The sequence below is a fragment of the Geobacillus sp. FSL K6-3411 genome (genome assembly GCF_037965715.1).
GTDB lineage: Bacteria > Bacillota > Bacilli > Bacillales > Anoxybacillaceae > Geobacillus > Geobacillus thermodenitrificans.
The window spans coordinates 782,231-839,901 of record NZ_CP150187.1; the positions used below are offsets into that span (position 1 = coordinate 782,231).

Genomic DNA, 57,671 nt, shown 5'->3' on the forward strand with positions numbered 1-57,671 from the left:
GTATTGGATGTTTTTCGTCGCCACCCCACGCTTAATGAGCTTGCCAATCAGAACGTCCTTCAACTGTTCAAGCTTAAACTCGTCGTCGGAGATGAGAACGAGCTCATCTTTCTCTAGGGAAATGTCGCTTTTGCTTCCTTTGAAATCATAGCGCGTTTTAATTTCTTTCATGGCGATGTTGATGGCGTTGGTCACCTCGGCCAAATCAACTTTCGAGACGATATCAAATGAGCTTTCTTTCGCCATAATAAACCTCCCGGGCGTGTGATGTACTTTCATTATAGAAAAAGGTGGGAGGAAAGACAACCATAATCAAAGGAGGGAGAAGATAGGTTGCATCTTTTAGCCGGAAGAGGTCAGCATGTAGTTTCATGCGGAAAGTGGGGGAGGGGAGAAATATGAAAAAAGGCGGTGTTTCGGCCGCCTTTTATCATTTTGCTTATAAATGATCCGTCTTCTTCGAATACGCGAATTTCCCGGCTTCGCGATTTTTTTCGCGCATCATGTTTTTCTCATGGCGCTTCGCTTGGTTGTCGCGTGCTTTTTTGTCGTTGTCGCTTGTGTTTGGCATGGACAGCCCTCCTTAAATTCCGATCATGTGCCATTAGTATGCAGCAAGTCAACATGAAATATCACGGAAAGGGGGAAGGGAGTTTATGGAAGAGCACCTTGAGAATTTCCATGAGGGGATAGGGATTTGAATAGTCACACCTTCTTGAACCGGGGGCGATAAACGCCAGTAAGGTGCTTGCCCATAAAGGCTTAGGAGATCCAAGTCGGCATCCGCGCGAAGGAATAGGAAAAGCTCGTGCACAAGAGCGTCTTGGATGTCATTTAGACGGCGGAAAGCTTAGAAGGTTCTCGAGATTAACTGCGGTGAAAAGAACAGGCGCCCATGTTGTGCAGGCGCCTGTGTGTTGTTCGACGGGAACGTCGTCAGATTTCAATGGATTTATTCAGAAAAAACAAAGCGATCGTCCCCGGTCCGGCGTGGGCGCCGATGGCGCTGCCGATGTCGGAGAGGAAAAAGCGTGTACAGCCGTACGTTTCTTCGATCATTCGCTTCAGCTCAAGCGCCGTTTCTTCGTCATCGGCATGGCTGATGCCGATCATTTGTTTTTGCAAATCATCGCCGCGTTCGCCCATTAGTTCGACCATTCGTTTCAACACTTTTTTTCGCCCACGCAGCTTTTCGAGCGGGATGAGGGCTCCGTCTTCAACATGGAGGAGCGGTTTAATATTGAGTAAACCTCCAAAGGCGGCGGCGGTTTTGCTGATGCGGCCGCCGCGCGCCAAGTATTCGAGATTGTCGACGGTGAAAATGTGTTCCATATGGCGGCAGTACGCCTCAATTGTTTCGCAAAGCAAGTTGTATGGGGTGTTTTTTTCAGCCAGCTCGACCGCTTTTATGACGGCGAGCCCTTGGCCAAGCGAAGCGCATTTTGAGTCGATGACCGTCAGGCGAAACTCAGGATATTCCTCAAGGAGTTCGCTGCGGACGGCCATGGCAGTCTGGTATGTACCGGATAATCTCGATGAAAAGGCGATGTACAGGCATGGCCGGTTTTCTTTGGCGTATGGCAAAAACAGCTCCTTCATTGCCAGTGGACTCGGCTGTGACGTTTTCATTGCATGGCCTTGGCGCATGGCGTCGTACACTTGTTTCGGTTCGATCGTCACACCGTCTTCGTAGTCTTGGCCGTCCCAATGGACGACAAGCGGCAAAAAGGCGATTTGATGCTCGTGAAGATAAGATTGCGGCAAATCTGCACCGCTGTCGGTAATGATTTGAATGGACATTGTTTGTCCTCCTCTTTTCTCCTTCCGTGTTCCGTGCGTCCGCATCGGATGAACGAGCGGTTTTCGCAGGGGAACAACGATTGATGTCTCTATGTTCAGTGTAGCGGTTTTGAGCCCGGAATACAATGGAAAATCGGCCACGAACAAAAAAGAGCTGCGGGAATCCCGCAGCCGTTATTGAGTGAGCTCGTCAAGCTCAGCTTGAAATTGACGCAACTGCGCTTTTTCGGCCGTATTGGAATGCGCGTAAGCTGAAGACAAGGCGTTTTTGGCGATGGCGATGGCGCGGTCGACGCTCATATCGATCTCGCCGTTGGCTGCTTGTTTCGCTTGCGCAACGGCTTTACGCGCCTCTTGAAATAAACGGTTACCCATCGCTATGCGCCCCCAAGCGACGTTTCTACCGCTTGTTCCGCTTTCCGCGCTTCCGCTTCGGCGTACGTCAAATGGTAAGGGATTCGTTTGTCATGTCGTTCGACTGCGTCGACACTTTGCTGGATAAAACGCTTTGATTTGTTCCGTTTGCCCATGACGGATTCCCCCTTTAAAAAATGAAGACGCACGTTGCGTCACGTATAGTGTAACCGCGGACAGGGAACAGTAGTAAGGAAATTCATTACAAACAGCCGTTGGTCACTGTCAAACGGCTTTGTGCGTCAGGAAGGTCCACAGTCGGTGAGAAGCAGAAAGAAAGCAGTAGGGAGGCTTGTGAAACCTCCCGTGGTGAGATGGATGGAATAGCTATAGGCCTAGAACGTCTTGCAAATATACACCGATGCCATCTTCTTCATTCGTTGTTGTCACATCGTCAGCCACTGTTTTCAATGGTTCGATGGCGTTGCCCATGGCGACGCCAAGCCCAGCCCAATCAATCATTTCTAAATCATTGTCTTCATCACCAAAAGCAATGACGCGTTCCCTCGGGATGCCGAAGTAATCGGCGACTTGTTTTAAGCCGGCGGCTTTATGGACGCCGTGGCGGATGATTTCAATGACGTGCCAAGGTTCATTCCAACGCCGATGGTGCAACACATTGGCATATACATTGGATAAATGGGATCGGATTTGTTCGATATGCTCACGGTCTGTATAAACGAGCACGCTCGTCGGGTCTTTGCCGAGCGAGCGGCGCAAATCGCCGATTTCCACGGTTGGGTTACCGAGACGGATGATGTCGAGCAAGACGTCGTCATGTTCGTGAGAATAGACGTCGTCCATCACTTCTGCCAAAATGTTTTTGATTCGATACGTTTCCCCGAGTTCGACAATGTCTTTAACGACAGGCAATGGCAACGGAAAATGGCGCATTCCCCATGACGGTTGGCGCGGGTGGTGAACAAACGCACCGTTGAAATTGACAATCGGTGTGGTGAGGTTCAGTTCCTCGTAATACATGCGGCTCGCCCGATACGGCCGGCCGGTGGCGATAACGACCAAATGGCCAGCGTCGATCGCGCGGCGAATCACATCCTTTGTAAATGGGGAAATCGTCTTATCTTCTTTCAACAACGTCCCATCAAGATCTAAGGCGATTAAATATTGTTTCATTACGCTCTCCTTTGCTTTTGGCCATTTTTTTCCTAGTACATAGTGTAACTCTTTTTCGAAATAATTGTCTACATGGTACAATATACCATGATGAAAAGGAAAAGGGGTTTGTATAACAATGGTCATGATCGAAAATGAACAGTTGGCCGAGGTGCCGGTTCTTCATGTCGTTAAGCCGGAAAAGAAGCTGGAACAGCTGCCTCTTATTTTCTTTATTCATGGTTTTACGAGCGCCAAGGAACATAATTTGCATTTCGGCTACTTGCTCGCGGAGGCGGGCTATCGTGTCGTGCTGCCGGACGCGTTATTCCATGGCGAGCGGGACGAAGGGTTAAGCGAACGGAGGTTGCAGCTGTCGTTTTGGGACATTGTCGTACGGACGATCACGGAAATAAATGAGATTAAGAATGATCTTGTCCAGCGCGGCCTTGCTGATCCGGAACGGATCGGAGTCGCCGGAACATCGATGGGTGGGATCGTCACGTTTGGAGCGCTCGCTGTGTATCCATGGGTGAAGGCGGCAGTGGCGTTGATGGGTTGTCCGAACTATAGCGCCTTTTTTGATGCGATGATTGAAGAAGGGAAACGGCGCCAAATTGACATTCCGATGCCGCCGGCGTTGCTTGCGCTCGAAAAAGAAAAGCTTGCCCGCTATGATTTATCGAAACAACCGGAAAAACTCGCCGGACGGCCACTGTTCATTTGGCACGGGAAATGTGATGGAGTTGTCCCGTATGCTTATACATATGAGTTTTACGAACAAATTAAACCACTTTATGAAGGAAACGAAGATCGGCTGAAATTTATTACCGATCCGCACGCGGGTCATAAAGTGACACGAGAAGCGTTTTTAGAGACGGTGCGTTGGTTTTGCGAGTATGTGTAAGCAAAGTCGGCAGTGAGCCCGTCGCCGTGGAAAATGAAGAAGGATTTTATGAACGAAATCCGCCTTTCAATGCAAAGAAAGGCGGATTTTTTCGTTTAGGCACCTTTTTTCATTCAAATGAATATTTGAATATAAAAAAGAGATATGATACGCTATATTCAAATGGATGTTTGAATATTGGCGGGAGGAGAAAAGACATGCATCGCCCGGATGTGTGCGACGTCTACTGTTATGATGAAGAAAAGGTCGACCGTGTTCAGCGCCGGCTGCATGATGAAAACATTGCCGCCATTGTGCCGTTTTTCAAGGCGCTGGCTGATGAAAACCGAGCGAAAATTGTATATGCGCTTTGCGGAGAGGAAGAACTGTGCGTCTGTGATTTAGCGAATGTGATCGGGGCGACGGTGGCGACGACATCGCATCATTTGCGCATTTTGTACAAACAAGGAATCGTGAAGTATCGAAAAGAGGGAAAACTCGCCTTTTACTCGCTTGATGACGAACATATTCGCGAGTTGTTACTTGTGGCGCTTGCTCATCGGAAAGAGGGGGATGGCCGTGGCGAATGAACAGGCGTTGGAGCAACTCGAAACAAAAACGTATCGAGTGCAAGGGTTAACGTGTACAAACTGTGCCGCCAAGTTTGAGCAAAATGTCAAAGCTTTGCCCGGCGTCAAAGAAGCGAAAGTGAATTTCGGCGCCGCCAAGCTGACCGTATGGGGGGAGGCGACCATCGAGGAGCTCGAGCAAGCGGGGGCGTTTGAGCGGTTGAAAATTCGTGAAGAACGCGAGCGCATAACCCGCCGGGAGCCGTTTTGGAAGAAGAAAGAAAACTGGAACATCCTTGCCTCCGCCGTATTGCTTCTGATTGGGATTGCGGCCGATGCGGCGGACGGTGGTATTTTGGCGGTCGCTATGTATTTGGCGGTGATTGTGATCGGCGGTTATTCCCTGTTTTCGACGGGGCTGCGGAATTTAGCCCGCTTGCAGTTTGACATGAACACGTTAATGACGATCGCCATTCTCGGCGCAGCGGCGATCGGCGAATGGCAGGAGGGAGCGGTTGTCGTCATTTTGTTCGCCATTAGTGAAGCGCTCGAGCGCTACTCGATGGATCAAGCGCGGCGGTCGATCGCGTCGTTGATGGAAATGGCGCCCGCTGAAGCGATAATCCGGCGCGGTGCAGAGGAAATGACGGTTCCGGTCGAGGACGTTCGCGTCGGGGATGTGATGATCGTTAGACCGGGAGGGAAAATCGCCTTGGACGGCGTTGTCGTCAACGGGGCATCCACAGTTAATGAGGCGGCGATTACCGGTGAAAGCATGCCGTCGGAAAAAACAGTGGGTGATTCGGTGTTCGCCGGGACGTTGAACGGAGAAGGGTTTCTCGAAGTGAAAGTGACGAAGCGGACGGATGAAACGACGTTGGCGAAAATGATCGATCTCATCGAAGAAGCGCAAGCAGAACGAGCTCCGTCACAAGCGTTCATCGATCGGTTTGCCCGTTACTATACCCCGTTTATTATTATCTTTGCGCTATTTATTGCCATCGTGTCCCCGCTTTGGATGGGGGGCGCTTGGCTTGATTGGGTGTACCGCGGTCTTGCTGTTCTAGTCATCGGCTGCCCGTGCGCGCTCGTCATCTCGACACCGGTGGCGATTGTCACCGCTATCGGAAATGCAGCCCGGCGCGGCGTGCTCATCAAAGGAGGCGTGTATCTTGAACAAATCGGCCGGCTGCGAGCGGTTGCCTTTGATAAAACCGGGACGTTAACGAAAGGGAAACCGGCCGTAACCGATATCATCGTGTATGAAGGGAAGCGTGAACGACTGCTGGCAGTGGCTGCTGCCATCGAAAAACGGTCACAGCACCCGCTTGCTTCCGCTGTCGTTCGTCAGGCGAAAGAGGAGGGTGTTTCGTTTCTTGACGTGCCGGTTGATGAATTTCAGTCGTTAACAGGTCAAGGGGTGAAGGCTGTCGTTGGAAACGAAACGTACTACATTGGCAGTCCGTCCTTGTTTGTCGACATGCTCGGCCGTTTGCCGGATGAAGTGGAACAACGAATCGCCGCCTTCCGTCAAGAAGGAAAAACCGTGATGGCAATAGGCACTGCCAGTCGGCTTTTGGGGCTGATCGCTGCGGCTGATCAACTGCGGTCATCTGCGCCAGATACGATCAAAGCGATGCGGCGCCTCGGGGTTAAGGAAGTGGCTATGGTCACAGGCGACCACGAGCAAACCGCTCAAGCCATCGGCCGTCAAGCGGGCGTATCGGACATTCGTGCTGGACTGCTTCCTGAACAGAAGTTAGCAGCGATCCGTGAGCTGAAACAACGTTATGGCATGACGGCCATGGTCGGCGACGGGGTGAATGATGCCCCTGCCTTGGCCGCAGCCGATGTCGGTGTGGCGATGGGCGGAGCGGGAACGGACACCGCTTTGGAAACGGCTGATGTTGTGCTGATGGCTGACGATTTGCGTCAGCTTCCATACACCATCCGTCTCGGCAGCCGGACGCTTGCGATCATCAAGCAAAACATTGCCTTTGCATTAGGGTTAAAAGTGTTGGCGCTCATTGCTGCTGTGCCGGGCTGGCTCACCCTTTGGCTTGCGGTGTTCGCAGATATGGGGGCAACGCTGTTGGTGACATTAAACAGCATGCGCCTGCTGCGGGTGAAGGAGTAAGAAGGGGGCTGTCAGCACACAGTTTCAGGTTACATGTTTTGCTTGAGTAGCAGAAGCGGTCGACTTGATGGAGTGAAGCAAGAAAAAGACACGGGGTGAAATTGCATCCCGTGTCTTTTTGTCTGTCGTTAGTTAGGGTTTTACGCCTAACACCATGGTGGAAGCTCTCTTCGACATTCGGCTGATCAATCGAAAGAAAAGGGGAGATGGCTCCTATGCAAGATTCATTTTGACAAGGGGGAGCGGGTAGCTGTGGCTGCATCAAACTGAAGTTCATCATCAGGCGAGCGGTCCGTCCGTTTCCATTGGCATCGATGAGGATGAGTATATACGAACTAAAAATAGAAACGAGCGTCCAGTTGAATCGGATGAAGAGAAATGTCTGGAAAGCGGTGAGTGACCAAAGGAGAGATGAAAAAGGCTGCCCACCTAATATGGAGGGACAGCCAAAGAACGGTGAGGTCGTTTAGGCAAAGTAGCCAAGCTGCCGCAACGCTTCTTCGCTCATTCGATCCGGCGTCCACGGCGGGTTCCACGTCACTTGGACGCGCACGTCGCGGATGCCGTCGATTTGTTCAAGCGCCCGTTTGACGCCGCCGGCAATCGAATCATGAAGCGGGCAGCCGGGGGTCGTGAGCGTCATGAGCACATCGATATGGCCATCTTGAATTTGCAAATCGTAAATCAACCCTAAGTCGACTACGTTAATGCCAAGCTCCGGATCAATGACGGTTTTCAGCTGTTGAACGGCAAGTTCACGAACATCCATCGTTCATTTCCTCCTTGATCGTGATTCCCGAAAGGCCAAGAAGGCCAGGGGGGGTTCATCTCTTATGCTTGATGAAAAAGAAATGCTATCGTATGGTTTCTCAAATGGAAAAATGGCATGGCCGAGCGTCACCATCCTCGACGTCGCCAACGAGCCACCAACGGATTTCGTTATTTCCGGAAGACGGCTAAAATTGTTCCGGCAAACAAGACGCTTAATCCGGCGAATAGCGCCTGGGCAACGGCAAATAGCGGAACGTTGGCGAACAAAAGCGCCACCGCAGCCAACACCAAAGCGACAGTGAATAGAAGACACTGGATGGTAATCGACCGTTCATTCATCATTTGTTTTAACGTCGGCACGTTTTCTTGGCCGACTTTTTCACTGTAGCGGTGCGTCCACCATAAAAACGGCACGATTTTGAACAAATAGCCGACAATGCTAAAGATGATCCAGCCAAAAATGAATAGATAGACGATGATGCCAAGCAGCCGTCCACTGCCGACAACGACGGCGACCAAGGCCGCAACGTGCAATCCAAGGCCGATGGCGATGGCGAATAACGAAAACTGAAATGGACGGTCGAGCACTTTTTTCATCCGCTTTTGCAAAATGGTGTACACATGCCAAGCGAAAAGAGCGAATCCGGCTGTTAGCAAAGCGGCACCGATGGTCAACAATGCTCGGCCCGGCAAGAAGAGCCCTATTAGCGCCACTGCGATTCCGCTCGTGTATAACGCGTACACATAGCGTGCCGGCTGCATCGAAAAACCGTGAGCGAGCGAAAACATCGGCGCCATTTTATACGAAAAGCCCATAATGAGCAGCGTAAACCAGCCGCACAGCCCGAACAGCACGTGCAGGCCGAACACCATTTCATGGCTGTTGGCGCCAGTGGCGGCGAAAAAGTGAAACGTAAGCAATGCTCCGGCGGCGGCCGTCAGCAACAAAAACAGCAAGGAAGTCGCGACAAACAGCGTCATGACGGTTTTGTTTCCTTGTTGTTTCAATGTCATTGCCATTTGCCAAACAAACAGCACAATGCCAAAAAATAGAAGTAACCCAGGGAAAAACGCTTGGTTTGGCATAAACGCTAAGTTAGCGGTAAGCGTGACGATGCCGACAGCGGTGACGGCAAACTGCCAGAAACCGAGCCGCTCGCTCCAAATCGGTGTCAAAAAGGCAACCGGAACGAGCTGGTACATCGCCCCCATCGCCGCCATTAGGGCGAAGCCGAGCAAGGCCAAATGGGCCGCCGACCATACGAGCGGCAGCCGAAACGTACCGCCGCTCAGTGCAGGAACAGCCGCTAGCAGCACAAGCTGCGATACGGCAAGCGCCAACACGGCAAAAATGATAAAGGAAAACGGAAGGCGAATGTCCGTTTCCGTTCCGGTGCGGGTCGGAAACATAGTGCTCATCCTTTCGTAATCCGAATTTCAAAGCTGCCGTCTTCACGTGCAATTGTCTCGTGCCGGTAGCCGAGCTCATCAAGCTGCTCGTACAAAAACATCGGTCGGCGGTCGTTAATGATCGTCAATGTCTCACCAGGATTCATCTTAGCAAGGGCAGCGAGCGTCCGCATCATCGGCTGCGGCGGCTCGAGCCCGCGGTTATCGAGGATCATTGGTCTCCCCCCTGCTTGATGAACGTCACTTTCCAATGCTTTTTTTCGATTTGTTCCGCTTCGTACGTAAATCCTTTCGCTTTCATAATTGGAAACAACGGCAGTGGCTTGAACGGAGCATGCAAAATGAACGTATCGCCCGGCTGCAGCGGTTTAATGGCGTTCATAATTTTTTCAAACGGTTCTCGTTTTTGCCGCAAATCTTCGCGTACATCGAGTTCAATCGTTACACCCATGCATATTCTCCCCTTTTTGCTATTATGATAATCATTTTCATTGCTGGATGTTGTGATATAGCTCACAACCATGCGGTCAGAAAACGTTGTTTTTGCCGCTAGTTTGAAAAAGAGTGATGTTTTCCTCTGAATGAGTGATGTTTCTAAACGAACAATCATTTTCTCTCTCGATGGCTCTCAAGTGAAAGGAAAAGCCACATTTATCCAAGTTTCCTGCTGAGCCGCATTTGTTGTGAAATCCAAAGTCTCTCAGAAGATCAGTGCTTGACATCAATGGTTTTGGAGAGCGCTAAACATCAAGGTGTATCTATTAGAGAAGCGCCTTTTTGTGCAGCGGTTTTGATGAAATCGCCACTCTTTTAGACATACGGGGAATTAGAAAAAGATTTCTTTTTCAAGCGCTTCCTGGTCGATCAAATAAAAGCCGTGTTCATCGACATTGATCAACCCTTTCCGCTTCAGTTGGCTCAACGTTCGGCTGACTGTTTCGCGGGCGGTACCGATCATGTTGGCCAGTTCACGGTTCGTCACATGGGTAGTGAGGCGATACCATTTCCCTTGTTTGACAGCATTTGTCCGCGTCAATCGCAACAAAAGCAGCACGATTTGTTCGTACGTATTATGAAGCACTTGTGCTTCGAGCCGGTTTTGCAAGTCAACGATTTTCTCGCCCATAACGCGAAACAGTTTCATGCATAACTCAGGACTGGCCATCAGCACTTGTTCAAAATCATGGATCGGAATGGCGATCAATGTCGCTTCTTCCACCACTTCAGCATGGGCTGGGTACGTGCCTTTTAAGAAGAAGCCGGCGTGCGGAAACATTTCCCCTGTCTGCAAAATCGAGACGATTTGTTCTTTTCCGCTTAAATCAGTTTTGTAAATTTTTACAGTTCCAGAATGAATGAAATAGACACGTTCTAACGGATCGCCCTGCATAAAGACAAATGTCCGCGGCTTGTAGACGCGCACATGGGAAATGGAGACAAGCGATTCGAGTTCGTAATCGGACAGTTCGCGAAACAACGGAACCGTTTTTAAACGATCTTTCATCCAATGGTTCGCCATGGCGTTCTCTCCTTTAAAAATATGAAAAAAATGTGACAGCTGTTAGTTGGAACAGGTGGCAGCGGCTTTTGGAAATCCGCGCCGTTTCACCTTTTCTGTCTTCATTGTATAAACTCTCACACTTTAACGATGTGATATAAATCATAGTTGACATTTGTCTCGGCTCACAAACCGCTGAGCTCTAGAACGCTACAATGAGGGCGAAGTCAAGAGAAGGAGGTTGCTTCATATGGAAGTGAATCGAACGGTCCGCCCCAATATCCAAACGGGGCGGAAAACGACTAACAGTTTTCTTAAATCCATTCTCATTTTTACCATTTTAATTAGTTTTACTGTCCTGCTTGTCGGCGGGTATTGGATTTTTAAAGAAATGGCGCCAAGGCCGAAGGAGGTGCGCAGTGAAAGCGGCGAAGTGTTGATGACAAAAGAAACGATCATCGGTGGGCAAGCCGTCTTCCAAAAATACGGATTGATGGATTATGGCACAGTGCTTGGCCATGGGTCGTATATGGGGCCGGACTATACAGCGGAAGCGCTAAAAGTGTATACGGAAGGCATGCAAGATTACAAAGCGAAAGAACGGTATAACAAACCGTTTGCTGATTTAACGGATGATGAGAAGTCGATCATCCGTGAACAAGTCATTAAAGAAATGCGGAAAAACCGCTACAATCCGGTTACTGATGTTCTCGTCTTGACAGATGCGCAAGTATACGGGTTGGAAAAAGTGCGGGATTATTACCGCGATGTCTTCACCAATGGCGACGGCTGGGGATTGAAAAAAGGATTGATTAAAGAAAGCGACATGCCAAAAGCGAATCGTGCTTGGGTTGCCGATAGCGATCAAATCCAACAAATTGCCGACTTTTTCTTCTGGACGGCTTGGCTGTCGAGCACGCTAAGAATTGGCGACGAGATTACGTATACAAACAACTGGCCGTACTATGAGGATGCTGGCAATACGATGTCGTTTTCCGCGGTATGGTGGAGCGGTGCTAGTGTTACGATTTTGATTTTGTTTATCGGGATTATTTTGTACGTGTTCTATCGCTACCAATTAAGCATGCAAGAGGCGTATGCGGAAGGGAAGTTTCCGGTCATCGATTTACGGCGGCAGCCGCTGACTCCGTCACAAGTGAAAGCGGGCAAATACTTCGTCGTCGTATCGGCGCTCTTTTTCGTCCAAACAATGTTCGGGGCATTGCTTGCTCACTACTATACGGAACCGGACAGTTTCTTTGGCATCAAATGGATCTACGACATATTGCCGTTTAACATTGCCAAAGGGTATCACTTGCAGCTGGCGATTTTCTGGATTGCGACCGCATGGCTTGGCATGGGGATTTTCATTGCCCCGCTTGTCGGCGGACAAGAACCGAAAAAGCAAGGATTGCTTGTCGATCTGCTCTTCTGGGCGCTTGTTGTCCTTGTCGGCGGCAGCATGATCGGTCAATGGCTTGGCGTCAACGGCTATTTAGGAAACGAATGGTTCCTCTTGGGCCATCAAGGTTGGGAATACATTGAGTTGGGCCGCATTTGGCAAATTATTTTAGTCGTCGGCATGCTCCTTTGGCTGTTCATCGTCTTCCGTGGCGTCAAACGCGGGCTGAAGCGGGAAAGCGACAAAGGCGGGCTCATTCACTTGCTGTTTTATTCAGCCATTGCCGTTCCGTTCTTTTATATCTTTGCGTTCTTTATTCAGCCGGATACGAACTTTACGATGGCTGACTTTTGGCGCTGGTGGATCATCCACTTATGGGTGGAAGGGATTTTCGAAGTGTTCGCCGTTGTTGTCATCGGGTTCTTGCTCGTTCAATTGCGACTCGTAACGAAAAAATCGACGGTTCGGGCGCTTTACTTCCAATTTACGATTTTATTAGGCAGCGGGGTCATCGGCATCGGTCACCACTATTATTACAACGGGTCGCCGGAAGTATGGATCGCCCTTGGCGCGGTGTTCTCGGCGCTCGAAGTTATTCCGCTCACGCTCCTTATTTTAGAAGCGTATGAGCAGTACAAAATGATGCGCGACGGTGGAGCCAACTTCCCGTATAAAGCGACATTCTGGTTCTTGATTTCCACAGCGATCTGGAACCTAGTCGGCGCGGGTGTGTTTGGTTTCTTGATCAACTTGCCGGCGGTCAGCTACTTTGAGCACGGTCAATTCTTAACACCGGCTCACGGTCATGCGGCGATGATGGGCGTATACGGCATGTTTGCGATCGCCGTGCTTCTTTACTCGCTGCGCAACATCGTCAAACCAGAAGCGTGGAACGACAAATGGCTGAAATTCTCTTGCTGGATGTTAAACATCGGCCTCGCCGGCATGGTTGTCATCACACTCCTTCCGGTTGGGATTTTGCAAATGAAAGAGGCGTTCATCCACGGTTACTGGGCGTCGCGTTCGCCTTCGTTCCTGCAACAAGACGTCGTACAAAACTTACTCCTTGTTCGCGCCGTTCCGGATACGATCTTTTTGATCGGTGTCGTCGCTTTGCTTGTCTTTGCCATCAAAGCGTTGTTCCATTTGCGCAAGCCGACGCACGGTGAAGGGGAAGAGTTGCCGGTGGCGAACTTGGCAGAGGAAGAATAACAAAAGGGAGGATGTCCCAAAAGTGTTCGCATAGCGTTCGCTTTTGGGACACTTTTTTGGATAAAAAAGAAGAAAACCGTTCCTCTTTTGGTATAATAGAGTCACCACAACCCTACCAAAGAAAGGACGGTTTTCTTATGTACATTTATTATAACCGAGATCAACTCATTTTGCCAATGGATCTTGAAATTTTCATTCCCAAACATCATCTTTGCCGGATTGTGGATCTGGCAGTGGAAAAAATGGATCCGGCTCTGTTCGTTTCCCTCTATCTTGGCGGAGGGCGTCCAGCCTATCATCCGAAAATGATGTTGAAAGTCATCCTGTATGCCTACGCCAATCGGATCTACTCCTCTCGCCAAATCGCCAAGCAGTTGAAAGAAAACATTTACTTTATGTGGCTATCCGGCCATCAAACACCGGATTTTCGCACGATCAACCGATTTCGGTCGGAACGGATGAAGGACATCATTTACGAAACGTTTTTCTCCATTGTCGATCTTCTGCGTCAAGAAGGGCTGGTCAAGTTAGAGGATTATTTTCTGGATGGAACGAAAATCGAAGCCAATGCCAACCGATATACATTCGTTTGGCGCAAATCAACGGAAAAGTACGATCAGAAACTGGAGGAGAAATTCCGGAAAATCGTTGCCTCGATCGAACAGGTGACGAAAGAAGATGAAGAGGCGGAACAAGAGGGGGATTTTCAAGAAAAGCTGGAAGCTTCACCGATCACGTCCGAAAGGATCGAAGCCGTCATCGAACAAGTGGAAGAGCGCCTAAAGAAAGAGCCGAAGAATCGTACGTTAAAGAAAGCCAAACGGCAATTGGAACAAGATCTTCTCCCCCGTAAGAAAAAATATGAAGAATACAAAGAAAGATTAGGCGAACGGAACAGTTTTTCGAAAACGGATCCGGATGCCACGTTTATGCGGATGAAGGACGACCATATGAAAAACGGCCAGCTCAAACCGGGGTACAATGTGCAGATTGGGACAGAGAACCAATTCATCACTGGATTTAGCGTGCATCAACGGGCAGGGGATGCCGGATGTTTCATTCCGCATTTGGAGCAATTGGCCGCCTATGGGCGTCCAATGCCTAAACAAGCCATTGCGGATTCCGCCTATGGGAGTGAGGAGAACTACACGTACTGTGAGAAAAAGGAGATAGTCGCCCTGATCAAGTACAACACGTTGGATCGGGAACAAACGAAAGCGTGGGCGAAGGAGATCGGCCGAATCGAGAACATGACGTATGATGAGGAGCTGGATGAGTGGATTTGCGTCAAAGGGGAACGGTTGGTGTTTGTGTATGAACGGAAGGAAACGACCGACAACGGGTACGTTACCGTCAAACGGACGTATCGTTGTACGGCTTGTGCCGGATGCCCGTTTCAGGCGACATGCGCCAAAGGCAAAGACACGAAAACCATCCGCGTTTCCTTGAGAAATCAACAACAACGGCAAGAGATCCGTAAACGGCTGTCCACGGAAGAAGGGGCGGCGACGTACCGAAAACGACAAATCGAAAACGAGCCGGTGTTTGGGCAAATCAAGCACAACCAGCAATTTCAGCGCTTTTTGTTAAGAGGGCTCCCAAAAATTACCTTGGAATGGGGGCTTATTTGTGCTGCTCACAATTTGAGAAAGTGGGCGGCCACAACCGATCCAACAAAGAAAAAACAGGATAAAATTCAGAAATAAGGAGAAATTCTCGTTTCAAAAAAGGAATAAATAACCAAATAGTAAAGAAAAGAAACAGAGGCTGTCCCCAAAAGGTCGGTTTAACGACCTTTTGAGTCAGCCTCTTTTTATTGCGATGATTTTTGTTTGTGAGCGTTTTCATTTATCTGTGGCATTTGTCTGGCTGTACGCCTTCTTTTTCCTTTTGCTTTTCATGGCAAGGAAAACAGTACAACGTTTCTTTTCCTTCGCTGATGACGCCGTTTAAAAACCCATGCAAGCAATGGATCGGCTTGCCGCATTGCGCGCAAAAGCCAACAAGCTCTCCCAATCGCCATTTCTCCTTTCACGGGGATTGAAAATGTTCACCAGCCGACTGTGATGTTCGTCACTACTGTCTTAGGCGAAAGCAACTATGATAAGTATATAATTCATTATACTACAAAGGAGGCCAACGTTATGAGCCAATTTGCTGCAAAAATCCATGCACCGGATTATCCGCCGCGCGACCGCCATCCGGCGATTTTTCGATTGTTTGATAGCTTGAAACCAGGAGAAGTGATGGAGCTCACCAATGACCATGACCCGCGTCCGTTGCAATATCAATTTATGATGGAGCGTCCAGATCAGTTTACGTGGGAGTATTTAGAAGAAGGGCCAGATGTCTGGCGTGTGGCCATCGGCAAAAAATAAATCAACCCCCCCCGTTAGGATTTCCGTCTGCAGGCGGAAATCTTTTTTTCATCCGTTCGTTATGGTACGGTAGGAGTAGACGATGTTCGGAAGGGGAATCGCGATGAAACGAACCATTGCTGGAGCGGTGCTCGCCGGTGGCCAGTCGCGCCGCTTTGGGCGGCCGAAGGCGTTTGCATTGCATCAAGGCGCTCCGTTTTTCACCTTGTCCGTTGCAGCGCTCGCTCCGATCGTTGATGAATTGTATATCATCAGCCATCCGTCGCTTGTTGATGAGTTTCGCCGGCAAACGGACATCCCGGTGTTGTTGGATATGGAGCGATACCGTGGCTGTGGGCCTCTTGCCGGGATTTATACGGCTATGGAATGGAGTCAATCCGACTGGGTGTTCGTCCTGCCGTGTGACATGCCGTATATGCGGAAAGAAGTGACGGAGCGGCTCGCTGCGTACGCCGACTCGGCGTTTGACGCCATCGTTCCGCTTCATGGCGACCGCACGGAGCCCCTCGTTGCCTTATACCACCAGCGGCTTGGTTCGGTGATTGCCGAACTGCTTGATGCCGGTGAACGGCGGATGACGGCGCTTCTTGACCGTGTTCGTGTCCGTTATGTCGATACGAATGAGCTTGCCCAAGAACAAAAAGTGTGGCGCAATGTGAATACACAACAAGAATACGAAAGCTGATCGGAGCTGCCGCATTAGCGGAAGGGAACGTCGCCTAGGTAGGTGTTGTCATTGCGCTTCATGGTCTGCTAAGTCACCAGCTTCCGAGGGGAATGGATGAATGAGCGAATGAATTTTCGTGTCTCACGATTGAATGGATGCGCCTTTTGTGTAGATATACAACCTAACGATTGACGAAGAAAAACTTTCTACTACATCAAATCGGCAAGAAAGAGGGGAAGCTGAGACTTAAATCGACAAAAAAGAATTTATTGTTTAATTTATTGAGGATGAGTCGTTTTTGTTCATTTCCTTCGCCCACTCAGCACTTTCGCAATGATCAGCTTCGTTCGTTTTGCCACTTCATGGATGGACGGCGCATCGAGCAAGTTTTCGGCGATTTCCATTGCTTTTGTTTTTCGGCTTGTTTGGTTGCTTGCTTTTTTCATGTATGATCTTGTGGTCTGCTTCCTCTTTTTTCATCTCCTTTTTCAACATGTCTTCTCGTTGTTGCTCGAGCTCTTCGACGAACAGGCAGAACTCTTTGTTCGTTTTGCTCCACTTCTTTCCCTTTTCGGCAGTTGTTGATGGATGAACATGTCGGTGGCCGCCAGAACGTTGGTGATGGTGTACAGCTGTTCCCGTTCGTCATCGATCCGTTTTTTCGCTGATCGTTTACCGGTCAAAGCGGGGGCGAATGAGCGGAATGAGGAGCCGTTTTATCGTCTTTTTTGGAATGAGCCGTTTGCCCTTTTACATGGTTTCCTCGATGGCATCTATCCCGTCGGTTGAACAAGTTTATTCGTCTCATTCATTATGTGATGAAAATCACATAATGCGCCCAGTCATTGCGTTACAATGGAGGCCAAGGAGGGAACTGTATGCGCGACTTCAATGAAAATCCGTTTATCGTGATTTGGGAATTGACGCGAGCGTGCCAATTGAAATGCCTTCATTGCCGCGCTGAGGCGCAATACCACCGCGACCCGCGCGAGTTGACGTTTGAAGAAGGCAAAAAGCTCATTGACGAGATTTATGATATGGATGAGCCGATGCTTGTTTTTACCGGCGGCGACCCGCTCATGCGGCCGGATGTGTACGATTTGGCAAAATATGCGATTGATAAAGGATTGCGCGTGTCGATGACGCCAAGCGCGACGCCTAACGTGACGAAGGAGGCGATCCGCAAAGCGAAAGAAGTTGGCTTGGCGCGTTGGGCGTTCAGCCTTGACGGACCGAACGCCGAGATTCACGACCATTTCCGCGGTACGAGCGGCTCGTTTGATTTGACGATTCGCGCGATTCAATACTTGCATGAGCTTGACATTCCTGTGCAAATCAACACCGTCATTTCACGGTACAACGTTCATGTGCTTGATGAGATGGTGGAATTGGTTGAGAAGTTGAAATGTGTTCTTTGGAGTGTCTTTTTCCTCGTCCCAACAGGGAGAGGGAAAGAGTCGGATATGATTTCCCCCGTCGAGCATGAACAGGTGTTCCGCTGGCTGTATGAAACGAGCAAACGCGTTCCGTTTGACATAAAAACGACGGCCGGCCAACATTACCGTCGCGTTGTGTTGCAGTCGAAAATGCGCGAAGGGAAAACGGCGAAAGATGGCATTCACTACGAAGATGTCTTGAATAAAGGATTAACCGGGCAAGTCGATGGGCTCGGCCGGGCGCCAAGAGGGGTGAATGATGGCAACGGCTTCGTCTTTATTTCCCATATTGGCGACGTTTATCCGAGCGGGCTGTTGCCGGTCAAAGCCGGGAACGTCCGGGAAACGCCGCTCGCTGACATTTACCGAAATTCGCCGATTTTCCAAGACTTGCGAAACCCAGATAAATACAAAGGAAAATGCGGTGTCTGCGAATTCCGCCATGTGTGCGGCGGCTCACGTTCGCGTGCTTATGCTGTAACAGGCGATTATTTGGAAAGCGAACCGTACTGCATCTATATTCCGAAGGCGCTGCGAAACAAAGGAACAAATTGTTGCTAGGCCAACGATTGATCAACATCACATTTGGATGTTAGGTTGTCTTTCTCTTTTCGAAGGGAGCACCCGCTTTGTTTATGTTTGATTTTGCGCTTGACAAAGAAAGACATTCATTATCCAAGAATGAACGAATTGTCATGGTCACACTTGGGCTGGTTGAGCGCTGACACTCGATTAGCACTACAGGTTAGGTATAAATAATCACTAGACACGTTGTAAAAAATGGTAATAAAATCATAATTTACACTATATTAGCTTATGTTACCATTTATACAAAGCATAAGCGGAGAGTGAAGAAAGAATGTCTTACATGTCAAGCGTGTTGGATCATGATTATGAAAGGGTGCAGTGCGGGCAATGATTCATGTAAAGCCAGATGAGCTAGAAACAGTCGCTGGACATATTCCCGATGCGGAAGATGCGTGTCAGCGGGCGCGGATGACGTTATCGTGGGAGCTCTCTTCCCTTGCGATGAATCTCCCCGGCGTCAGCACGCCCGCAATCGAAGAGCTGAGGGATGAACTCGTTCATTGGCTGCAGCGTTATGAAGAAAAGCTTAATGAAGCCGAAGAGCTGTTGTATCGCACCGCCGCAGCGATGCGTCAAGCCGACCAAACGCTGGCCGACAACATGAAGGAATTCGGATTAGAACTGATTGGTTGGTACGACTTGCAACGCGTGTTCGGGGAGTACGACCCAGTCACTGGAGAGCGCCTATCGTTTGGTGATCGGCTGTTGGCAGGAGGAATGTTGATTGCGTCGATTGCTCCTCCCGCAAAAGGAGTCGGCATGGCAGGAAAAGCGGCGACCAAGGGAGCGAAAGCGATCGACACCGCCTCTACCCTGTCGAAAGTGAAGCATGTCGTGCGTTATGATAAAGTGAAAGTGTTCTTCCAAAGGATCTACCATCAAGTCATCAAAGCGCCATTGGTGGAAACCGCTCGCCTGTTCAAGACGCAATGGGACCAATTAGTGCAGAGCATCGCTTCCATTTCAATGCAGCCGGTATATGCCGGAGTGGGTTCAGCGCCTCGGATGTTGATGAATGAGGCGAAAGATGTATCTCGCCATATGATTCAGAAAGTCGATAATGTGATTGAGAAGGGGACGACTAATGTTAAACCTAAAGATTTTAGTCCTCTAGCTCCTGGAGGAGGATTAGCTGCACATGAGGCTCGGGGCGGGCATCTAATTGCCAGACATGTTGGGAAGACAGATGAAGAGTTATTACAACGCTTAAAAGATAATCCTAAAATAAAAGGGGCATCGACTTTCAAAGATCGAGCTACGGCTGAAAGAGTAGCCAGCGAAGTTTTAAACGATCCAAATAACCAGAAAATGATCCAAGAATGGTTAAGCAATCCAAAAGCGAAATCGACTTTGGTTCTGCCTTATCAAGGTACAGAAATTATTGGCCGCGGGGTACAAAGAGGTTCGACGACAGTTGAAAATATGACAAATGCTAAGATAGTATTAAAGAAAGATGGGGCAGGGAATTTTATTTTAACTGGTTATCCAACTAAATAACGGAATGGAGGGTAAGATGCTTGCTGATCAAAAATAATCCGGGAGATCCAGTTTTTCAGTTTCTAGCTGGAACGTTTCATCAAGACATTGATTCGCCTGAGGAAGCATTACAAGAATTGTTAACAGAAGAAAGTAAGGAATATCTTGAGTCTGCGATTGCATTTTTAACGGAATTCATTAATAGCGAGTATTCAGATGATGAAAAGAATGAATACATACAACACTGTGCAGACGGGGTATATTTTCCTGCCCTTGGAGTGACTCCAATCCAATGGCTAAAAAGTGTAGTAGAACAATTAAGGGAAGCTGTAAAAACAAAATAGAATAGTAAATGATTAAGGGCCTTGAATGAGTCAAAACTCTTTCAAGGTTTCTTTTTTATATCAGACTTTGAAAGGTAACATTTTCCTCACGCTATGCCCAAAGTGTTGTAGAATCTCTTGAGATGTTCAGAGATGTAATCTCCAAATCGAGTGATCAAATGTTGTATATCATGTTGAGCCTGATGAAATACATTCGCCCTAACCGCATTCTTTAGTCATTTCCACAAACATTCAATCGGGGTGAATTGCGTCGAATACGTGGAAGATAAATAAGATGAAAAAATTATTCTTCCTCTCCCCAAAACGCTTTGACCATGTTTGCATAATAAATGCATGCGTTATCCAACGCCAAGATGATGCGATGAACGGATAATAACTGTTTTTCCCCTTGTTTTACTTGATCATTTGGCCGCAGGCAACCGTCCCCTTATTGGGCTGTTACCTTTATTTGCTTTGCAGCGCCTATCTGCTGTTTATGAGGCAAGAAAGACGCACAAATGAGCGAGCAGAGGTGATGGCGATTCCATAGCCAACGTGATATTTACAGTAAAATGGAATTCCTTGAAGCAGTTCAAAAAAGCCTTTCACTAGTCGGATGCCCTCGAAGGATGGGGCACTTTTTTCCTCTATACTAGGATAAAAATATGTATATTTTTGTTGATCTTAAGGATAGATGGCCTTTTAGGACATTCCATTTGTTAGTTTTTCTCATACATACAGTGTATGTGTAGCACAAAAATAAAGTTAGGAAGCCAATTTTGACAAAACCATGACATCAATAAAAAATGTGATAAACATCACAAACTTTCCGCCCTCGGTCACGTATGATGAAACTACAAACGATGCCTAGCGTTTGGAAGTAGAGTCCGGGAGGAAAAAGGAGGGCTTTTCATGAATAAACAAAAAGCATTGTTGCCGATTACGACATTAGCCATGACGTTTTCGTTCGCTGTTTGGGCCGTCTTTTCCCCGCTGGCGAGCACGTTCCAAGAAATGTACGGGTTGACATCGACACAAAAAAGTATTTTAGTCGCCATTCCGGTGTTGCTTGGTTCAATCATGCGTCTGCCGCTTGGCATTTGGACGGACCGGATTGGCGGGCGTAGGCTGTTTTCCCTGTTGTTGTTGTTTTTAATCGTGCCGCTCATTGGCGCGGGGTTTGCGGATTCATATGCGATGTTAATGTTTTGGGCGTTTTTCATCGGCATGGCCGGGACATCGTTCGCGATCTCGGTAACGTTCGTGTCGCGCTTGACTCCTCCGGAAAAGCAAGGGACGGCGCTGGGGATTAACGCGATGGGCAACTTCGGCACAGCAGTGGCCAGCTTTTCCATTCCGTCAATTGCTGCTGCTTTCGGTGTTTCGTGGGCGTTTTGGGGAATGATCATCCCGATCGTCATCATGCTTATTCTCGTTTGGTTTTTCACACCGGATATGCCGAAACCAAAGCAACAAAAAACGATGCGCGAATCGCTGTCCGTGCTGAAATATAAACATACGTGGACGTTGTCGCTGTTTTACTTTGTCACATTCGGAGCATTTGTCGCTTTTGGTATTTACTTGCCGTCGCTCCTCGTTGACTTGTATGGGTTGACACCGGTCGATGCAGGGATGCGTGCCGCTGGATTTACCGTACTCGCTACGCTTGCGCGACCAGTTGGCGGCAACCTCGGCGATAAAATTGGCGCCGAGCGGGTGTTGACGTTCGTCTACGCTGGAATGACAATCGGCGCGTTAGTGATCGCGTTTTGGATGGAAAACATTTGGGTGATGACGGCAGCCTGCCTGTTGTTAGCGGTGATGTCTGGCTTAGGAAACGGTGCGGTCTTCAAACTCGTGCCACAGTTGTTTCCGGCAGAAACGGGGGCTGTTACTGGTCTTGTCGGCGCTTGGGGCGGACTGGGCGGCTTTTTCCCGCCGATTTTAATGGGGATCATCAAAGACGTCACTGGTTCTTACGTGCTCGGGTTTCTGCTTCTTAGCTTATTTACGTTGATCTGCTTCTTATTGAATCGAATCGTCTTTGGCAAAAAAGCAGGCGAACCGGCAAATCGGTACGCATCGTAACACCTTAAAGAGGTCAAAAGCATGTGCTTTTGGCCTCTTTTTCATTTGGGAAGACGACGGATTTAACGAAAGAAAGACAAGTGACGGAGGCGGAGATGATCAAGAGGCGAAGGAGGGTTTTCCGTTAGCCAACGTGAGAACGCCCATTATCGTTTTCACAGTAGTGATAAAACATATTGCTCACTGTTTCACAAACCCTTCAAATATGCGTGTTCATTGGTGATAAAAATCACTAGGGGGAAAGCGAAAATGGCGTACGCTCAAGGTGTAAACGAATTTCGCTAGAGGGGGGAAGAACGATGAACCGAAATGTATATGCAGTGTTGTCGACCGTGTTAGCCGCCTCACTTTTAGCGGCGTGCAACAGCGGGGGGGAACAGGTGAAGGCAGAAAGCAAGAACAAAACGGCAGCCACGCAACAGTCGGAGCCGAATGTTATAGCGGCGCACAAAGGGGTGAATCAAGCGCCGGTGCCGTTAAAAATGGAGCGGGTCGGCCCTCATGATGTCCACATCGAAATGACAGCGCAAATCACCGACATTGAAATTGACAAAGGGAAAATTTACAAAGCATGGACATTTAACGGTCAAGCTCCCGGACCGCTCGTCGTTGTCAATGAAGGGGATACGATCCATTTTACGTTGAAAAATATGGACCCGGTCGTCCCGCACAGCATGGATTTTCACGCCGTTCACGCTTCACCGTCAAAAGATTTTATTGATGTGATGCCGAACAAATCGGGAACGTTCACCTATCCGGCAAATAAACCAGGTGTGTTTATGTACCATTGCGGTACGAAGCCAGTCTTGCAGCATATCGCCAACGGCATGCACGGCGTGATCATTGTCAAGCCAAAAAACGGTTATCCGACCGACAAGGAAGTAGATCGTGAATATGTGCTCATCCAAAATGAATGGTATAAATACAACGATATGAACGATTTCCAAAACGGTGTGCCAAGCTATGTCGTCTTCTCGTCCAAAGCGCTCAAACCTGGTGATCCAAATACGAACGGGGAGACATTTACCCTTAAAGAAAAGCCATTATTGGCGAAAGTCGGCGAGAAAATCCGCTTGTATATCAACAATGTCGGTCCGAACGAAGTAAGCTCATTCCATGTTGTTGGTACAGTATTCGATGATGTGTACCTTGATGGCAACCCGAACAATCATTTGCAAGGGATGCAGACGGTGATGCTTCCGGCGAGCGGCGGTGCCGTTGTCGAATTTACTGTCACTCGACCGGGAACGTATCCGATCGTTACTCATCAGTTTAATCATGCACAAAAAGGAGCCGTCGCCATGCTGAAGGTAACCGAAACCGGCGAAGACGACGGCACAGAAACGAGCGGACATTAATTGATCCCGTTCCCAAACAGGATGGATGCCGCCCAAAGCCTTATATTTCCTATATTATAAAATGGTTAAGAGAAAATGAAGTGACATGCGTCACTTTCAGTCAAAAAAGCGTCCGCAAGCTAGTTGTCGGACGCTTTTTCAATGCAGATAAGTCAATGGGACAAAATGGCTTGCTCGTTGCTTTGCCCTGGAGGGACGATCGGATAGACGTTTTCTTCCTCGGCAATATTGAAATCAAGCAAGACTGGCCCATCATGTTTTAACGCTTTTTTTATGATATCTTCCGCTTCCTCTTCTGAATCGACCGCATATCCTATGGCTCCGTATGCTTCGGCAAGCTTAGCAAAATGGGGGGATGTAATCTTCACTGCTGAATAACGCTTTTGGTAAAACAGTTCCTGCCATTGACGCACCATTCCTAAGTAGCCATTATTCAAAACGGCGATTTTAATTGGAAGTTTGTAGGCGACGGCGGTCATCATCTCTTGTACATTCATTTGAAAGCTGCCATCCCCGCTGATACAAATCACCTTCTTGCCCGGAGAGGCGACAGCGGCGCCAATGGCTGCCGGAAGTCCATACCCCATCGTTCCGAGCCCACCTGACGTTAAAAATGTCCGTGGTTTTGTAAATGTATAGTGGTGGGCCGTCCATATTTGGTGTTGCCCGACATCGGTAACGACAATGGCGTCTTCTTCCGTCAAAGCTGAGAGCAGGCGAATTACGTTTTGAGGCTTTAAGCGGCTCGTCGATGTATCGAAACGGGGCACTGTCCGCTGCCATTTTGTTACCTCTGCCACCCAGTCTTTCGTATGTTCCCGAACGAGCGGGTAACGAAGCCGACCGGCTAAAGAGCGGAAAAATTGTGTTGCATCCCCGACAATCGGAATATCAACATGGATATTTTTATTGATTTCCGCAGCGTCAATATCGACGTGAATTTTTTTCGACTTCGGTGAAAACCCGCTAATTTTCCCCGTTACCCGATCGCTGAAGCGCACGCCGACACAAATCAATACATCACATTGATGAACCGCCTTGTTGGCCGCGTATGTTCCGTGCATCCCCACCATTCCTAAGTAGAGCGGGTTCGTTTTATCGAAGGCACCGATTCCCATCAGGGAACTGACGACAGGGATTTGGCTTTGCGTGGCCACCTCGCGCACCCACTCCGAAGCGCCGGAATGAATGACCCCACCGCCGATAAACAAGACTGGCTTTTTGGCGTTTTCAATGGTGGTGATGGCCGCTTCGAGCGATTTTCTCCGAATGTTTTTCGGCTTCGGAAGTACGGCTTTTTGCATCGGGTACGCCTCCGCCGTTTCCTGGTGGAGGAGATGGGTGGGAATTTCCACCGTCACCGGTCCCGGCCTGCCATCGAGCGCGATTTCGTAAGCGCGCTGAATAGTGGATGGAATATCATTGATCTTGCTTACTTGCAAATGGTATTTCGTCACTGGCGTACAAAGACTCAACATGTCGAGATCGGGAGCGTATAAATGCTCTTCCGGTGAAGGCCGTCCAATAATGGCAAGCAGCGGTATAGAATCGCTTAATGCGGTGGTGATTCCGGTAATGCCGTTTGTGACTCCTGCCCCGATGATTGCCACGCCGAGCTTCCCTGAAGCGCGGGCATAGCCATCAGCGGCATGAACAGCCGCCTGTTCGTGTTTCATTTCGATATATGACAGGCCTGGATGGTGGTTTAGCACATGGCGTACAGGCAGCATGCTTTCATGGCAGCAGCCAAACATATGGGCGATTCCTTGAACGGCTAACGATTCAACAAGTACATCAGCCCCGAGACGTGTGGGAAGATGAACCATGTTTCCACTTCCTTTTTTAATTTTCTTACATTTTAAACAACGGATGTGAGCACTGTATGTGAATATCATCACATTAGGGTATAAGGGATATCTTTTTCTGTTTTTGCATAAGTGATTAGGCGTTTGGAAAATATAGGTGAGAAGAGAAAATCGGTGCAAATAAGGAAGTGAGATGATGAAATGAGTGGGCCGTCACTACGGAAATTGGAAGCGCACCGTTCTATTCATCATGGCGCCTTTGTCGAAGCGAAGCGTCTGACCGAATTGCTGGAAACGTTGTATACGGATGGGCGTTACGAGCATGCGGCTGAAGTGGCTGATGCCCTTGCGGAGCATTGGGAGAAACGGATCATCGCCCACGCTGAAGCGGAAGAAGAGGGCTTTTACCGCGAAAAAGCAGAGGAGAGAAAGGAGTTGTCCGAAACGATCGCGCAGCTCAAACGTGACCATGACATGATGAGAACGTTGATTGCTGAAATTAGGCAGCGGTTGTCAGAACAGATTGACCGCGAGGTGTTGACCCGCTTTCACGCATTGCTTCACATTAACCGCATCCATAGCGCTGATGAAGAGGCATTGCTCTTTTAGTTCAAGGGAAAGAAAGGAGAGGTAAACCAAAATGAACGAAAAACCTGCCCCGCTTTTGCGCAAACTGAAATACTTCGGGCGGTCGGAAAAAATCGCTAGCCATGCCGAGTTGTCGCCATACGGACGGGACGCAGAGAAAACATACCGCCGCCGCTGGCAGCATGATAAAGTGGTTCGCACAACCCATGGGGTCAACTGCACAGGCTCATGCAGTTGGAAAGTGCATGTAAAAGACGGCATTATCGCATGGGAAACGCAGCAAACCGACTATCCGACAACAGGACCCGATATGCCGGAATATGAGCCGCGCGGCTGTCCGAGGGGAGCGAGTTTTTCCTGGTATATATACAGTCCGCTTCGCGTCCGCTATCCGTATGTGCGCGGGGCGCTGTTGAGGCTTTGGAAAGAAGCGCTGCAACAAGAAGGAGACCCTGTGGCTGCGTGGAAGTCGATTGTCGAGGACCCGGAAAAAGCGAAACGGTACAAACGCGCCCGTGGAAAAGGAGGATTCGTACGGGCGAAATGGGATGACGTTTATACGATGATCGCCGCATCGCTTATTTATACGATTCAAAAATACGGGCCGGATCGCATTTTCGGGTTTTCACCGATTCCGGCGATGTCGATGGTCAGCTACGCGGCCGGGGCGCGGTTTTTGAATTTGATCGGCGGAGCATTGCTCAGTTTTTATGACTGGTATGCCGATTTGCCGCCGGCTTCTCCGCAAATATGGGGGGAACAGACGGACGTCCCGGAAAGTTCGGACTGGTTTAACTCGAGCTACATGATTGTCTGGGGATCCAACTTGCCGCAAACACGCACCCCAGATGCCCATTTTTACGTTGAGGTGCGCTACCGGGGGACAAAAGTCGTCGCTATTAGCCCTGACTATGCCGAATTTGTGAAGTTCGCCGATAACTGGCTGCCGGTGCAGCCGGGGATGGACGGAGCGCTGGCGATGGCGATGACCCATGTGATTTTGAAAGAGTTTTATGTCAATCAATCGGCTGATTATTTTACTGACTATGTTAAAAAGTACACCGATTTGCCGTTTTTAGTCATGCTGAAAAAGCACGGGGATCGTTATGCGGCCGGTCGCTTTTTGCGGGCGAGCGATCTTGGCATGCCGCTTCAGTATGCAGAGTGGAAAACGATCGTTTGGGATGAGCAATCACAGACGTTTGCTGTTCCTAATGGGACGATTGGCCATCGTTGGGAGAACAACGGGAACTGGAATTTGCAACTAAACGATATAGACAATAAACGAATGGGAATTCAGCCGGCTTTGACGTTCCTTGGCCAGCAAGACGATACTGTCATCGTGCAGTTTCCACACTTTGAAGCAGGAAACAAAACAGTGCTCGAACGAGGGGTGCCGGTCAAAGCGATCGAGCAAAACGGAGAGACGGTGTACGTCACGACAGTATTTGACTTATTGCTTGCCAAAATGGGCGTCAACCGTGGGCTGCCTGGTGATTATCCGAATGACTACGATGACATGAAGCCATACACGCCGGCATGGCAGGAAGCGATTACTGGCATTGATCGAAAGACGGCGGCGCAAATCGCCCGCGAGTTTGCCCAAAACGCTCTCGATTCAAAAGGCCGTTCCATGATCGTCATGGGATCCGGCATTAATCATTGGTATCACTCCGATACCATCTACCGGGCGATTTTAAACCTTGTCTTGTTAACCGGATCACAAGGAGTCAACGGGGGCGGTTGGGCTCATTATGTCGGCCAAGAAAAAGTACGCCCGCTCGAGGGTTGGCAGACGATTGCCATGGCTCGCGACTGGGGAGGCCCGCCGCGACTGCAAAACGGGACGTCGTTTTTCTACTTTGTCACCGAACAGTGGAAGTATGAAGATCAAAGCATGGATGAACACGTCTCCCCGCTCGTCGACAAGCCGCGTTACGAACATGGTGGTGATTACAACTATTTGGCTGCCCGGCTAGGCTGGCTTCCATCTTATCCGCAGTTTAATGCCAATAGTATTGCGCTAGTGGAACAGGCAAATGCGAAGACGAATGAAGAAGCTGTTCAGTATGTTGTTGAGCAAATTAAAAAAGGGAACATCAAGTTTGCCATTGAAAATCCGTCCGATCCGGTCAATTTTCCACGCGTGATGTTTGTCTAGCGCGGAAACCTCATCGGCAGTTCAGCAAAAGGACACGAATACTTTTTGAAACATTTGCTCGGAACCCATCATGCCAATTTAAGCGAACAAAATGATGACCTGAAAACGAGCGAGATCGTTTGGGATGAGAACGCGCCGGAAGGCAAACTGGATTTAATGGTCAACATTGATTTCCGTATGGCCGGAACCGGGCTATATTCGGACATCGTTCTTCCAGCGGCGACGTGGTATGAGAAATATGATGTCAGCAGCACGGATATGCACCCGTTTGTCCATCCGTTCAATCCCGCCATTGCCCCACCGTGGGAAGCAAAATCGGATTGGGACTTTTTTAAAGGCTTGGCCAAAACATTTTCTGAGCTGGCAGCCCACTATTTTTCGAAGCCGGTGTCAGATGTCGTCGCTACCCCGCTGTTGCATGATACACGCGATGAGATCGCGCAGCCGTTTGGGGTGGTAAACGATTGGAAAGATGGAACGACAGAGCCGGTTCCGGGAGTGAATTTTCCGCGCCTGCATATTGTAGAGCGGGATTATAAGGAAATATACAACAAGTTTGTGGCGCTTGGCCCGATCGTCCGTGAACAAATCGGGGCGAAAGGGCTCAGTTGGGATGCCAAGGAAGAATACAAATGGCTGCTTGATACGCTCGGTTCTTCAGCGCTAGAAGGCCCGTATCAAGACTGTCCGAGTTTGTTGACAGACCGGGATGCCGCAGAAGCCATTTTGGCTCTTTCAAGCACAACGAACGGTTCCTTGGCCCTCAAAGCGTGGGGAGAAATGGAGAAAAAGACGATGCAGCCGTTAAAAGATTTAGTCGTTGAACGAGCCGAGGAACATATTACCTTTCAGGCTATCACTGCTCAACCGCGGCAAATGTTGACGACCCCTGTCTTTAGCGGAAGCGAAACCGGAAATCGTCGCTACTCTCCGTTTACGACGAACGTCGAACGATTGATTCCTTGGCGGACGTTGACAGGTAGGCAGCATTTCTACTTAGACCATGAAATTATGTTTGAGTTTGGGGAAGAATTGCCGACGTTTAAAGCGCCGCTTCGAAAGCTTGCTTTTTACGACCATGACCGGCGTCCGCGTGTCAGTGGCAAAGAAATCACACTTCGTTATTTGACGCCGCACTTTAAATGGTCGTACCACAGCACATATTGGGATACGCTGCCGATGTTGACGATGTTCCGCGGCGGGCCGACTGTCTGGATGAACAAAGAAGATGCCGCAGAAGCCGGCATTGCTGACAACGACTGGATTGAAATGTACAACCGCAATGGGGTGGTCATCGCCCGGGCAGTCGTCAGCCATCGCCTGCCGCGTGGAGTCGCGTTTATGTATCACGTGCAGGAACGCCATATTAACGTGCCCGGCTCGCCAATTAGCAAACTGCGCGGCGGCACATTTAACAGTCCGACCCGCATCCATGTTAAACCGACTCAAATGATTGGAGGCTATGCGCAATTAAGCTACGGCTTCAATTATTATGGGCCGACAGGAAACCAGCGGGACGAGCAAGTGATGATCCGCAAACTTGAAAAAAGGGAAGTGGATTGGCTTGAGAGTTAGAGCGCAGTTTGGGATGGTCATGAATTTGGACAAGTGCATCGGTTGCCACACGTGTAGCATTACATGCAACAATACATGGACGAATCGTCCCGGGGCGGAATATATGTGGTGGAACAACGTGGAAACGAAACCGGGCATCGGCTATCCGAAAGAATGGGAAAACCAAGATGCGCATAAAGGAGGCTGGGTGCTCAAAGACGGGAAGCTCGAGCTACGCGCTGGCGGCCGGGTGAATAAACTGTTAAACATTTTTTACAACCCCGATATGACGGTGATCGACGATTACTATGAGCCTTGGACATACGATTATGAACAGCTGATCAACCGCCCAGAAGGGGAGCACCAGCCTGTCGCCCGGCCTAAGTCGCAGCTGACTGGCGAATACATGGACATCACGTGGGGGCCGAACTGGGAAGACGATTTGGCCGGGGTATATGAAACAGGAAAACGCGACCCGAACGTAAGAGGCATCGAAGAGAAAGTGAAATTTGAGTTCGAACAAACATTTATGATGTATTTGCCGCGCATTTGCGAACATTGTTTAAACCCGCCTTGCGTCTCTTCTTGTCCATCAGGGGCGATTTATAAGCGAGATGAGGACGGCATTGTGCTCGTTGATCATGATGCGTGCCGGAGTTGGCGGTTTTGTGTGACCGGCTGTCCATATAAAAAAGTGTACTTTAATTGGAAAACGCATAAGGCAGAGAAATGTACATTTTGTTTTCCGCGTATTGAAGCAGGATTGCCGACGGTTTGTTCAGAAACGTGCGTCGGCCGTCTCCGTTACATCGGCATTGTGTTTTACGATTTGGATCAAGTTGAGGCGGCCGCTTCGGTCCAAGATGAAAAGGAGCTGTACCACGCCCATTTGCGCATCTTTTTAAATCCGTATGATCCGGACGTGATTGAAGCGGCACGTGAAGCGGGGTATACGGACGATTGGATTGAAGCAGCGCAACGCTCACCGGTTTATAAGCTTGCCGTCGAGCAAAAGATCGCGCTCCCGCTTCATCCGGAATACCGGACGTTGCCGATGGTTTGGTATATTCCACCGCTCAGCCCGATCATGGGGGCGTTTGACGGTGGACTGGACGACATTCATCCGCATGTGATTTTCCCGGCGATTGACCAAATGCGCATCCCGATTGAGTATTTGGCTAATTTGTTGGCTGCCGGCGACACTGAGGTCATCCGCACGGTGTTGAAAAAAATGGTGGCCATGCGCAGCTATATGCGGGCGGTGAACTTAGGAAAAGAACCGGACCGGAGTATTCTCGAGAAAGTCGGAATGGATGAACATACGGTCAAGGAAATGTATAAGCTTTCGGCTGTCGCGAAATATTCCGACCGCTATGTCATTCCATCTTCCCATCGGGAGAAAGCCGGCAATGCGTTTTACAGTCAAGGGACAGCGGGCTATGCGTTTATGGAGTCTTGTTCCGGCTGCTCTGGATATGATGCGGAAAGTTTTTACCAATTTTATTGGGGGGATGAGGATGGAAGAGCATCAGAAACTATTTAAGCTTGCTTCCATTTTGTTGCAATATCCGGAACGAGAATGGCTCGAAGACGACCGGCTGTTTTATGAAATTTCTCAGCTCGCCAACCATACCGCTCGCAAACGGTTTTTACAGTTTCTTGACTACGCGAAAACAAAAGAGATTGACGAGCTATGTGAGCTCTATGTGAGAACGTTTGATTTGAGCGATCGAACGACGATGTATATCACGTACTACTTGTTTGGCGATCAAAAAGAGCGCGGCCAAGCGCTGTTAAAACTAAAAGAAGCATTTCGGCGCGCTGGTTTGGAACTGACAGGGGATGAGCTGCCAGATTATTTGCCGCTCATGCTTGAGTTTGCCGCTGTCGCCCCAGTCAACGATGCGAAAAACGTCCTTCTCGCCCACCAGAAAGCCATCAAGGGGCTGGCGGACAGGTTGCAGGAGGTCGACCACCCGTATTTCTTTGTTTTGGACGGCTGCCTTGCCGGCATGGCTGCTTTCTTTGAGGAAACAAGAGGGGTGGATATTCCAATGAGAGCGGAGGAGGCCACATGACACTGCTTGATCAGTTTCTTTGGGTGATCTATCCGTATATCATGTTGACGTTATTTGTCGCTGGCCACATTTACCGTTACAATACTGATCAATTTGGCTGGTCGGCCAAGTCAAGTGAGTTTCTTGAGAAACGACGGTTGCGTTGGGGAAGCGTTCTTTTTCACTGGGGCATTCTCTTTGTGTTTTTCGGCCATGTCGCCGGCATTTTAGTGCCGAAGACGTTTTATGAATCAATCGGGATTACCGAGGAGATGTATCATTTTGGGGCGGTCTGGTTTGGCGGCGCTGCCGGGGTTGCGACTGTAATTGGGGTAGTATTGCTTTTATGGCGCCGGTTTAGCGTTCGCCGCCTTCTCCGCCATAGCAGCAAAAGCGATCTCGTTGTATTGCTGCTCCTAACGATTGTCATTTTGACAGGGTTTACAAATACGGTCGGATATACAGCGACCGGGGGAACGTTCGATTATCGAGATACGATTGGCCCTTGGTTTCGCGGTCTTTTAACGTTTCGGCCGCTGCCGCAGCTTGTCAGTGATGCGCCGATTGGATTTCAAATTCATATTCTCTCCGCCTTGCTGTTATTTGGCATTTGGCCGTTTACCCGTCTCGTGCATGTGTGGAGTATCCCGCTGACATATTTAAACCGGCATTACGTCGTCTATCGCCGGATGCGGGCGAAAAAAATTTAGGGAAAAAGCAGGGCTGTCCATAAAGGGGGGTAACTCTTTTAGGACAGCCCTCTAAGTTTTGTTCATTTTATTCAATGCAACAAATGTCTGGCGGGCAGTCTTCACATTGGATTTCCGTTTTTAAATAGTTCAAGTCGTGAACAGTAATTTTCCCTCGCTTCATCGAAATAATTCCGTCTTGCTTTAATGCATTGAGCATCCGATTGACGCTTTCACGCGTCGTGCCGCAAAAGTTGGCCAAGTCTTGGTTTTTTAACGTTAAATCAATGAAGATGCTTCCGTCTTCAAGCGGGACGCCATAACTGTTGCATAAGCGAATAAGTGTTGAATAGAGCGCCCCCTTTTTGCCGTTCATAATCAAGTCACGAAACTTTGTTTGCGTCCGTCGGGCATGCTTGCTGATCCAGCGCATATATTCAAGGGTAAGGGTGGGATTGATCAGCAACTGCTCTTCTAATTCATTTTTATTCATTACCGCTGCTTCACCCGGTTCAATCACTTTGGCGGTCAATAAATAACGTGGATCGTCCGTAAACAGCGTCAGTTCGCCGACAATTTCCCCGCTTCCACAAATGCGGAAACACATTTCTTTTCCGTCCGGACAAATTTTGCTTACTTGCACCTTGCCGGACAGAATCAAATACAGCTCATTGGCGGGCATCCCTTCTTGAAATAAAAACGAATGTTTGCGAAGCGGGATCACTTTTTTCGACGATTGCAGCCATGAGCGCAAGAGGGAAAAATCGCGGTTCGCCGCTGTGCGGCTTTGCCGTTCCATGATTGACACCTCCATTTGTTCGGCTAATTCTATTGTAAAAAAAATCACAGCAGAGACAGAGTGAAAAAAATCACCCTTTGCCACTTTTTTTGTGCAGGTTGTCACAAATTTTTCTAAACCGGATTTTCCCACTCCTATGATACAATCATTGTGAGTAGTGTCACAGCGTTTGTCTGCTTGTTTCCGTATAGTAGATGGGGATGTGGCAAAGAGAGGTTGATTCATGACAGCGTTTTGGTCACCAGTTTGGTTATCGATAAAAGTATCGCTTCTCGCCGGCTTGATTGTCGCGGTCTTAGGGACAGCGGCAGCGAGATGGATGGCGCGCCGTCGGTTTCGCGGCAAGACAGTGGTGGAGACGGTATTTATGCTGCCGTTGGTGCTGCCGCCGTCGGTCGTCGGTTTTTTGCTCGTCGTCTTGTTTGGCCGACATAGCCCCATTGGCCAATGGATAGAATCGTCGTTTCACACCACTATACTGTTTACGCCCGGCGCGGCGGTGATGGCCGCCGTGGTTGTGTCATTCCCGCTCATGTATCAGGCGGCCAAAACCGGGCTTGAAGCGGTCGATCCAACCATTGAAGGGGCGGCGCGCATCGATGGGGCGAATGAGCGCCAAGTCTTTTGGCATATTTCGCTGCCGCTTGCCAGACACGCGTTATTATCCGGGGCGGTGCTGTCGTTTGCACGCAGCCTTGGGGAGTTTGGCGCAACGCTCATGTTTGCTGGCAATATTCCGGGAAAAACGCAAACGATCCCGACTGCCGTCTACATGGCCATGGAATCGGGAAGGATGGAGTTAGCATGGGCATGGGTAGCGGTCACGATTGGATTGTCATTTAGTTTATTGGTCTTTGCGACGAAACTTGGTCGTTTACGGGAATAAAAAAAGCCGCCTGACAACATCGTGCGGCGAACGAAACAGAAAGGAGGGAGCGCGATGAGCGAGCGCAACCGGACGGACGTCATGGATCGCCTGTCTCGCCCGCTTCGCGATTTGCGGTTATCGGTGATCGACCAATGCAACTTTCGCTGCATCTATTGCATGCCGGCCGAAGTGTTCGGGCCGAATTTTCGCTTTTTGGCGGAAGGCGAGCTGTTGACGGTCGAGGAAATGGCGCTTCTATCGGAATGTTTTGTTGAGCTTGGCGTCGAAAAAATCCGCCTGACAGGGGGCGAACCGCTCTTAAGGCGTGATTTGGACGCGCTTGTTGCCCGGCTGTCTGCGATTCCCGGCCTGCGCGATATCGGCTTGACGACCAACGGTGTTCATTTAGTGAAATGGGCGCAGCGGTTGAAAGAAGCCGGGTTGAAGCGCGTCAACGTCAGCTTGGATGCGTTAGATGATGATATTTTCCGCAAAATGAACGGCATCGGCGTCGGCGTCGCTCCTGTGTTAAAAGGCATTGAAGCCGCCCGGGCGGCGGGACTCGGCGTCAAAGTGAACATGGTCGTCAAAAAAGGGTGGAACGACTCGCAAATCGTGCCGATGGCGTCGTATTTTAAAGACTTAGGCATTCCGCTCCGCTTGATTGAATTTATGGACGTCGGCACGACCAACGGCTGGGATTACTCCCATGTCGTGACGAAAAAAGAGATGTATGAGCAAATCAACGCCATGCATCCGCTCGAACCGATCGAAAAAGCGTATTTCGGCGAGGTGGCGAGCCGCTACCGCTACGTCGGCACGGAGGTGGAAGTCGGTTTCATCGCCTCAGTGACGGAAACGTTTTGTCGAAGCTGCACAAGAGCGCGCATTTCTGCAGACGGGAAGCTGTATACGTGTTTGTTTGCCTCGAAAGGCGTGTCGTTGAAAGACAAACTGCGCGCTGGGGCAACGAAAGAGGAACTGAAGTCGTTAATCACCGCGGTTTGGAACCAGCGGACAGACCGCTATTCAGAAGAACGGACGGAAGAAACGGCGAAACAACGGGTGAAAATTGAAATGTCGTATATTGGGGGGTAACAAAGAAGCGGGGCTGCTCTTTCCATCGAAGAAGCAGCCCTGCTTTTTATCGCTCGACGCGCCTGCCTTTACCTTAGAAATGGGGGAATGGTTTGGCTTGCTTACGCCTTCACCGCTGCCAACACGCGCGGGAAGAGGACGTTGTTTTCTAAATGGATGTGGGTAAACAAATCTTCTTCGAGTGCCGCGAGTCGGCTGTAAACGAGCCGATATGTGCCGCACGCGTCTTCCGGCGGGGTGAAGTCGTTTGTGATTTCGCGAATTTCTTTGATCAAATCGCCGGCCGCGTCATGTTCATTGACGAGTTCGCGAACGGCCCGCTCGACCGCCTCTCGGTTTTCCGGCGATGGGTTGTCGGCAAATTGTAAAATGAGCGGAAAAGCTCCTGTTTCTTCTTTAATCAAGTGTTGCTCAAGCTCCATTTTTAACTCATGGAACAGTTTATGCACGCGAGAAAGGTGCGGGTGGTGCATGCCGTGTACGCGCAATACTTTTGTGACATATGGGCTGAGCTGCGGCAGTTCTTCGTTCAAATAGCGGTGGTGTGTGCTGACGATATGATCGACCAAGTCGGTCAGCGGCGCTTCGCCCCAGTTTCCAGTCGGCTTGTTTTGTGCCTCTGCATAAAGGGCGTTCAGCTCGCGAAGGAGCGCTTCGCCATCAAGTCCGCGCTCTTCAATGGCTTCTTTTAACGGGCGCTGTCCGCCGCAGCAAAAATCAATGCGTCGTGCTTTAAATAAGTCGGCTGCTTTCGGAAATTGCGTAACAATATCACCAATCAACGATTGTTCGGTAAAACGCTGTTCCATTTCGGATCCCTCCATTGATCAAATCGTTACAGTTTCAGCATAACGTGTTTGCCGCTAAGGTGTTGTGATGGATCTCACATATACGAAAAAAAGTGGACAGTGATGCGTGTGATAAACATCACAACAGCCTTCTTCTTCTTTATCGTACAATAAAGAAAAGCGGACTTTTGCTGACTGCTTATGGAAGGAAGTGTCCGCTTCATAATCGAAAGAATACATGCTCAGTAGGTAACATACAACATTTTGACAAAAGAATGAGTTCCATAAACAGAAAAAGGGGAGACGGGTATGTGGCCGTTGGTGAAAGGACGGCAGTGGGAGGAGGAAAAAGCAAAACTAGAGCAGCAAATCGCCGAGATGAAAGACCAGCTCACTAGACAGAAGGAATCGATTCACGAGACGGTGGCCGGCTTGCTCGGGGAGTTGCAGGAAATCGTTCATCAACATGAGGTGGTCAACGGACAACATCATGAATTAGGCCGACTCGTTGACCGAACGAAAGAAAAAGTCGATAATGTCAGTATGCTCAGCAAGTCATCATACGCGATCTCCGACCGTCTGTGCGAACAAGGAAACTCATTGGCGGAGACAGCTGGCCAGATGGTCGCGGCAGCAAAAGAAGGCATCCGCATGTCAGGGGAAATGGAGAAGGCGATGGGGCAGCTCGGCAGCGAGATGGAGGCGACGTCGGCCGCAATGTATCGGTTGCGCGGCCGTTCGCAAGAGATTGAACAAATTGTGAAAGTGATTAAAGAAATCGCTGGACAGACAAATTTGATTGCATTAAATGCCTCGATCGAAGCCGCCCGTGCCGGGGAGCATGGAAAAGGGTTTTCCGTCGTCGCTGCTGAAGTGAGAAAGTTGGCTGAGCATACGGCGGACAGCACGGAAACGATTCATCAGTTAACCGATGCCGTGCAGCAGGAAATTGAGCGGTCGCTAGAGCAGACGGAAGCTATTTCGTCTCTGATCGAAACGGTTGTCCAAATGAGCATCCATACAGCTCGCAAATGGTCGGCGATGATGGAGCTGATCGATCAAGTCGAAAATCGGGCCAAGGACGTGCTAAACTATATTCAAGAACAATACCGCTATGCGGATGAAGTGATGCAAGAGCTCGAACAATCGGCCTCTTTGTTCAGCGAAACGCGGGAGATGATTTTGCGACATATTGCCGATGCGAGTGTCGTTGATGAAAAGTTGGCAGAAGGCATAAAACAGCTGCAACAATGGCAACAACGTTAAAAGAATGATATCGTTGCCGCCAGCCGTATGATCGAAAGGAGAGAGAGACATGGTCGAAAGACGAACCCCGATTCCCGTAGCGGAAGCGATCAATCGGGTGATGTGCTATGCCGGGGTGGGGGAAGAGGAAACGGTGCCGCTTCGGCAGTCGTATGGCCGCTATTTGGCGGAAGATTTGTGCGCCGACCATGACGTGCCACCGTTTGACCGCTCCCCGTATGACGGATTTGCCATTCGCGCCGCTGATTCGCAAGAGGCGGGGCTGAACCATCCAGTAGAGTTTGAGGTGATTGAGGCAATCGGCGCCGGACAAGTCGCCACCAAGACGGTCGGTCCGTTTCAAGCGGTGCGTCTAATGACTGGGGCACAAATTCCGAATGGATGCGATGCGGTCGTCATGTTGGAGCTGACCAAACAGTATGAACGGGATGGAAAAACGTATATGTCGATTAAGCGCCCGTTCCGCCCAGGAGACAACATCTCGTTTCAAGGGGAGGACGCAAAAAAAGGGACGCCGCTTGTCAAAAAAGGAACGCGCATCAATCCGGGAGTGGCGGCGCTGTTGGCGACGTTCGGCTATGCCGAAGTGAAGGTGGCGAAAAAACCGCGGATCGGATTGTTTGCGACCGGCAGCGAGCTGCTTGATGTCTCTGAACCGCTCGTTCCAGGGAAAATCCGTAACAGCAACGCCTACATGATTGAGGCACAGGCACTAAAAAGCGGCGCTGAGCTGATCTATTTTGGCCAGCTGGCCGATGACCTTGACGCATGCTTTCACGCCGTGCGCGAGGCGCTCGACCAAGTGGACATGCTCATTACGACCGGGGGCGTCTCGGTCGGCGATTACGACTATTTGCCCGCCATTTACGAGCGGCTTCAGGCGAACGTTTTGTTTAACAAAATCGCCATGCGCCCGGGAAGCGTGACGACCGTCGCCGAGTGGAATGGCAAGCTGCTGTTTGGGCTATCTGGCAACCCATCGGCATGCTATGTCGGCTATGAACTGTTTGTCCGCCCGGTCGTGCGGACGCGCTTGTTTTCTACCAAGCCGTATTTGAAGAAAGTGAAAGCGACGCTTGGCGCCGATTTTCCAAAGCCGAATCCGTTCACCCGCTTCGTGCGCAGCCGCGTCGAAGCGATCGATGGGCGACTCATCGTCAAACCGGTCGGCATGGATAAGTCGAACATCGTCACCTCGCTCGCGGCGGCCAACGCCTTGATGGTGCTGCCAGGCGGGACGAGAGGGTTCGCTAAGGATGACGAAGTGGACGTATGGCTGCTCGATGATGACGAGGGATCGAGCGAATGAATGTCTGGCAAGTTGTCGGCTATAAACATACGGGCAAGACAACGCTCGTCGAAAAATGGGTGGCGGCCGCTGTCCGGGAAGGATGGCGCGTCGGGACGGTGAAGCATCATGGCCATGGCGGCGAGCCTGCACGGCCGGAAGGCGTCGATTCCGTCCGTCATGAGCGGGCTGGGGCGGTGGCGACAGCGGTGGAAGGGGACGGGCTGTTGCAGCTGCACCTCCGCCGACCGTTGTGGCGGTTGGATGATGTTTTGGCGCTTTATGCTCCGCTTCGGCTGGACCTCGTGCTGGTCGAAGGATATAAGCAGGCGCCGCATCCGAAAGTGGTGCTTGTGCGCTCCGAGGAAGATTGGGCGTCGCTTCAGCACCTCGCCAACATCCGCGCCGTCATCGCTTGGGAACCGCTCTCTCGACCGTTGCCGCACCCGGTGTTTTCGATGGCTGATGATGCCCGATATATCCCATGGTTAATGAATGAGGTGAGAATGCGGACATGACCGAATCGTTATTTTCTATCACGTCCGAGCCGATTTCGGTCGAGGCTGTGATGAAAAAAGTGATGCGTCCGGAAGCGGGAGCTGTTGCTGTGTTTGCCGGCACGGTGCGCGAATGGACGAACGGCAAGCGGACGCTCTTTTTACAATATGAAGCGTACGTGTCGATGGCAGAGAAAATGCTGGCGCAAATCGGGGCGGAAATCGCGGAAAAATGGCCAGGAGCGAAAACAGCGATTACCCACCGGATCGGACGCCTCGAGATCGGCGATATCGCCGTCGTCATCGCGGTTTCCTCGCCGCATCGTGCGGAAGCGTATGAAGCGAACCGCTACGCCATCGAACGGATCAAACAAATTGTGCCGATTTGGAAAAAAGAACAATGGGAAGATGGCAGCGCATGGATTGGCGATCAACTGGAAACAAAAGCATATCCGTCCGGAAAACCGGAGGTGAATGAACCATGATCCGTCTCTTGTTTTTTGCTCATTTGGGTGAACAAGTGGGCGAGCGGCAAGTAACATGGCCGCACGTCCCAGAAACGGTAGGGAAGCTGAAAGAAGAAGTGGAAGCGCGTTACAGCTTATCGCTTGAGCGTGTCATGACAGCGGTCAATGAGGAGTATGCGCACGATGATGCACCGCTTCAAACGGGCGACACAGTTGCCTTTATTCCACCAGTGAGCGGGGGGTGAGAGCGATGGCGAACAAAAGCAAATGGGTGATGCCAAAGCAACATGGCGCTTGGGCGATGCTCATCATCCCGTTTTGGCTCGGCGCCTACGCCGGTGGGGTTTCGTGGATTCACGTGCCGTTGTTTATTGCTTGGCTTGCGCTCTATTTGGCGACATACCCGCTGTTGATGGCAGTCAAAACGAAACGAAAAGAGCCGTACGTACCCGCTGCCATCCGCTATGGCGCCATCGCGGCGCCGGCGCTTGCCGTTTCCCTTTGGCAACGGCCGTCCCTTGTTTTCTTCGGATTGGCGATGATCCCGTTTTTCCTAGTAAACACCTATTATAGCCGGAAAAAGAACGAACGCGCTTTCTGGAATGATGTCGCGGCCATCGGGGCGTTTTGTATCGGTGGCCTAGGTGCCTTTTATGTTGGGCGTGGGGAGTTGACGTTAGAAGCGTTCGAATTGGCTGTGTTTTCCTTCCTCTTTTTCATCGGCAGCACGTTCTATGTCAAAACGATGATTCGTGAAAAGAAAAACGAGCGGTACAAATGGCTGTCATGGGGCTATCACGCCTTGTTGGTTGCCGGTTTGATCGCCACCGGCGAGACGTTTGCCGTTTTGGCTTACGCGCCGAGCGTCGTCCGTGCTGTATACTTATACGGCAAAGCGCTGCCGATCATGAAACTAGGAATCTTGGAAATCGCCAACGCGGCATACTTTTTCATCGCGATGATCGTTCTCTATTCTTGAGTGAGCTCCCCAAATGAGAGACAGCAACGACCATTTGGAGGTTTTTCTTTTCGTTAAGAGACGCAACTCTCAGCACGCTTTGTCTTGTCTGGTCATTGATTGGGTGAGAACAATCATTTTTTCAGTAAAAGAACAGGTAAGAAGATACGAATGGATCAAAGAGGATGATAGAGTTGAGTTGGATATATATGAAAAAAGGGCATCGGGAAAAATCTTAGAAGTCATTCAAAACATGAGCAATTGAGGCGGTACGATGGGCGTTTGTTCAAAGGATTGTTCGATTAGGAAAAAATCAAACATCATGAAATAAATGCATGATAAAGAGGGTGTCTCAAAAGCGATGAGACACCCTTTCTCACTACGAACGACTTCGCGATTCTCTAGTCACGTTTTGTTAGGGGGGAGATGTTCTCTTGAGCCAGTCCTTGATTGTTAGCTGTCTCCTGCTCATCAGTCGATGCTGCACAGTTCGGGTGGACAGCCTTCGCAGGCAATTTCATCGCGCAAGTATTGCAAGTTGTGGACACGAATTTTTCCTTTTTGCACGGAGATGACGCCTTTTTTCCGCAAGTCACCGAGCATGCGGTTGACAACCTCGCGGGCGGTGCCGCAAAAGTTGGCGAGCTCTTGGTTGGTGAGCGGAATGTCGATCAAAATGCCATCTTCCTTCATGACGCCATAGCTGTTGCACAAACGGATGAGCGTCGAATAAAGCGCTCCTTTTTTGCCGTGCAAAATGAGATCGCGGAATTTCGTCTGTGTTTTGCGGAAGTGGAGGCTCATCCATTTCATAAACTCGATCGCCAACTTCGGATTGTCAGAGAGCTCTTTTTCAATCACCTCGCGCGGAATAGCGGAAACGACGCTGTCTTCGAGCGCTTTCGCCGTCAGCATATAGCGGGCGCCGGGACAAAAGAGCGTCAGTTCGCCGATCAAATCCCCTTGGCTGCAAATGCGCAACGTCAGCTCCTGTCCATCCATGTTCGTTTTGCTAATTTGAATTTTGCCTGATTGAATATAGTAAAGCTCATCTGCTTTTTCCCCTTCTTGGAACAAGTACATTCCTTTTTTGACCGGAATCGTGCGGTAAATCGCCGAAAGTAACTCCCGCAGTTCTACAGATACATGTTCCATCCCATCACAACCTTCTATATCATATACCGTTATAAAAAATTTTACAGTAAGAAAAAGGGAAGTCAATATAAGGACAGTGGAAAGATTGAAAAATTGTTGAACATTCTCGGAACCGTTTGTGACAAATTGGGCGTCTGAGCGGAGAAAGAGCATAGATGGAAAAGTGTGATTTCGCGATTGCTTCTGTTTTCATTGTTTCACCGTTTAGCGAACAAAGGAGAGAAAAAATCTTCAAAAATTATTAAATATACATTTGATTTTATTTTTATGCAGTATTATAATGAGAACTACATGAAGCATATAGGTAGGTGGACGGGATGAAGGTGGCGATTATTGGGGCGACAGGATACAGCGGTGCAGAGCTGTTCCGCCTGTTGCAAGCTCACCCGCACGTTGATCGCTGTGACGTCTACTCGTCGTCACAAGATGGGGTGCATTTATCGGAAAGCTTCCCGCACGTCGGGGCGGTTGACGGGGCGGTATTGCATAAACTTGATATCGAAGCGCTTGCCAAGTATGACGCGGTTTTTTTCGCTACGCCGCCCGGAGTATCGGGAGAGTGGGCGCCAGCGCTTGTTGACCGCGGAGTGAAAGTGATTGATTTGTCGGGAGATTTTCGCTTGAAGGATGGAGCGGTATACGAGCGATGGTACGGGCGTGAGGCGGCGCCGGCTGCGTATTTAAAGCGGGCGGTGTACGGATTGACAGAGTGGAACCGGGATGCGGTGCGCGAGGCCGAGCTTCTATCGAATCCAGGCTGTTATCCGACGGCGACGTTGCTTGGTTTAGCACCGCTTGTAAAAGAAAGACTCATTGAAGAGGACTCGATTATCGTTGACGCCAAGTCGGGTGTATCCGGTGCGGGGCGAAAAGCCGGGCTTGGGACGCATTTTTCGGAAGTAAACGAAAACGTGAAAATTTATAAAGTGAATGCCCACCAACATATTCCAGAAATTGAGCAAATGCTTGGAACGTGGAACGGAGCGATGAAGCCGATTACGTTCAGCACCCACTTGATTCCAATGACAAGGGGCATTATGTCGACGATATACGCGAAGGTGAAGCAGCCGTTTTCGCTGAACGACTTAATAGATTTATATAAAACAAGTTATGAAGATGCATCGTTTGTCCGCATTCGCCAGCCAGGACAGTTCCCGGCGACGAAAGAAGTGTACGGCTCCAACTATTGCGATATTGGCCTCGCTTATGATGAGCGGACAGGACGGGTGACGGTCGTGTCAGTGATCGATAACTTAATGAAAGGCGCTGCTGGGCAGGCAGTGCAAAATTTCAATCTGATGATGGGATGGGATGAGGTCGAGGGCCTTCGCTTCTTGCCGACTTATCCGTGAGCGTGAGGGAAGGGGGAACGAAACGATGACGGTAACGAAACAAACGGCGCAAGTGACGGTGCTTGCTGGTGGAACGGTCGTCACGCCGAAAGGGTTTCAGGCGGCTGGGGTGCATGCCGGGTTGCATCATTCCAAAAAAGATATAGGGGTGATCGTTTGCGACGTGCCAGCTTCGGCTGCCGCTGTGTATACACAAAGCCATTTTCAAGCTGCACCGCTGAAAGTGACGCAAGCAAGCCTTGCGGTTGAGCAAAAATTGCGGGCGGTTATCGTCAACAGCTCGTGCGCGAACGCCTGCACCGGTGAACAGGGGCTTCGCGATGCGTATGAGATGCGCGACTTATGTGCGAAACAGTTTGGCTTCGCTCCGCACTATGTGGCGGTAGCATCGACCGGTGTGATCGGTGAACACTTGCCGATGGAAAAAATCCGTGCTGGCATCGAAAAGCTCGCTCCCGGAGCGACGATAGCGGACGCTGAAGCATTTCAAACAGCGATTTTAACGACCGATACGGTGATGAAACACGCGTGCTATGAAACGAAGGTCGATGGCAAAACGGTTATCGTTGGTGGGGCAGCGAAAGGATCGGGGATGATTCACCCGAACATGGCGACGATGCTCGCGTTCATTACGACCGACGCCAACATTTCGTCGCCAGTGCTGCAGGCGGCGCTGCGTTCGATTACCGATGTCTCGTTTAACCAAATTACAGTCGACGGTGATACGTCGACGAACGATATGGTTGTTGTCATGGCGAGCGGTTTGGCCGGAAATGATGAGCTGACGCCGGACCACCCGGACTGGGAAAACTTTTACGAAGCGCTGCGGGAAACGTGCGAAGATTTGGCGAAACAAATTGCCAAAGACGGCGAAGGGGCAACGAAGCTCATTGAAGTGCGCGTTCACGGAGCGAAAACGGATGATGAGGCGAAAAAAATCGCCAAGCAAATCGTCGGCTCCAATTTGGTAAAAACAGCTGTCTACGGTGCGGATGCCAATTGGGGGCGGATCATCGGCGCGATCGGTTATGCTGATGCTGATGTTGATCCCGCAAATGTCGATGTTGCCATCGGGCCGATCGTGATGTTAAAAGGGAGCGAGCCGCAGCCTTTTTTGGAAGAGGAAGCGGTCGCCTACTTGCAAAACGACATGATCGTCATTGATGTCGACCTTCATTTAGGTGAGGGCTTTGGCATTGCATGGGGCTGCGACTTAACATATGATTACGTGAAAATTAACGCCAGTTACCGGACATAAGGGGAGAGGAAAATGGAGAACACGGTCGTGATCAAATGCGGCGGCAGCGTGCTTGATGAGCTATCTCCCGCTTTTTTTGCCAGCGTGAAAACGATGCGCGAACAAGGGATGAATGTCGTCATCGTCCACGGTGGCGGGCCGGAGATCGGAAAGATGCTGAAACAGTTGAACGTGCGAAGCGAATTTGTCAATGGTTTGCGCAAAACGACGAAAGAGGTGCTTGCCGTTGTGGAAATGGTGCTGTCCGGTAAAGTGAACAAGCAGCTCGTCACGATGTTCAAACAGCACGGTTTACCGGCAGTGGGCATTTCAGGGGTAGACGGAGGGCTGCTTGAAGCGGAACCGATTGACGGGATTAAGCTTGGCTACGTCGGCCGCGTCACAGCTGTTCGCGTCGATTTGCTGCAAACGCTACTTGCCGCAAACTACATACCGGTCATTTCACCGCTTGGCGTTGGTCGGAGCGGACAAACGTACAACATTAATGCGGACACGGCAGCAGGGGCGATCGCGGCAGCCATCGGCGCTAATCAGCTCGCGTTTGTGACGAACGTGCCCGGCCTTTTGCAAGACGGGACGCTCATCGGGGAAGCAACAGCGGAAACGGTCGAGCAGCTGCTCAAAGACGGCGTCATCACCGGCGGGATGATCCCGAAAGTGAAAGCGGCGCTCTCCGCCTTATCCGATGCGTTGCCGAAAGTGATGATTGTCAGCGGCAAAACGCCGTTTTATGAGCAAGGAACATGGCACGGGACAACAATCCGTAAAGAAGTGGGGGCATATTTATGAGCGCACTGTTTCCAACCTACAACCGTTGGAAAATTTCTGTTCAATCGGCAGAAGGGACGGTTGTGACTGATGTCAATGGAAAACAATATCTCGATTTCGTGTCTGGCATTGCTGTTTGTAACCTCGGCCATCGTCATCCGCACGTCAAGAAAGCAATTGAAGAGCAGCTGAACCAATATTGGCACGTATCAAACTTGTTTACGATTCCGATTCAAGAAGAAGTCGCCTCCCAGCTTGTTGCCCACAGCGCCGGCAATTACGTCTTTTTCTGCAACAGCGGAGCCGAGGCGAACGAAGCGGCGTTGAAGCTGGCACGCAAACATACGGGAAGGCATAAAGTCATCACATTTCATCAGTCGTTTCACGGCCGAACGTTTGCGACGATGGCCGCGACCGGGCAAGAGAAAGTGCATAGCGGATTTGGTCCATTATTGCCGGAATTTATACACTTGCCGTTTAACGATGCGAGCGCGCTCGAGAAAGCGATGAACGATGAGATCGCGGCAGTGATGCTCGAGATCGTTCAAGGAGAAGGTGGTGTCCGCCCGATTGATCCAGTGTTTTTGCAAACAGCTGCCGAGCTATGTCAAAAATACGGTGCGCTCTTGATCATTGACGAAGTACAAACCGGCATCGGTCGGACCGGGAAGCCGTTTGCGTATCAACATTTTGGCATTGAGCCGGATATTATGACGGTCGCCAAAGGACTGGGCAGCGGCATTCCGGTCGGTGCAATGATCGGCAAGGCGTTTTTAAAAGATTCATTCGGCCCTGGAGTGCACGGGTCGACGTTTGGCGGCAACCCGATCGCGATGGCCGCCGCCAAGGCGACACTTGAAGTCGTGTTCGATTCGGCATTTTTACAAGAGGTTCAAGAAAAAGGGAGCTACTTGCTTGGGCGGTTAAACGAGGCGCTCTCCCCGCTTGAAATTGTCAAGGACGTGCGCGGACTCGGACTGCTTGTTGGGGTGGAATGTCAAACGGAAATCGCTCCACTGTTGCCTTTGATTCATGAAAGCCGCTTGCTCGTTTTGCCGGCCGGACCGAAGGTGATCCGACTGTTGCCACCGCTTGTCGTGACGAAAGACGAAATCGATCAAGCAGTGGATATTTTAACGGCAACATTGAAGAATGCCAACGCCTCGGCTGTCTTGTAATCAAATTAGGCAGTTGACGGCTTCATTTTTATTCTTGTTTTTGCATAAAAATTCTCTAACGGTTATAAAAATTAAACGATGAGGTGGCGCTAATGAAAGCGTATTTGCATCTGGCCAGTGGAAAAACGTTCAGCGGTAAGCTTGCCACCCCGCTTGAAAAAAAGGTGAGCGGGGAGATCGTTTTTTTTACCGGTATGACTGGGTATCAGGAAGTGCTGACCGACCCGTCGTATAAAAATCAAATCATCGTCTTTACGTACCCACTGATCGGCAATTACGGCATCAATGATGAAGATTTTGAAAGCAAACGCCCGCATGTGGCAGCGGCCGTCGTCTATGAGGCGAGCAACGAAGGGTTTCATTATGGAGTGAAATACAGCTTGGCTGAATATTTGCGGCACTGGAACATTCCGCTGCTCACTCACGTTGATACGCGCGCCCTTGTCAAAGAAATTCGCATGGAAGGAACGATGATGGCAGAACTAAGCTCGTCGCCCATCCCAGCGGTGATGGATGAAGAGACAACATTTCCTGTGTGCGCCGTGTCGACGAAAAAGATGGAGACGTACGGCCAAGGCGGACCGCATATCGTGCTAATCGATTTCGGTTATAAAAAATCGATTTTACAGTCGCTCGTATCACGCGGCTGCCAAGTAACCGTCGTGCCGCACGATACGGCGCCGGAAGCGATCGATGCGCTTAAACCGGATGGCCTTGTCCTCTCAAACGGCCCCGGAGATCCGAAACAGCTAAGCGTTCGGCTTCCAGCCATTCGCCAGCTTATCGACCGGTATCCAACTTTAGCCATTTGCCTCGGCCATCAGCTTGTTGCCTTGGCGTACGGGGCGGATACGGAAAAGCTTCGCTTCGGGCACCGCGGCGCCAACCAGCCAGTGTGGGATGCTGTAAAACAAAAAGTGATGATCACGTCGCAAAACCATAGTTATGTCGTCAAAGAGAAAAGCCTTGAGGGCAAGCCGTTTGCCATTCGTTTCATCAACATCAACGATGGCTCAGTGGAAGGCATGATCCATCGCGATAAACCAATTTTGTCGGTGCAGTATCATCCGGAAGCTCATCCGGGGCCGCAAGATACCGGCTATATTTTCGATGAATTTTTGCAAACCGTCGCAAAGGGAGAGAAAGTATATGCCTAAAGATTCCTCGCTTCAGTCGATTCTCCTGATTGGGTCGGGGCCGATCGTCATCGGCCAGGCCGCTGAGTTTGACTATTCTGGGACGCAGGCATGCATCGCCTTAAAGGAAGAAGGATACCGTGTCATTTTAGTGAACAACAATCCGGCGACGATCATGACCGATGACGTCCATGCTGATGCTGTGTATTTTGAGCCGCTCACCGTCGACGCGATCGAAGCGATCATCGCCAAAGAGCGTCCGGACGGGCTGCTGGCGACGTTTGGAGGCCAGACCGGGCTCAACTTGGCGTTTCAACTGTATGAAGCCGGGGTGCTCGAAAAATACGGGGTGAGACTGCTCGGAACACCGATTGAAGCGATCAAGCGCGGAGAAGACCGCGAAGCGTTCCGCGCGTTGATGCATGAGCTTGGCGAACCAGTGCCGGAAAGCGAAATTGTGACAAACGTCAAAGAAGCGGTCGCGTTTGCTGAACAAATCGGTTTTCCGATCATTATTCGTCCCGCGTATACGCTCGGCGGGACGGGCGGCGGCATCGCAGAGAATATGAAGCAGTTTATTGCATTGGTAGAAAAAGGGCTAGCGGAAAGCCCGATCCGGCAATGTTTAATTGAGCGGAGCGTCGCTGGATTTAAAGAAATTGAATATGAAGTGATGCGAGATCAGTCAAATACGTGCATTACGGTTTGCAATATGGAAAACGTCGATCCGGTCGGTGTCCATACGGGCGACTCGATCGTCGTCGCGCCGTCGCAGACGCTGACGGATGAAGAGTACCAAATGCTCCGCTCGTCAGCAGTGAAAATCATTTCAGCGTTAGGTATCATCGGCGGCTGCAACATTCAGTTCGCCCTTGATCCAAATAGCAAACAATATTACTTAATCGAGGTGAATCCGCGCGTCAGCCGTTCGTCGGCGCTTGCGTCAAAAGCGACCGGCTACCCAATTGCTCGCATCGCAGCCAAGCTGGCTGTTGGCTATACGCTCGCCGAGCTCATCAACCCGGTGACGAAAACAACGTACGCCAGTTTTGAGCCCGCATTGGATTATGTCGTTGTCAAGTTTCCGCGCCTGCCGTTTGACAAGTTTCCGCATGCCGACCGGAAGCTCGGCACGCAGATGAAAGCCACCGGAGAAGTAATGGCGATCGATCGCAATATGGAACGGGCGTTCCAAAAAGCGGTTCAGTCGCTTGAGGGCAAAAATAATGGATTGTTTTTGTCGGAACTTTCGGCAAAAACGAATGACGAACTAAAACAGCTGCTCGTCAATAAAGACGACCGCCGCTTTTTCGCCATTTTGGAACTGCTTCGTCGCGGTGTGACGGTCGAAACCATTCATGAGTGGACGAAAATTGACCGTTTCTTCCTTTGTACATTTGAACGGCTCGTTGCGCTCGAAAAGCAGGCGGCAGCCGTTACGCTCGATACGATCGATGAAACGATGTTCCGTTTCTTAAAAGAAAAAGGGGCAAGCGATGCTTTTTTGGCCGAAACGTGGAGCGTAACCGAGCTTGAGGTGCGCAACAAGCGGAAAGAACTTGGCATCGTGCCGTCATACAAAATGGTCGATACGTGCGCAGCCGAGTTCCATTCGGAAACGGATTATTATTATTCCGCGTATTTCGGCGAAGATGAGCGAAAACAAGCAAGTGGCAAAGAAAAAGTGCTGATCATCGGCGCGGGGCCGATTCGTATTGGCCAAGGGATTGAGTTCGATTACAGCTCCGTCCATAGCGTGTTCGCTTTGCAAAAGGAAGGCTATGAGACGATCATGATCAACAACAACCCGGAAACGGTGTCGACCGACTTTGCCATTGCTGACCGCTTGTATTTTGAGCCGTTGACATTAGAGAGTGTCCTCGATGTCATTGAAGCGGAACAAATCCAACATGTGATCGTTCAATTCGGCGGTCAGACGGCGATCAATTTAGTGAAAGGACTCGAAGAAGCAGGGGTACGGCTGCTTGGTGTCACCTACGATATCATCGATCAGCTTGAAGATCGCGACCGCTTTTACCAGCTGCTTGAAGAGCTCGACATTCCGCATGTGCCCGGTCTGATGGCGAACGATGCTGAAGAGCTCGTAGCCAAGGCGGCGGAGATCGGTTACCCGGTGCTGCTTCGTCCATCTTATGTGATCGGCGGCCGCGGCATGTTTATCATCCGGAGCGAGGCGCAGCTCGCTGCATTGATCGAACAAGGTGAGTTGACATACCCGATTTTGATCGATGCGTATTTGGACGGAAAAGAGGCGGAAGCGGATATCGTGACAGACGGGACGGACATTTTGCTTCCGACGATTATCGAACATGTCGAAAAAGCCGGCGTTCATTCCGGTGACAGCTACGCTTGGCTGCCGGCGCAGACGCTCACCGAGGAAGAAAGAGCCAACATCGTCGACTATGCGAGGCGGATCGCCAAAAAGCTTGGTTTTAAAGGAATCATGAATATTCAATACGTTATTGCTGACGGAAACGTATATGTGCTTGAAGTGAATCCACGCGCCAGCCGGACAGTGCCGATCGTCAGTAAAACGACTGGCGTGCCGCTTGCGCAAATTGCGACAAAGTTATTGCTTGGGAAATCACTTGTCGACATTCCAGGCGGAAAAATGAGCGGATTGACGGTTATGCCATACGTCGTCTTGAAATATCCGGTCTTTTCAACTTACAAGCTGCCAGGAGTTGACCCAACGGTTGGGCCGGAGATGAAGTCAACCGGAGAAGGCATCAGCATTGCCATGACGAAAGAAGAAGCAGCGTACAAGGCGTTTTATGCCTATTTGCAAAAGAAAGCGAATGCGAATGAGCTATATGTTATCGGCGACATCGACGCGGAGCTGGCGGCGGAGATTGAAACGAAACAGCTGAATATCGTTACGGATGTTTCATTTGCCGACTGGGTGAAACGCGACGGAGCGCTGGCAGTGATCGACTTGCGCAAGGAGGAAGGCGAGGCGCCGAAACGGATGGCTGCGTTGTCCCAACAATTACTCGTCTTCACGGAGCGTGAAACGCTCGATCTCTTTTTACAGGCGCTCACTGTAGGTCAGCTCGATGTACAGCCGATCAGCGGTTGGATTAAAAAGAAAAAACAGGCAGAACAGGCGGTGATCGCATGAATACAGTGATGTCATTAAAAGGGAGAGACTTTTTAACGCTTCTTGATTTTTCTACAGAAGAGATTTTTGACTTGCTGGCGTTAGCAGGCGACCTAAAAGCAAAGCAAAAAGCCGGCATGCCGTATACGCCGCTTGCCGGCAAAACGATGGCGATGATTTTTGAAAAACCATCGACGCGCACGCGCGTATCGTTTGAAGTCGGCATGATTCAACTTGGCGGCAGTGCGCTTTATTTAAACAGCAACGACTTGCAGCTCGGTCGCGGTGAAACGATCGCCGATACGGCTCGCGTCCTGTCGCAATACGTCGATGTCATTATGATCCGGACATTTGCCCACCAAAAAGTCGAAGAGTTGGCCGAATACGCATCGATTCCGGTCATCAATGGCTTGACGGACGACGATCATCCGTGCCAGGCACTGGCGGATTTGCTGACGATTTATGAAGTGAAGAAAACGTTCCAAGGTATCAAGCTCGCTTATGTCGGGGATGGCAACAATGTTGCCAACGCACTCTTGGCGGCTGCGGCGAAAGTCGGCATGGATGTGGCCATCGCTTGTCCACCGGGTTATGAGCCGAAGGCAGCTTATGTAGAAGCGGCGCGCCAAATCGGGGAAAAAACAGGCGCGGCGGTCACAGTGACGCACGACCCGCTCGAGGCGGTGGCGGGAGCGGATGCGATTTATACGGACGTCTGGACGAGCATGGGACAGGAGAGTGAGAGTGATGAGCGGCTGCAAGTATTTCAGCCATATCAAGTAAATGAAGCGCTCGTTAAAGCAGCGAAACCGGACTATATATTTTTGCATTGCTTACCAGCCCATCGCGGCGAGGAAGTGACGGCCGGTGTCATGGATGGTCCGAATTCGATGGTCTTTGAGCAGGCCGGCAATCGTCTTCATGCACAAAAAGCGATTTTAGTGTCGGTTTTATAATGGAAAGAACGGTGTCCTGCCAAGTGTGGTGGGACATCTTTTTTACTCGGGGCGGCGCAACTGATGATTTTCGGAGGTAATGGAACGATTACAGGCAAAGCAACCCACTGTGCTTGCTGTCTCCTGTCTAACAAGTCATCATTTTCCTTCTTATGAATCGCGGCGAAACGGGGAATGATAACAAATGCAATCGAAGCAAGGGGGATGAAACAAATGGGCCAACCGCGCCATTTTAAACCTGGGGATAAAGCTCCGAACAACGGTGTTTACATTGAAATCGGCGAAACAGGTGACAATGTAAAAAATCCGAAAAAGCTGAAACTAAAAGCCGGCGATACGTTCCCGGAAACGTCGAATCATAACCGGCATTGGACATATTTGCGCAAACCTTAATGTGCGAAAAAAGCCATTCCGTTTTGGAGTGGCTTTTGATTTGCCGTGCGCCGTGCAATCCGCTATAATGATTTATAGTCAAAGAAGGTCAAATGGAGGGAACGGCATGGACGCAAGCCGTTTGACAGAAAAACTGCAAGAAGCGCTCATGGCGGCGCAGTCGCTCGCCAAAGAACGCCATCATCAACAGCTTGATGTTGAGCATCTTCTGAGCGCGCTGCTTGAACAAGAAGGTGGCTTGGCGCCGCGGCTGCTGGAGCTTTCCGGTGCCGATCGGAACAAGGTAGTCGGTTTTCTAAACGAACAGCTTCGTCATAAGCCGGAAGTGCACGGGACGGAGGGGCAGCTATACATTGCCCCGGCGTTGGCGCGGCTGCTTGACGAAGCAGAAGCCGAAGCGAAACGAATGCAAGATGAATACGTGTCGGTCGAGCATGTGCTGCTCGCTTTGCCGTCCGGCGCCGAGCATATCGCCCGGCGTCTGGCGTCGTTTGGGTTGACACGTGAAGCGCTGTTGACAGCATTGACAAAAGTAAGGGGGAATCAACGCGTGACAAGTCCGCATCCGGAAGCGACGTATGAGGCGTTGACAAAATATGGGCGCGATTTAGTCGCCGAAGTGAAGGCGGGAAAAATCGACCCGGTGATTGGCCGTGACAGTGAAATTCGTCGCGTGATTCGCATTTTGTCACGGAAAACGAAAAACAATCCAGTGCTGATCGGCGAACCGGGCGTTGGGAAAACGGCCATTGTTGAAGGGCTCGCCCAGCGCATCGTCCGCAAAGACGTTCCGGAAGGGCTGAAAGACAAAACGATTTTCGCGCTTGATATGAGCGCGCTTGTTGCCGGGGCGAAGTTTCGCGGCGAATTTGAGGAGCGGCTGAAGGCGGTACTGAACGAAATCAAAAAAAGCGATGGCCGTATCATTTTGTTTATTGATGAGCTACATACGATTGTTGGTGCCGGTAAGGCAGAAGGGGCGATCGACGCCGGCAATATGTTGAAGCCGATGCTCGCCCGCGGCGAACTGCGCTGCATCGGGGCAACGACGCTGGATGAATATCGACAATATATTGAAAAAGACCCAGCGCTCGAGCGCCGTTTCCAGCAAGTGCTCGTCGAAGAGCCGAGCGTTGAAGATACGATTTCGATTTTGCGTGGATTAAAAGAACGGTACGAAGTGCACCATGGCGTGAAAATTCACGACCGTGCGCTCGTCGCGGCCGCAGTATTGTCTGACCGTTACATTTCCGACCGCTTTTTGCCTGATAAAGCGATTGATTTGGTCGATGAAGCGTGCGCAACGATCCGCACGGAAATGGAATCGATGCCGTCCGAGCTCGATGAGGTGATGCGCCGCGTCATGCAGCTTGAAATCGAAGAGGCTGCCTTAAGCAAAGAAACAGATGAGGCAAGTCGGACACGGCTTGAGGCGCTGCAAAATGAACTTGCTAACTTGCGCGAGAGAGCGAATGCCATGAAAGCAAAATGGCAACAAGAAAAAGAGGCGCTCGATCGTGTCCGCCGCGTGCGCGAGGAGCTCGAACGGGCCAAGCGCGAGCTTGAAGAAGCAGAAAACGACTACGATTTAAACAAAGCGGCTGAATTGCGCCATGGACGCATCCCGCAGCTTGAGAAACAACTGAAGCAGCTCGAGCAGGAAGCAAGCGGCCAAGGAGAAGGAAAGCTGTTGCGCGAGGAAGTGACGGAAGAAGAAATCGCCGAAATTGTTTCACGTTGGACTGGCATTCCACTCACCCGCCTTGTGGAAGGGGAAAGAGAGAAGCTGCTTCGTCTCCATGAATTGCTGCACGAGCGGGTCATCGGCCAAGACGAGGCGGTCGAACTTGTCGCTGATGCCGTCTTGCGGGCGCGAGCGGGCATTAAAGACCCGAATCGCCCGATCGGTTCGTTTCTTTTTCTCGGCCCGACCGGTGTCGGCAAAACAGAGCTCGCCAAAACGCTCGCCGAAGCGCTGTTTGACAGTGAAGAGCAGCTAATTCGTCTTGACATGTCCGAGTATATGGAAAAGCATGCCGTTTCCCGCCTGATCGGGGCGCCGCCTGGTTATGTCGGCTACGAGGAAGGCGGCCAGCTGACAGAGGCGGTGCGGCGCAAGCCATATTCCGTTTTGCTGCTTGATGAAATCGAAAAAGCGCACCCGGACGTGTTTAATCTTTTGCTGCAGCTGTTGGATGATGGACGGCTCACTGACTCGCAAGGACGGACCGTCGATTTTAAAAACACGGTCGTCATTATGACGTCTAACATCGGCTCGCCGCTCTTATTAGAAAGCCGCAACGGCGAAATCGAAGAAGAGACACGGAAACAGGTGCTTGATCAACTGCGCGCCCATTTCCGCCCCGAGTTTTTAAACCGGATCGATGATGTCGTCTTGTTTAAGCCGCTGTCAACGAATGAGGTCAAAGGCATCGTCGCTAAGTTTGCCCGCGAATTGTCGCGTCGTTTGGCCGATCGGCATATTGAGCTCGTGCTGACGGAAGAAGCGAAACAGCATATCGCCGAAGCCGGCTTTGATCCGGTATACGGCGCCCGCCCCTTGAAGCGGTTTATGCAAAAGCAGATTGAAACCCCGCTTGCCAAAGAGTTGATCGCCGGGCGGGTGAAAGATTACAGCACTGTCACGGTCGATGTCGAAAACGGCCAGCTTGTGATCCGTCCGTCCGCGTAAAAACGTTTTTAGGCGAAGGGGCTATATCACTGACGGGAGAGATGGTTTCTTTTGACGGCAACGAAAAATGGTGCGGCGGTCCAAAAGGTGTCCCGATATAGTGTTCGGGGCACCTTTCTTTTCTTTCACCGATCGTCAAGGGTATAATGAAAAGAAAAAAGAAAGGAGAGTGCTTGGTTGGCGCGGGAACGAAAAATTTCGCTGAATGAGCTGTTTGCCCAAACGAAACAACTTCTCCTTGAACACGGATATGAAGGATTTACGTTTGGCTTGCTGGCTGAACGGCTTGGAGTGGCGCGGAGTGCAATTTATAAATATTTTGAGAACAAAGAGGAATTGATTACTACATATATGGTAAATGAAATGGAAGAAGTGTTCATAAAATTAGAACATATACATGTGTATCCTACCTTTGATGAGCAATTTCGTTTTCTGCTCGATTTCATCTTATATCATAATGATCTTCATGAAATGATTTCGATTGGAAAACGAATTCCAGAAAACCATCCAAAAGTGCAGGAAAATAAACAGCGTCTCGCCCAGTTTCACAAGAGAATGTATGAAGAGCTAGAACATTTAATCAAACGGGGAAAACAGGAAGGGAAAATAAAGCCGCACCTTCCGAACCAAGTAATTCTTGGTTATATTTTTCAGTCAGTCTCTGTTCCTCATTTTCCCGGCATCTCTCTTGCTGAATGGGTGGAAAGCATTAGGGAGATCATTATGTACGGGGTCATGAATAGAAATTGACAGTTATGTCACTTTCCCATTATCATTAAGTTGTATTTAAAGTGACAAGTTTGTCACTTTTGTTGATCAAACGAAATGGAGGATGAGTAATGAATCGATGGCTGCAGACGGTGACAGACCGGGTAACGACGAAAAAAGGGATGTGGTGGACACTAGTCGTATGGTTTATTGTCACTGTTGTGTTGGCCGTTGCGGCGCCGAGTGTAAAAGATTATGAAGTATCGAGCATTGAATCACTGCCGGAAGATGTACAGTCGATGGTGGCGCAAAAGAAAATCGATCAATACTTTGCGAATAGCGACGGCATCCCTGCGATTTTTGTTTTTCGTTCTGATGACGAGCCGATTTCAACAGAAGAATTGCAGCGCTTGTTGGCCGATATTGAGAAAAACCACCAAGAAGCACTTGAACAGCTTGTTCCAATTGCTTCCCTCCCACCGCAAGCCGCAGCACGGTTTTTTGCTGAAGATGGGAAAATCGCGGTTGTTCCAGCGATTTATCAGTCTTCATTGGAATCGAAAGAAATTCGCACGATCAATGACGATATTCAGAAACTCGTCCATAGCGAAAGCGATGTAAAGCTTTATATTACTGGTCCGGCTGGCATCGCGGCGGATACGCTGGAATTGTTTTCGCGCGCCGATGTTGTGCTCATGCTCTCAACAGTTGGACTGATTCTAGTGCTGCTGATCATCATTTACCGCTCACCACTATTGGCGCTCATTCCGCTTGTTGTCGCTGCGTTTGTGTATGAAGTAGTCGTGCAGCTGCTCGGGCTGTTAGGGCGAGGAGGACTTGTCATCTCCAACCAAACGGTTTCGATTATGTCCATTTTGCTGTTCGCTGCGATTACGGATTACTCATTGTTTATCTTTTCCCGCTACCGGGAGGAGCTGAAACGGTACGAGAACAAGTGGGAGGCGATGAAGCAGGCGATGCGCGAGACCGGGCTGCCTGTCCTGTTTTCAGGGGGCACCGTATTGGCAGCGATGCTCGTGTTGTTTTTCGCCAAGCTAGGGGATTATCGAAATTTTGCCCCGACGTTTGCTCTCACGATGGCCATCATCATGATTGCTTCGGTCACGCTGATCCCGGCTTTGTTCACGTTGTTCGGACGTAAAGCGTTTTGGCCGAACATTCCGCGTGTCGGTGATGCCAAAGAGAAAGGAATGCGGACATTTTGGGAAAAAGTTGGTCGGTTTGTCGTTCGCAAGCCGCGTCTGACCGTGGCTCTCATCAGCTTGCTCCTTGTGGTGATGGCTGCTCATACGTCAGCATTGCGCTATGAGTATGATCTAATCAAATCATTCCCGGAAGATATGCCGTCGCGCCAAGGATACGAATTGCTCGAGAAGCATTTTGCAAAAGGAGAGTTGGCGCCAACAACGGTCTTGTTTGAGGGAAAAAATGCCTTGACGCCACAACAAATGAAAGAGTTGCAGGAACAACTCGAGAAACAGCCGCTTGTCAGTGAGGTGCGTCCGGCCGGCACAGCGGATGATGGACGTGTGGTCTCGTTTACACTTACATTTCGGGAAAACCCATACGATGTCAAAACGATTGATGCGTTAGAACGGATCATCGATCGGAAGGAAACGATCATCAAACAAAGCGGGCTTGATGGACGACTTTATTTCGCCGGAGAGACGGCAGCGAAAGTGGATGAGCGGGTCGTAAACAACCGCGATATGGTTGTCATTGTCACGTTGGAGACACTTCTTATTTTCCTTCTGCTCATTGGGTTGACAAAGTCCGTAAAACGATCGCTGTATATGATCGGAACGATTCTCGTTTCGTTCGCGGCGGCACTTGGGCTTGGCATTTGGTTGACGGATTTGTTGTTTGATATCAAAACTGTCAGCGACCGTGTGCCGATTTATGCGTTTGTGTTTTTAGTGGCGCTTGGTATTGACTACAATATTATACTCGTGTCGCGCTTCCAAGAAGAGTGGAGAACTCATTCCGTCAACGGGGCGGTCGAACGAGCGGTAGCCCATACTGGCGGCGTCATTTCTTCCGCTGGCCTCATTTTGGCGGCGACGTTTGCCGTGTTGATGACTCAGCCTGTACAACTGTTGTTTGTGTTCGGTTTCCTCGTGGCCATCGGTATTTTACTTGATACGTTTCTTATTCGCGGGATGCTGCTGCCCGGGCTTATTGTCTGGATAGAGAACGGACGGCAGCGAAACGTTCAAACGGGCAACGAATAATGTACAAAAGAACGGACATAAAAACAACGCCTTGGAGTTTTAACAGCTCCAAGGCGTTGTTATTGATCAAAGGTTTTCTAGATTAATGATGGTGCCCGGCTGGCTCGTCCGGAATCAAGGCTGCTACTACAACGATCAAAATCGTAGCGACGACACTGATGATCGCGCCGGTCGTAAAATCATAGCTAATGCCTTGCATCGAGCCCATAACATAGGTCGCCATTTGCACGAGCAAAAACGTCCAGAAAAATGTCCAAAACAGGCGCATCTTGTTTCCTCCTATCTTCGCATCA

54 protein-coding genes and 1 pseudogene (1 of these 55 cut by a window edge) are annotated in these 57,671 nt (G+C 50.1%); 37 read left to right on the forward strand and 18 right to left on the reverse strand.

Annotated elements, in window-relative coordinates:
• From NSQ22_RS03965 to NSQ22_RS03990, 6 genes are all read right to left on the reverse strand, one after another.
• Positions 1-246, reverse strand: the 5' portion of a protein-coding gene (locus NSQ22_RS03965; protein ID WP_008879048.1) for a YajQ family cyclic di-GMP-binding protein. Its footprint begins 246 nt before the window's first position; 246 of the gene's 492 nt are visible here — the first part of the coding sequence; the start codon lies at positions 244-246; the stop codon falls past the left edge of the window.
• A 193-nt stretch (positions 247-439) separates the two neighbouring features.
• On the reverse strand, positions 440-571 hold the full coding sequence (locus NSQ22_RS03970; RefSeq protein WP_008879040.1) for a DUF3941 domain-containing protein: 132 nt from the start codon (positions 569-571) through the stop codon (positions 440-442).
• 365 nt (positions 572-936) lie between these two features.
• Positions 937-1,800: a DegV family protein gene (locus NSQ22_RS03975; protein ID WP_011886906.1), complete on the reverse strand. Its 864-nt coding sequence runs from the start codon at positions 1,798-1,800 to the stop codon at positions 937-939.
• 174 nt (positions 1,801-1,974) lie between these two features.
• On the reverse strand, positions 1,975-2,175 hold the full coding sequence (locus NSQ22_RS03980; protein ID WP_008879038.1) for a DUF3813 domain-containing protein: 201 nt from the start codon (positions 2,173-2,175) through the stop codon (positions 1,975-1,977).
• A gap of 2 nt (positions 2,176-2,177) precedes the next feature.
• A complete protein-coding gene (locus NSQ22_RS03985; protein ID WP_008879037.1) occupies positions 2,178-2,330 on the reverse strand; it encodes a hypothetical protein in 153 nt (50 codons plus the stop codon).
• A gap of 211 nt (positions 2,331-2,541) precedes the next feature.
• Positions 2,542-3,348 carry a Cof-type HAD-IIB family hydrolase gene (locus NSQ22_RS03990; RefSeq protein ID WP_011886907.1) on the reverse strand — a complete coding sequence of 269 codons (807 nt, stop codon included), beginning with the start codon at positions 3,346-3,348 and terminating at the stop codon, positions 2,542-2,544.
• A 118-nt stretch (positions 3,349-3,466) separates the two neighbouring features.
• Here NSQ22_RS03990 and NSQ22_RS03995 point away from each other — a divergent pair, with 118 nt between their 5' ends.
• The 3 genes from NSQ22_RS03995 (at position 3,467) to NSQ22_RS04005 (ending at position 6,919) form a co-directional block, all read left to right on the forward strand.
• Positions 3,467-4,234, forward strand: a complete 768-nt coding sequence (locus NSQ22_RS03995; protein ID WP_008879035.1) for an alpha/beta fold hydrolase — start codon at positions 3,467-3,469, stop codon at positions 4,232-4,234.
• A gap of 197 nt (positions 4,235-4,431) precedes the next feature.
• Positions 4,432-4,803: a metalloregulator ArsR/SmtB family transcription factor gene (locus NSQ22_RS04000; protein WP_008879034.1), complete on the forward strand. Its 372-nt coding sequence runs from the start codon at positions 4,432-4,434 to the stop codon at positions 4,801-4,803.
• Positions 4,793-6,919 (forward strand): heavy metal translocating P-type ATPase, encoded by a 2,127-nt coding sequence (locus tag NSQ22_RS04005; RefSeq protein ID WP_041264253.1) that lies wholly within the window; start codon positions 4,793-4,795, stop codon positions 6,917-6,919. The genes NSQ22_RS04000 and NSQ22_RS04005 overlap by 11 nt, the downstream gene beginning before the upstream one ends.
• Positions 6,920-7,385: 466 nt before the next feature.
• On the opposite strand, the gene NSQ22_RS04010 is transcribed toward NSQ22_RS04005, so the two are convergent.
• The 5 genes from NSQ22_RS04010 to NSQ22_RS04030 form a co-directional block, all read right to left on the reverse strand.
• Positions 7,386-7,688: a metal-sulfur cluster assembly factor gene (locus NSQ22_RS04010; RefSeq protein WP_008879032.1), complete on the reverse strand. Its 303-nt coding sequence runs from the start codon at positions 7,686-7,688 to the stop codon at positions 7,386-7,388.
• A gap of 170 nt (positions 7,689-7,858) precedes the next feature.
• A complete protein-coding gene (locus tag NSQ22_RS04015; RefSeq protein WP_078172611.1) occupies positions 7,859-9,109 on the reverse strand; it encodes a hypothetical protein in 1,251 nt (416 codons plus the stop codon).
• Positions 9,106-9,315, reverse strand: coding sequence for a DUF2249 domain-containing protein (locus NSQ22_RS04020; protein WP_008879030.1), 210 nt, complete (start codon positions 9,313-9,315; stop codon positions 9,106-9,108). The genes NSQ22_RS04015 and NSQ22_RS04020 overlap by 4 nt, the downstream gene beginning before the upstream one ends.
• Complete coding sequence (locus NSQ22_RS04025) at positions 9,312-9,551, reverse strand: DUF2249 domain-containing protein (RefSeq protein ID WP_008879029.1); 240 nt, start codon at positions 9,549-9,551, stop codon at positions 9,312-9,314. The genes NSQ22_RS04020 and NSQ22_RS04025 overlap by 4 nt, the downstream gene beginning before the upstream one ends.
• Before the next feature lie 375 nt (positions 9,552-9,926).
• Positions 9,927-10,619 (reverse strand): Crp/Fnr family transcriptional regulator, encoded by a 693-nt coding sequence (locus NSQ22_RS04030; RefSeq protein ID WP_008879028.1) that lies wholly within the window; start codon positions 10,617-10,619, stop codon positions 9,927-9,929.
• Between the two features lie 229 nt (positions 10,620-10,848).
• On the opposite strand from NSQ22_RS04030, the gene NSQ22_RS04035 reads away from it, so the two are divergent.
• Both NSQ22_RS04035 and NSQ22_RS04040 read left to right on the forward strand, forming a co-directional pair.
• A complete protein-coding gene (locus NSQ22_RS04035) occupies positions 10,849-13,212 on the forward strand; it encodes a nitric-oxide reductase large subunit (RefSeq protein ID WP_008879027.1) in 2,364 nt (787 codons plus the stop codon).
• A gap of 137 nt (positions 13,213-13,349) precedes the next feature.
• On the forward strand, positions 13,350-14,918 hold the full coding sequence (locus NSQ22_RS04040) for an IS1182 family transposase (RefSeq protein WP_087959916.1): 1,569 nt from the start codon (positions 13,350-13,352) through the stop codon (positions 14,916-14,918).
• A 142-nt stretch (positions 14,919-15,060) separates the two neighbouring features.
• On the opposite strand, the gene NSQ22_RS04045 is transcribed toward NSQ22_RS04040, so the two are convergent.
• A complete protein-coding gene (locus tag NSQ22_RS04045; protein ID WP_008879026.1) occupies positions 15,061-15,228 on the reverse strand; it encodes a hypothetical protein in 168 nt (55 codons plus the stop codon).
• A gap of 128 nt (positions 15,229-15,356) precedes the next feature.
• On the opposite strand from NSQ22_RS04045, the gene NSQ22_RS04050 reads away from it, so the two are divergent.
• Positions 15,357-15,590 (forward strand): DUF2249 domain-containing protein, encoded by a 234-nt coding sequence (locus NSQ22_RS04050; RefSeq protein ID WP_008879025.1) that lies wholly within the window; start codon positions 15,357-15,359, stop codon positions 15,588-15,590.
• Positions 15,591-15,693: 103 nt separating this feature from the next.
• Complete coding sequence (locus NSQ22_RS04055) at positions 15,694-16,275, forward strand: molybdenum cofactor guanylyltransferase (protein ID WP_029761842.1); 582 nt, start codon at positions 15,694-15,696, stop codon at positions 16,273-16,275.
• Positions 16,276-16,559: 284 nt separating this feature from the next.
• Here NSQ22_RS04055 and NSQ22_RS04060 read toward each other — a convergent pair whose 3' ends face one another.
• Positions 16,560-16,703, reverse strand: coding sequence for a hypothetical protein (locus tag NSQ22_RS04060; protein WP_155121005.1), 144 nt, complete (start codon positions 16,701-16,703; stop codon positions 16,560-16,562).
• Between the two features lie 142 nt (positions 16,704-16,845).
• Between NSQ22_RS04060 and NSQ22_RS04065 the strand changes: the two genes are divergently transcribed.
• The 6 genes from NSQ22_RS04065 (at position 16,846) to NSQ22_RS04090 (ending at position 23,526) form a co-directional block, all read left to right on the forward strand.
• Positions 16,846-17,046, forward strand: coding sequence for a hypothetical protein (locus NSQ22_RS04065; protein ID WP_081157017.1), 201 nt, complete (start codon positions 16,846-16,848; stop codon positions 17,044-17,046).
• A gap of 89 nt (positions 17,047-17,135) precedes the next feature.
• Positions 17,136-18,254: a TIGR04053 family radical SAM/SPASM domain-containing protein gene (locus NSQ22_RS04070; RefSeq protein WP_011886914.1), complete on the forward strand. Its 1,119-nt coding sequence runs from the start codon at positions 17,136-17,138 to the stop codon at positions 18,252-18,254.
• A 354-nt stretch (positions 18,255-18,608) separates the two neighbouring features.
• Positions 18,609-19,778: an RNase A-like domain-containing protein gene (locus NSQ22_RS04075; protein WP_011886915.1), complete on the forward strand. Its 1,170-nt coding sequence runs from the start codon at positions 18,609-18,611 to the stop codon at positions 19,776-19,778.
• Between the two features lie 20 nt (positions 19,779-19,798).
• Positions 19,799-20,101, forward strand: a complete 303-nt coding sequence (locus tag NSQ22_RS04080; protein ID WP_008879021.1) for a contact-dependent growth inhibition system immunity protein — start codon at positions 19,799-19,801, stop codon at positions 20,099-20,101.
• 891 nt (positions 20,102-20,992) lie between these two features.
• Positions 20,993-22,168 carry a nitrate/nitrite transporter gene (locus tag NSQ22_RS04085; RefSeq protein ID WP_339264205.1) on the forward strand — a complete coding sequence of 392 codons (1,176 nt, stop codon included), beginning with the start codon at positions 20,993-20,995 and terminating at the stop codon, positions 22,166-22,168.
• Between the two features lie 299 nt (positions 22,169-22,467).
• Entirely contained in the window at positions 22,468-23,526 is a 1,059-nt protein-coding gene (locus NSQ22_RS04090) for a multicopper oxidase domain-containing protein (RefSeq protein WP_339264207.1), read from the forward strand.
• 152 nt (positions 23,527-23,678) lie between these two features.
• On the opposite strand, the gene ilvB is transcribed toward NSQ22_RS04090, so the two are convergent.
• On the reverse strand, positions 23,679-25,352 hold the full coding sequence (gene ilvB / locus NSQ22_RS04095) for a biosynthetic-type acetolactate synthase large subunit (RefSeq protein WP_236934024.1): 1,674 nt from the start codon (positions 25,350-25,352) through the stop codon (positions 23,679-23,681).
• Positions 25,353-25,532: 180 nt separating this feature from the next.
• Here ilvB and NSQ22_RS04100 point away from each other — a divergent pair, with 180 nt between their 5' ends.
• The 5 genes and pseudogenes from NSQ22_RS04100 (at position 25,533) to narI (ending at position 32,401) form a co-directional block, all read left to right on the forward strand.
• Positions 25,533-25,940, forward strand: coding sequence for a hypothetical protein (locus tag NSQ22_RS04100; protein ID WP_011886917.1), 408 nt, complete (start codon positions 25,533-25,535; stop codon positions 25,938-25,940).
• A 31-nt stretch (positions 25,941-25,971) separates the two neighbouring features.
• Positions 25,972-29,655, forward strand: a pseudogene (locus NSQ22_RS04105) (nitrate reductase subunit alpha).
• A complete protein-coding gene (narH, locus tag NSQ22_RS04110; protein ID WP_011886919.1) occupies positions 29,645-31,177 on the forward strand; it encodes a nitrate reductase subunit beta in 1,533 nt (510 codons plus the stop codon). Before NSQ22_RS04105 ends, narH begins: the two are co-directional and overlap by 11 nt.
• A complete protein-coding gene (gene narJ, locus NSQ22_RS04115; RefSeq protein ID WP_011886920.1) occupies positions 31,152-31,712 on the forward strand; it encodes a nitrate reductase molybdenum cofactor assembly chaperone in 561 nt (186 codons plus the stop codon). Before narH ends, narJ begins: the two co-directional genes overlap by 26 nt.
• Positions 31,709-32,401, forward strand: a complete 693-nt coding sequence (gene narI / locus NSQ22_RS04120; protein WP_011886921.1) for a respiratory nitrate reductase subunit gamma — start codon at positions 31,709-31,711, stop codon at positions 32,399-32,401. The genes narJ and narI overlap by 4 nt, the downstream gene beginning before the upstream one ends.
• A 67-nt stretch (positions 32,402-32,468) precedes the next feature.
• Here narI and NSQ22_RS04125 read toward each other — a convergent pair whose 3' ends face one another.
• Positions 32,469-33,179 (reverse strand): Crp/Fnr family transcriptional regulator, encoded by a 711-nt coding sequence (locus NSQ22_RS04125; protein WP_008879012.1) that lies wholly within the window; start codon positions 33,177-33,179, stop codon positions 32,469-32,471.
• 223 nt (positions 33,180-33,402) lie between these two features.
• On the opposite strand from NSQ22_RS04125, the gene modB reads away from it, so the two are divergent.
• Together modB and moaA are read left to right on the forward strand one after the other, a co-directional pair.
• On the forward strand, positions 33,403-34,065 hold the full coding sequence (modB, locus tag NSQ22_RS04130) for a molybdate ABC transporter permease subunit (RefSeq protein WP_011886923.1): 663 nt from the start codon (positions 33,403-33,405) through the stop codon (positions 34,063-34,065).
• Positions 34,066-34,119: 54 nt separating this feature from the next.
• On the forward strand, positions 34,120-35,145 hold the full coding sequence (gene moaA, locus NSQ22_RS04135; RefSeq protein WP_008879010.1) for a GTP 3',8-cyclase MoaA: 1,026 nt from the start codon (positions 34,120-34,122) through the stop codon (positions 35,143-35,145).
• Positions 35,146-35,246: 101 nt separating this feature from the next.
• Here moaA and ric read toward each other — a convergent pair whose 3' ends face one another.
• Positions 35,247-35,954 (reverse strand): iron-sulfur cluster repair di-iron protein, encoded by a 708-nt coding sequence (gene ric / locus NSQ22_RS04140; protein WP_087959882.1) that lies wholly within the window; start codon positions 35,952-35,954, stop codon positions 35,247-35,249.
• 288 nt (positions 35,955-36,242) lie between these two features.
• On the opposite strand from ric, the gene NSQ22_RS04145 reads away from it, so the two are divergent.
• Genes NSQ22_RS04145 through NSQ22_RS04170 form a run of 6 tightly spaced genes read left to right on the forward strand, consistent with a single transcriptional unit; the run spans position 36,243 to position 40,430 of the window.
• Positions 36,243-37,199 carry a methyl-accepting chemotaxis protein gene (locus NSQ22_RS04145; RefSeq protein WP_087959883.1) on the forward strand — a complete coding sequence of 319 codons (957 nt, stop codon included), beginning with the start codon at positions 36,243-36,245 and terminating at the stop codon, positions 37,197-37,199.
• Between the two features lie 49 nt (positions 37,200-37,248).
• Positions 37,249-38,508 (forward strand): gephyrin-like molybdotransferase Glp, encoded by a 1,260-nt coding sequence (gene glp / locus NSQ22_RS04150; RefSeq protein WP_008879007.1) that lies wholly within the window; start codon positions 37,249-37,251, stop codon positions 38,506-38,508.
• Positions 38,505-39,005, forward strand: coding sequence for a molybdopterin-guanine dinucleotide biosynthesis protein B (gene mobB / locus NSQ22_RS04155; protein ID WP_081157031.1), 501 nt, complete (start codon positions 38,505-38,507; stop codon positions 39,003-39,005). The genes glp and mobB overlap by 4 nt, the downstream gene beginning before the upstream one ends.
• Positions 39,002-39,469 (forward strand): molybdenum cofactor biosynthesis protein MoaE, encoded by a 468-nt coding sequence (locus NSQ22_RS04160; RefSeq protein ID WP_081157044.1) that lies wholly within the window; start codon positions 39,002-39,004, stop codon positions 39,467-39,469. The genes mobB and NSQ22_RS04160 overlap by 4 nt, the downstream gene beginning before the upstream one ends.
• Complete coding sequence (moaD, locus tag NSQ22_RS04165) at positions 39,466-39,696, forward strand: molybdopterin converting factor subunit 1 (protein WP_008879004.1); 231 nt, start codon at positions 39,466-39,468, stop codon at positions 39,694-39,696. The genes NSQ22_RS04160 and moaD overlap by 4 nt, the downstream gene beginning before the upstream one ends.
• 5 nt (positions 39,697-39,701) lie before the next feature.
• Positions 39,702-40,430, forward strand: coding sequence for a YwiC-like family protein (locus tag NSQ22_RS04170; protein ID WP_008879003.1), 729 nt, complete (start codon positions 39,702-39,704; stop codon positions 40,428-40,430).
• A gap of 450 nt (positions 40,431-40,880) precedes the next feature.
• On the opposite strand, the gene NSQ22_RS04175 is transcribed toward NSQ22_RS04170, so the two are convergent.
• Positions 40,881-41,564: a Crp/Fnr family transcriptional regulator gene (locus NSQ22_RS04175; RefSeq protein ID WP_008879001.1), complete on the reverse strand. Its 684-nt coding sequence runs from the start codon at positions 41,562-41,564 to the stop codon at positions 40,881-40,883.
• Between the two features lie 317 nt (positions 41,565-41,881).
• Here NSQ22_RS04175 and argC point away from each other — a divergent pair, with 317 nt between their 5' ends.
• From argC to NSQ22_RS04230, 11 genes are all read left to right on the forward strand, one after another.
• Entirely contained in the window at positions 41,882-42,916 is a 1,035-nt protein-coding gene (gene argC / locus NSQ22_RS04180; RefSeq protein ID WP_087959884.1) for an N-acetyl-gamma-glutamyl-phosphate reductase, read from the forward strand.
• A gap of 25 nt (positions 42,917-42,941) precedes the next feature.
• On the forward strand, positions 42,942-44,174 hold the full coding sequence (argJ, locus tag NSQ22_RS04185) for a bifunctional ornithine acetyltransferase/N-acetylglutamate synthase (RefSeq protein ID WP_087959885.1): 1,233 nt from the start codon (positions 42,942-42,944) through the stop codon (positions 44,172-44,174).
• Between the two features lie 12 nt (positions 44,175-44,186).
• On the forward strand, positions 44,187-44,963 hold the full coding sequence (gene argB / locus NSQ22_RS04190; protein ID WP_008878997.1) for an acetylglutamate kinase: 777 nt from the start codon (positions 44,187-44,189) through the stop codon (positions 44,961-44,963).
• Positions 44,960-46,120 carry an acetylornithine transaminase gene (locus NSQ22_RS04195; RefSeq protein WP_008878996.1) on the forward strand — a complete coding sequence of 387 codons (1,161 nt, stop codon included), beginning with the start codon at positions 44,960-44,962 and terminating at the stop codon, positions 46,118-46,120. Before argB ends, NSQ22_RS04195 begins: the two co-directional genes overlap by 4 nt.
• Positions 46,121-46,212: 92 nt before the next feature.
• On the forward strand, positions 46,213-47,277 hold the full coding sequence (locus tag NSQ22_RS04200) for a carbamoyl phosphate synthase small subunit (RefSeq protein WP_008878995.1): 1,065 nt from the start codon (positions 46,213-46,215) through the stop codon (positions 47,275-47,277).
• Entirely contained in the window at positions 47,270-50,398 is a 3,129-nt protein-coding gene (locus NSQ22_RS04205; protein ID WP_011886931.1) for a carbamoyl phosphate synthase large subunit, read from the forward strand. The genes NSQ22_RS04200 and NSQ22_RS04205 overlap by 8 nt, the downstream gene beginning before the upstream one ends.
• On the forward strand, positions 50,395-51,333 hold the full coding sequence (argF, locus tag NSQ22_RS04210; RefSeq protein ID WP_008878993.1) for an ornithine carbamoyltransferase: 939 nt from the start codon (positions 50,395-50,397) through the stop codon (positions 51,331-51,333). The genes NSQ22_RS04205 and argF overlap by 4 nt, the downstream gene beginning before the upstream one ends.
• Before the next feature lie 213 nt (positions 51,334-51,546).
• The gene (locus NSQ22_RS04215; protein ID WP_008878992.1) at positions 51,547-51,726 is read left to right on the forward strand and encodes a YjzC family protein; all 180 of its coding nucleotides are present in this window, start codon (positions 51,547-51,549) and stop codon (positions 51,724-51,726) included.
• Positions 51,727-51,832: 106 nt separating this feature from the next.
• Positions 51,833-54,418, forward strand: coding sequence for an ATP-dependent chaperone ClpB (clpB, locus tag NSQ22_RS04220; protein WP_008878991.1), 2,586 nt, complete (start codon positions 51,833-51,835; stop codon positions 54,416-54,418).
• Positions 54,419-54,595: 177 nt separating this feature from the next.
• Positions 54,596-55,168 (forward strand): TetR/AcrR family transcriptional regulator, encoded by a 573-nt coding sequence (locus NSQ22_RS04225; protein ID WP_008878990.1) that lies wholly within the window; start codon positions 54,596-54,598, stop codon positions 55,166-55,168.
• A gap of 89 nt (positions 55,169-55,257) precedes the next feature.
• Positions 55,258-57,378: an MMPL family transporter gene (locus NSQ22_RS04230; protein WP_011886933.1), complete on the forward strand. Its 2,121-nt coding sequence runs from the start codon at positions 55,258-55,260 to the stop codon at positions 57,376-57,378.
• A gap of 82 nt (positions 57,379-57,460) precedes the next feature.
• On the opposite strand, the gene NSQ22_RS04235 is transcribed toward NSQ22_RS04230, so the two are convergent.
• Positions 57,461-57,646, reverse strand: coding sequence for a YjzD family protein (locus tag NSQ22_RS04235; protein WP_008878986.1), 186 nt, complete (start codon positions 57,644-57,646; stop codon positions 57,461-57,463).
• Positions 57,647-57,671 lie beyond the last annotated feature (25 nt).

Coding starts and splice junctions, on each gene's coding strand:
- NSQ22_RS03990 (WP_011886907.1), bottom strand. CDS start 3,348: ATGAAACAATATTTAATCGCCTTAGATCTTGATGGGACGTTGTTGAAA.
- NSQ22_RS04230 (WP_011886933.1), top strand. CDS start 55,258: ATGAATCGATGGCTGCAGACGGTGACAGACCGGGTAACGACGAAAAAA.
- NSQ22_RS04070 (WP_011886914.1), top strand. CDS start 17,136: ATGCGCGACTTCAATGAAAATCCGTTTATCGTGATTTGGGAATTGACG.
- NSQ22_RS04015 (WP_078172611.1), bottom strand. CDS start 9,109: ATGAGCACTATGTTTCCGACCCGCACCGGAACGGAAACGGACATTCGC.
- NSQ22_RS04060 (WP_155121005.1), bottom strand. CDS start 16,703: ATGAAAAAAGCAAGCAACCAAACAAGCCGAAAAACAAAAGCAATGGAA.
- narI (WP_011886921.1), top strand. CDS start 31,709: ATGACACTGCTTGATCAGTTTCTTTGGGTGATCTATCCGTATATCATG.
- NSQ22_RS03995 (WP_008879035.1), top strand. CDS start 3,467: ATGGTCATGATCGAAAATGAACAGTTGGCCGAGGTGCCGGTTCTTCAT.
- NSQ22_RS04035 (WP_008879027.1), top strand. CDS start 10,849: ATGGAAGTGAATCGAACGGTCCGCCCCAATATCCAAACGGGGCGGAAA.
- modB (WP_011886923.1), top strand. CDS start 33,403: ATGACAGCGTTTTGGTCACCAGTTTGGTTATCGATAAAAGTATCGCTT.
- mobB (WP_081157031.1), top strand. CDS start 38,505: ATGAATGTCTGGCAAGTTGTCGGCTATAAACATACGGGCAAGACAACG.
- NSQ22_RS04085 (WP_339264205.1), top strand. CDS start 20,993: ATGAATAAACAAAAAGCATTGTTGCCGATTACGACATTAGCCATGACG.
- NSQ22_RS04010 (WP_008879032.1), bottom strand. CDS start 7,688: ATGGATGTTCGTGAACTTGCCGTTCAACAGCTGAAAACCGTCATTGAT.
- NSQ22_RS04020 (WP_008879030.1), bottom strand. CDS start 9,315: ATGATCCTCGATAACCGCGGGCTCGAGCCGCCGCAGCCGATGATGCGG.
- NSQ22_RS04170 (WP_008879003.1), top strand. CDS start 39,702: ATGGCGAACAAAAGCAAATGGGTGATGCCAAAGCAACATGGCGCTTGG.
- NSQ22_RS04205 (WP_011886931.1), top strand. CDS start 47,270: ATGCCTAAAGATTCCTCGCTTCAGTCGATTCTCCTGATTGGGTCGGGG.
- NSQ22_RS04215 (WP_008878992.1), top strand. CDS start 51,547: ATGGGCCAACCGCGCCATTTTAAACCTGGGGATAAAGCTCCGAACAAC.
- NSQ22_RS03985 (WP_008879037.1), bottom strand. CDS start 2,330: ATGGGCAAACGGAACAAATCAAAGCGTTTTATCCAGCAAAGTGTCGAC.
- NSQ22_RS03980 (WP_008879038.1), bottom strand. CDS start 2,175: ATGGGTAACCGTTTATTTCAAGAGGCGCGTAAAGCCGTTGCGCAAGCG.
- ilvB (WP_236934024.1), bottom strand. CDS start 25,352: ATGGTTCATCTTCCCACACGTCTCGGGGCTGATGTACTTGTTGAATCG.
- narJ (WP_011886920.1), top strand. CDS start 31,152: ATGGAAGAGCATCAGAAACTATTTAAGCTTGCTTCCATTTTGTTGCAA.
- NSQ22_RS04040 (WP_087959916.1), top strand. CDS start 13,350: ATGTACATTTATTATAACCGAGATCAACTCATTTTGCCAATGGATCTT.
- NSQ22_RS04000 (WP_008879034.1), top strand. CDS start 4,432: ATGCATCGCCCGGATGTGTGCGACGTCTACTGTTATGATGAAGAAAAG.
- NSQ22_RS04175 (WP_008879001.1), bottom strand. CDS start 41,564: ATGGAACATGTATCTGTAGAACTGCGGGAGTTACTTTCGGCGATTTAC.
- NSQ22_RS04065 (WP_081157017.1), top strand. CDS start 16,846: ATGAACATGTCGGTGGCCGCCAGAACGTTGGTGATGGTGTACAGCTGT.
- NSQ22_RS04100 (WP_011886917.1), top strand. CDS start 25,533: ATGAGTGGGCCGTCACTACGGAAATTGGAAGCGCACCGTTCTATTCAT.
- NSQ22_RS04145 (WP_087959883.1), top strand. CDS start 36,243: ATGTGGCCGTTGGTGAAAGGACGGCAGTGGGAGGAGGAAAAAGCAAAA.
- moaA (WP_008879010.1), top strand. CDS start 34,120: ATGAGCGAGCGCAACCGGACGGACGTCATGGATCGCCTGTCTCGCCCG.
- NSQ22_RS04025 (WP_008879029.1), bottom strand. CDS start 9,551: ATGGGTGTAACGATTGAACTCGATGTACGCGAAGATTTGCGGCAAAAA.
- NSQ22_RS04125 (WP_008879012.1), bottom strand. CDS start 33,179: ATGGAACGGCAAAGCCGCACAGCGGCGAACCGCGATTTTTCCCTCTTG.
- ric (WP_087959882.1), bottom strand. CDS start 35,954: ATGGAACAGCGTTTTACCGAACAATCGTTGATTGGTGATATTGTTACG.
- NSQ22_RS04030 (WP_008879028.1), bottom strand. CDS start 10,619: ATGGCGAACCATTGGATGAAAGATCGTTTAAAAACGGTTCCGTTGTTT.
- NSQ22_RS04050 (WP_008879025.1), top strand. CDS start 15,357: ATGAGCCAATTTGCTGCAAAAATCCATGCACCGGATTATCCGCCGCGC.
- NSQ22_RS03970 (WP_008879040.1), bottom strand. CDS start 571: ATGCCAAACACAAGCGACAACGACAAAAAAGCACGCGACAACCAAGCG.
- NSQ22_RS04235 (WP_008878986.1), bottom strand. CDS start 57,646: ATGCGCCTGTTTTGGACATTTTTCTGGACGTTTTTGCTCGTGCAAATG.
- clpB (WP_008878991.1), top strand. CDS start 51,833: ATGGACGCAAGCCGTTTGACAGAAAAACTGCAAGAAGCGCTCATGGCG.
- NSQ22_RS04055 (WP_029761842.1), top strand. CDS start 15,694: ATGAAACGAACCATTGCTGGAGCGGTGCTCGCCGGTGGCCAGTCGCGC.
- moaD (WP_008879004.1), top strand. CDS start 39,466: ATGATCCGTCTCTTGTTTTTTGCTCATTTGGGTGAACAAGTGGGCGAG.
- NSQ22_RS03975 (WP_011886906.1), bottom strand. CDS start 1,800: ATGTCCATTCAAATCATTACCGACAGCGGTGCAGATTTGCCGCAATCT.
- argB (WP_008878997.1), top strand. CDS start 44,187: ATGGAGAACACGGTCGTGATCAAATGCGGCGGCAGCGTGCTTGATGAG.
- NSQ22_RS04195 (WP_008878996.1), top strand. CDS start 44,960: ATGAGCGCACTGTTTCCAACCTACAACCGTTGGAAAATTTCTGTTCAA.
- glp (WP_008879007.1), top strand. CDS start 37,249: ATGGTCGAAAGACGAACCCCGATTCCCGTAGCGGAAGCGATCAATCGG.
- NSQ22_RS04200 (WP_008878995.1), top strand. CDS start 46,213: ATGAAAGCGTATTTGCATCTGGCCAGTGGAAAAACGTTCAGCGGTAAG.
- NSQ22_RS04090 (WP_339264207.1), top strand. CDS start 22,468: ATGAACCGAAATGTATATGCAGTGTTGTCGACCGTGTTAGCCGCCTCA.
- argJ (WP_087959885.1), top strand. CDS start 42,942: ATGACGGTAACGAAACAAACGGCGCAAGTGACGGTGCTTGCTGGTGGA.
- NSQ22_RS04075 (WP_011886915.1), top strand. CDS start 18,609: ATGATTCATGTAAAGCCAGATGAGCTAGAAACAGTCGCTGGACATATT.
- argF (WP_008878993.1), top strand. CDS start 50,395: ATGAATACAGTGATGTCATTAAAAGGGAGAGACTTTTTAACGCTTCTT.
- argC (WP_087959884.1), top strand. CDS start 41,882: ATGAAGGTGGCGATTATTGGGGCGACAGGATACAGCGGTGCAGAGCTG.
- NSQ22_RS04160 (WP_081157044.1), top strand. CDS start 39,002: ATGACCGAATCGTTATTTTCTATCACGTCCGAGCCGATTTCGGTCGAG.